The sequence below is a fragment of the uncultured Anaerotruncus sp. genome (genome assembly GCF_902490045.1).
Taxonomy (GTDB): Bacteria; Bacillota; Clostridia; order Oscillospirales; family Ruminococcaceae; genus Anaerotruncus.
Genome location: NZ_CABUCJ010000006.1, coordinates 1 through 44,939, shown reverse-complemented (window position 1 = coordinate 44,939; position 44,939 = coordinate 1). Strand labels below are relative to the sequence as shown.

Genomic DNA, 44,939 nt, shown 5'->3' with positions numbered 1-44,939 from the left:
TGCGGATGGACGGGGAGGGCGCCTACTCCAACCTCGTGATCGACGCGCTGATCGCCAAAAACGGACTTACCCCGCGCGACGGCGCGTTTGCCGCCGCGCTCTTTTACAGTACGCTCGAGCGGATGCTCACGATCGACCACATCCTCGCGCGCTACTCCGCCAAGCCGCTCTCCGCGCTCACCCCGGCGGTGCGCGCCTCGCTGCGGCTGGGGATCTGCCAGCTCCTCTACATGGACGGCGTGGACGACTACGCCGCCGTGAGCGAGAGCGTCAATCTCGTGAAGGCGCTCGGGTGCGCGCGCGCCTCGGGGTTTGTGAACGGGGTACTGCGCGCCTTCCTGCGGGACGGCAAGGCCGTTCCGCCCGCGGAGGGCTCTCGCGCCGAACGGCTCGCAGTGGAATATTCCTGCCCGGCCTGGCTGGTGGAGGTGTGGCTCGCCTCCTACGGGGAGGAGGCCGCCCTGCGCATGCTTGCGGGCTCGCTCGGCAAGGCGCCCGTCTACCTGCGCGCCAACACCCTGCTGACCACGCCGGAGGCGCTCTGCGAGCGGCTCGGAGGGCGCGCAGGCCGTCCCGGCCGCGCCGCCCGACGGCTGCGTCGCGGTGCGGGGCAGGCTCGCCGTCGAGACGCTGCCCGCCTTCGCGGAGGGGCTTTTCCACGTCCAGGACCGCGCCTCCCAGCTCTGCGCCGAGGCGCTCGGCGCGCTGCCGGGCGAACGGGTGCTCGACGCGTGCGCCGCGCCGGGCGGCAAGACCTTCACGGCCGCCGAGCGGATGGAAAACCGCGGCGAGGTGGTCGCGCGCGACCTGCACCGGAAGCGCGCCGATCTGGTGGAAAAGGGCGCGCGCCGGCTGGGCGTGTCGATCGTCACCGCCTCGGCGGGGGACGCGGGGATCTTCGACCCGGCGCTCGGGAAATTCGACCGGGTGCTCTGCGACGTGCCCTGCTCGGGGTTCGGGGTCATCCGGCGCAAGCCGGAGATCAAGTACAAGCCCCGGGAGAGCATCCAGAATCTTCCGGAAATCCAGTATAAAATCCTGCAAACTTCCGCACAATACCTTAGGAGCGGCGGGCGGCTGGTCTATTCCACCTGCACGCTGCTGCCCGCGGAAAACGAGCGGGTCGTCGAGCGTTTCCTCGCGGAGAACGAGGCGTTTGTCCTCCTCTCGGAGGAGATCCACACGGGGGAGCGGGAGGATACCGACGGCTTTTTCACCGCCTGCCTCGAGCGGCGGTGATTGTGTTGAAATTTTGACTGCGGGGGCGGTGAACGAATGGGCAGGCTGGACATCAAATCCTATCCTTATCCGGAACTGGAAACGGCGGTCGCGGAGCTGGGGCTGCCGCGCTTTCGCGCGGGGCAGATTTTCGGCTGGCTGCACGAAAAAAGGGTGTCCACATTTGCCGAAATGAGCAATCTCCCGGCCTCCCTGCGCGGTCAGCTTGACGAAAAGTTCTACATAAACGCCATCCGTATCAAAAAAAGACTTGTTTCCAACATAGACGGTACGGTAAAATACCTGTATGAGCTGCGGGACGGCAACTGCGTCGAGGCGGTGCTGATGCGCTACCATCACGGGAATTCCCTCTGCATTTCGACGCAGGTGGGTTGCCGGATGGGCTGCAAATTCTGCGCGTCGACGCTGGCCGGCCGGGTGCGCGACCTGACCGCCTCCGAGATGCTCGACGAGGTCTACACCGCGCAGGCGGACAGCGGCGAACGGGTGGACGGCGTCGTGCTGATGGGCATTGGCGAGCCGCTCGACAATTTCGACAATGTGATGGCGTTTCTGGAGAACCTTTCGGACGCGCGGGGCCTCGGCCTCAGCCTGCGGCACGTCTCCCTCTCCACCTGCGGGCTGGTCGACCGGATCCGCGAGCTCGCCAAACGGAAATTGCAGCTTACCCTTTCGGTGTCGCTGCATGCGCCGAATGATACAATTCGCAATCTCTCCATGCCAATCAACAAAAAGTATAATATTGACTGTCTGCTGAAGGCCTGCCGCGACTATTTTGAAGCCACCGGGCGGCGGATCTCGTTTGAATATGCACTGATTGCCGGCGTGAACGACGCGCCGGAGCACGCGGCCGAATTGGCCGCGCGTCTGCGCGGCATGGGCGCGCACGTCAATCTCATCCCGGTGAACCCCGTCGCGGAGACGGGCTACCGCCGCGGGGACCGCGCCGCGATCGAGCGGTTCCAGCGCGAGCTGCAGCGGCTGGGGGTCAACGCGACCATCCGCCGGGAGCTGGGCACGGACATCAGCGCGGCCTGCGGGCAGCTGCGGCGGCAGGACGCCGGGGGGATTCCTTAGGTTTTCCGCGCTGCGCCCGGCAGGCTTTCTTTTAATCGCCCTCCTTCGGAGGGCTAAGGGGAGCCGCCTTCGGCGGCGTGTGATTGCCGGGTCCCGCCCCGGCAGGCGGAATCCTTTCTTTGCGCCAAAGAAAGGATCCAAAGAAGGGCGCCTAAGGACCCTCCGCCGGGTCCTTAGGAATCCCCGGGAGTACCTTGCCATAACCCGCAGATTACTGCCGCACCACATAGGTACACTAGCTGAGGGCTCAACCTAGTCTCGGCGCTCCCAACTGGTGGGAACCGCAGGTGCGGAGCACTTGCCGGGAGGGGGTACACGGGGGAGGGCCGCTGGCCCTCCGCCCGTGACGCGCGCCGACGAAGCGTCGCCGCGCAGCGGCGCTCCGGCCAGAGGCCGGGAAGCGAGGAGCGGTGGTATTTTGGTCGGGAATCCAAAATACCGCGCGCGAACAAAGGGGGTTTCCAATTGATACGGATATTTGGCGGCACCGACAAGGGCTGTGTGCGCGCGACGAACCAGGACGCCTATGTCCATGAGATCGTCGACGCGTCCGCGGCCTATGTCGTGCTGTGCGACGGGATGGGAGGCGAAAACGGCGGTCACGTCGCCTCCTCACGGGCGGTGGAGATCATCGGCCAGGCGCTTTCGCGCGGGCTGGCGGCGCATCCCCTGCCGGCTTCCATAAAATCGCTGCTGCTCTCGGCGGTCACGGCGGCCAACGCGGTGATCTACGACATGGGCGCGGCGGACGAGGGACTGCGCGGCATGGGGACCACGGTGGTCGCGGCGGTGGTGCTGGGCGACATGCTCTATATCGCGCACGCGGGCGACAGCCGCGCCTACCTGGCGCCGGAGGACGGGACGCTCCGTCGGATCACGCGGGACCACAGCGTGGTGCAGCTGCTCATCGAGAGCGGGGAGATCACCGAGCGGGAGGCGCGCAGCCACCCCAAGCGCAACTACATCACCCGCGCGCTGGGCGTGGAGCGGACGGTGGAGGTCGAGTACATGGAGCAGCCCTTCCCGTCGGGAAGGCTGCTGCTCTGCACCGACGGGCTCTATAACTACGCGCCGCCGGAGGAACATATGGAGCTCATCACCACGTGCGCAAGCGAGCAGGACATCTTCCTGCTGATCGACGAAGCGAACAAGGCGGGCGGGCCGGACAACATCACGGCCGTCATTGTCGCGAAATAAGCGGGAGGACAGTTTAGATGGATAAATATCTGGGCAAGAAGCTCGACGGCAGATATGAGATCATGGAGATCATCGGCATCGGCGGGATGGCGAACGTCTATAAGGCGTACGACACCATCGAGGACCGGATCGTGGCCGTCAAGATTCTGCGCGAGGAATATATGGACAACGCCGACATGCGCCGCCGGTTCAAGAACGAATCGAAGGCGATGGCGGTGCTTAACCACCCCAACATCATGCGGGTGTACGACGTGAGCTTTTCCGACCGGCTCCAGTCGATCGTGATGGAGTTCATCGACGGCATCACCCTCAAGGAGTACATCGAGCAGGAGAAGGTCCTCAAGTGGAAGGAGGCGGTGCATTTCACCGTCCAGATTCTGCGGGCCCTCCAGCACGCGCACGACAAGGGGATCGTCCACCGGGACATCAAGCCGCAGAATATCATGCTGCTCTCGGACGGCACGATCAAGATCACCGACTTCGGCATCGCGCGGTTCGCGCGCAGCGAGACGCGCACCCTCACCGACAAGGCGATCGGCTCGGTGCACTACATCTCCCCCGAGCAGGCGGCGGGCGGCACGATCGACGCGCGCACCGACATCTACTCGGTGGGCGTGATGCTCTATGAGATGCTCACCGGCAAGGTGCCCTTCGAGGCGGACACGCCGGTGTCGGTGGCGCTCAAGCAGATCCAGTCCAAGGCGGTGCTCCCCCGCGAGCTCAACCCCTCGATTCCCGAGGGGCTCCAGGAGATCACGATGCACGCGATGGAGAAGGACGTGGGCAAGCGCTACCAGTCGGCGGCGCAGATGCTCCGCGACATCGACGAGTTCAAGCGCGACCCCTCCATCTCGTTCGAGTACAAATACCTCAGCGCGCCCCTCGCGCACGACGACAGCAAATATTCCGACGCCATCCAGAACGCCCGCCGCGGCAAAAAGGAGAAGCGAAAGAAGGACAAGCCCCGCCGCGCGCCGGTCATTCCGGTGCTCGCGGGGGTGACAGCCGCGTTCGTCATCGTGTCGGCGGCCTTCATCGGCTGGATGATCTACCTCAACAACCCCTTTGCGAGCGTCGAGGACAAGAAGGTCCCAAACCTCGTGGGCGAAAAATATGACGTGGTGCGCGTCTCCCCCAAGTACGAGGAGTTCGAGATCGTCCCGGAGGACGACCCGGTCTACAACACCGAATACGACAAGGGCGTCATCTACGAGCAGAGTCCGAAGGAGGGCACGACGGTCAAGGTCGGCTCGGAGATCCGCGTCAAGATCAGCAAGGGCAAGCAGATGGTCACGCTGCCCGACTTTTCCGGGCAGGACTACGAGCAGGTCGTCGCCAAGCTGAACGAGTGGGGCATTACGGCCGACCCCAAGCAGATGTACAGCGACACCGTCCCGGCGGGCAGCGTCGTGCAGACCATTCCCTCCGAGGGGGACCAGGTGGCGGCGGGCGACATCGTCACCGTCTATAAGAGCATGGGCCGCGAGGAGAAGCTGGTGACGGTGCCTCCGCTCGGGGGAATCAGCCTCGACGACGCCAAGCTCCTGCTCCAGCAGCGCAGCCTGCTGGTGGGCAAGATCACCTACGACGAGGACTACGAGGACGAGGCGATGAACGGCCTCGTCGTCAGCCAGAGCCCGGCGGAGGACTCCCAGGTGTCCCCGCGCACGCCGGTCGACATCACGATCGCGGGCACGGCGGAGGCCAACAAGCGCCTGCGGCTGATCATCCCGCTGCCCGCGGGGGTCGACCGGATGGTCGAGATGACGGCGACGCAGGACGGCACCGAGGTGCAGAAGGAGACGGTCAACCCGGCCGAGCTGGGGAGGTGGCCCGCCTACTTCACCGGCGAGGGCTACGCGTCGGTCAAGATCTATTTTGACGGCGAGCTCTACCAGGTCTACGACCTCGATTTTGATGAGAACGGCTACTACCTGCTGGACGATTACTCGTCCGACTTCGCGGAGTAACGGCTATGGACAAGCGCACAGGACTGATCGTCAAGGCGACGGGCGGCTTTTATTACGTGCGGGCGGACGGCGTCCTCCATGAGTGCCGCGCGCGCGGCCTCTTCCGCAAGGAGGGGGTGAGTCCGCTGGTCGGGGACCGCGTCGAGCTCGAGCCGACGGGGGAGGCGTCCGGATACGTCACGGCGATCCTGCCCCGCAAAAACGCCCTCGTGCGCCCGCCGCTGGCCAACGTCGACACCTTTGTGATCGTGGCCTCGGTATCCGACCCTGCGCCGAACGTTCTCGTCATCGACAAGCTGATGGCGATCGCCTGCCACAAGGATATCCGCCCGATGCTCGTCATCACCAAGAGCGACCTCGGCGCGCCCGACGCGCTCGAGGAGATCTACCGGACGGTCGGCATCCCGGTGTTTTCCGTCTCCCGGCAGAGCGGCGAGGGTCTGGAGGAGATCCGCGCGGCGCTCTCCCACGGGATCAGCGCCTTTTCCGGCAACACGGGCGTGGGCAAATCGAGCCTCTTGAACCGCATCGACGAACGGCTGTCGATCGAGACGGGGGAGACGAGCCGCAAGCTCGGCCGCGGCAGGCACACCACCCGCCACGTCGAGCTCTACCCCATCGGGGAGAACGGCTGGATCGCCGACACGCCGGGCTTTTCGGCGGTCGACCTCGAGCGGTATGAGATCATCCGCAAGGAGGAGCTCGCCGGCTGCTTCCCGGAGTTCGCCGAGTTTTCGGGGAACTGCCGGTTCACCGGCTGCTCCCACACGGTGGAAAAGGGGTGCGCCGTGCTCGAGGCGCTGCGGGAGGGGAGAATCCATCCCTCGCGCCACGCGAGCTACCGCGCGCTCTATGAAGACGCGAAGAAGCTGAAGGAATGGGAACTCAAGGACCCGCAGGAGAAAAAATAATGCCGAAGAATCCCGACTGCGCATGCCCGCGCGCCTGCCCCCGCCACGGGGACTGCGAGGCGTGCGTTTCGTTCCATAAAACGCGCCCGAACCCGCCCGACTGCATGCGCAAAAGCCGGCGGACCGCCCGGAAGGCGGCCGGCCGCTGCATCCTGGTCGCGGGGGGGCCGTCCGGGGACCGCGTCGGGGAGGAGGCGCTCTCCGCCGCGCCGGGCGACCTCGTGATCGCGTGCGACGCGGGCTATCCCGCCGCGCTGCGGCTCGGGCTGAAGCCCGCCCTCGCGGTGGGCGACTTCGACTCCTATGGCGGGGAGATCGCCCCGGACGTAGAAGTCGTGCGCACCCCCGTGCGCAAGGACGACACCGACACGATGACGGGGCTGCGGCTGGGACTCGGCCGCGGCTATGGGGAATTTGTGATCGTCGGCGCGCTGGGCGGCAGGCTCGACCATACGGTCGCCAATCTGCAGGCCCTCTGCTGGCTCTGCACGCAGGGCGCGCGGGGCGTCATCCTCTCGGCGGACAACCGCGCCTGGGCGGTGAAGGACGGCGCGCTCGAGCTGCCCCGCATGGAGGGGTGGTACCTGTCGGTCTTTGCCGCCGGGGAGTGTGAGGGTGTGACGCTGCGCGGGGTGGAGTACCCGCTCGCCGGCGCGCGTCTCGCCCCGTCGATGCCGATTGGGGTGAGCAACGAGTTTGCCGCCGATACGGCGCGCATCGAGGTCGCGCGCGGCACCCTGATCGTGATCGCGTCGCGCCGGGAGGCCCGTGTGCCGGATCACAACGGAACCGTCCCCGCCGGGGATGCGGATTAAATTGCGGCCCGCCTTTCGGCGGGCCGCTGATTTTGTCCGGACATGTGCCGGACAAAATCTCTCTATGGCGTAAAACCGCATGTCAAGCGGTTTTACAAGAGGAAGGGTGGACTGGCGGGGAAACAAGGGAGCAAGCCGAACGCAGTGAGGCGAAGCGATCCGGGTTCCCCGTCCAGCAGCGTGTCAAGTTCTTTGACACGCTGGAGCGGCCCGCCTTTCGGCGGGCCGCTTTACTTTCCCGGCGAACGCGCCTATAATAGAAGCATGTTCGCAATCCATGACAGAGATGAGGAGAAGGAGCGGTAGAGATGACAACGATCACCCAGACCCCCTACCTGATGACCGACTTGGGACAGTCGACCCTATACACAATGCGGAACAAAAACGGCATGCAGGTGTCGGCGACCGACTTCGGCGGCCACCTCGTGTCGATCCTCGCGCCCGACCGCGGCGGGAAGCTGGCCGACGTGATTCTCGGCTACGGGGATTACGCGGGCTACAAGGTGAACAAATACTATTTTGGCGCGGCGGTGGGCCGCTGCGCGAACCGCATCGGCAAGGGCCGGTTTACCCTGAACGGGCGGGAATACCGGCTCGCGCTCAACGACAACGGCGTCAACCACCTGCATGGCGGCACGGTCGGCTTTGACCAGAAGCTGTGGGCCTGCAAGGTCATCTCCTGCGAGGAGGGGCAGGCGCTGCGCCTGCGGCTGGTGAGCCCCGACGGGGAAGAGGGCTATCCCGGCACGCTGAGCGTCACGATGACCTACACCCTCACCGGCAGTAACGAGCTGATCCTGCGCTATGAGGCGTCGTGCGATGCGGACACCGTCTGCAACCTCACCAACCACGCCTATTTCAACCTCGCGGGCCACAGCTCCGGCACGATCCTCGGCCAGCAGCTCAAGATTTACGCCGACAGCTTCACCGAGGCGGACGCCGAAAGCATCCCGACCGGCAGGGTCCTGCCGGTGGCGGGCACGCCGATGGACTTCCGCGATTACCACAGGGTCGGGGAGCGGATCGACGAGGATTACCTCCCGCTGGCCTATGGCAGCGGCTACGACCACAACTGGGTGCTGAATTCCCCCGCGGGCGAGCTCGGCCCCTGTGCCGAGCTGTGGGACGAGGAGAGCGGCCGGCACATGACCTGCCTGACGACGCTGCCGGGCGTGCAGTTCTACTCGGGCAATTTCATCGACGGCACCCAGCTCGGCAAGGAGGGCTGCTTCTACGGGAAACGGGCGGGCCTCTGCCTCGAGACGCAGTTCGCGCCCGACTCGGTCAACCACCCCGAGTGGCCGAACCCCATTCTGCGGGCGGGCACGCTCTACGACCACACGACGATCTACCGCTTCGGCGTGAAATAGTCCCGGCGAATCAAAAAAGGCGGCCCGCGTTTTGCGGGCCGCCTTTGCGCGTTCTTTTATCAGCGAAGGTTGATCTTGATCTGTCCCTTGGTCCTGTCGTATCTGCTGCTGTCGGGATAGAAGTAGAAGCTGTAGTAGCCGCTCTTGGTGATCTTGGTGTCCTCGTCCACCCACTCGAACTCGCCGTCCAGCCGGTCGTTGTCCGAATTGTAGGCGTGCACGTTGTCCTCGAGCTCATCCTCGTAATCGTAGAGCCGGTCGTTTTTGTCCGCGCGGAAGGAGGAGGTGCTGAAGTGGACCGAGCCGCTGCTGCTGCCGCTGACGGTGATCTTGATCTGTCCGCGGGTCTTTTCATACTTGCTGCTGTCGGGGATGAAATAGAAGTCGTAGCTGCCCGTCTTGGTGATCCGGGCGCTCTCGTCCACCCACTCGACCTCGCCGCTCACCCTGTCGCCGTCCTTGTTGCGCGCGGTCACATTGTCCTCAAGCTCGTCCTCGTAATAGTAGAGCCGCGCGTCCCTGTCGGCCTTGAAGCCGTCGACCTTGAGGGTCAGCTTCTTGCTGCTGCTCGAGCTCGAACCGCTGCCGTTGACGGTGATCTTGATCTCGTCGCGCACACGGTCGTAGCGGCTGCTGTCGGGGATGAAATAGAACTCATAGTAGCCCGTCTTGGTCACGCGGGTGGTGTCGGAGACCCACTTGACCTCGCCGTCGATGCGGTCGCCGTCATCGTCATAGGCGCGCACCTCGTCCTCAAGCTCGCTCACAAGGCTGCGCAGGCGGGTGGTGGTGTTCTTGACATTGATCGTGCCGATGCGCAGTTCGATGTCATCGTCGTCATCATCGTCGCCGTCCACGGTGATGCGGATGGTGCCGGTCGTCGTCTTATACCGGCTGCTGTCCGGTTCAAAGACGAACTTGTAGCTGCCGCTCTTTTTGACGACGGTGGAGCGGGAGGAATCCCAGCTCACCTCGCCCGAAATCGTCTTCCCGTCGTAGGTCGCCTTGACGTTGTCCTCGAGGTCGTCCTCCAGGTCGCGCAGGCGGTCGCCGGAATCGGCGCGGATCGTCTTGGTGGTCAGCTTGACACCGGTGCTGCTCGTGCTGCTGTTGCCGCCGTCCCCGTCCACGTCGATGTAGACCGAGCCGTAGGTCTTCTTGTAGCTGCCGCTGTCGGGGGTGAAGAGGAAGCGCACGGTGCCGCTGCGGCGGAGCACGGTGCTGCCGGAGGAGACCCAGCTCACCTTGCCCGGGACCTTGCGGCCGTTATAGGAGGCGGTGACGCTGTCCTCGAGGTCGTCCTGCAGCGAACTGAGCTTATCGCCGTAATCCGCGTCGATTGTCTGGGTGCTCAGCTTGAGGGCGGAGGAGCCGCTCGTGCTGTCCGAATCGTTGCTGTTCCCCGTCTTGAGGGAACCGACGGTTCCCGAGACGGACGATTTGGTGACGGCGGTCACCGATTTGACGCTGGAGCCGCTCGCCGCGGTCAGCTTGGCCTTGCTGTTGGTGAGCTTGGCGGTCGTGACCGTCGCGCCGCGCGAGACGGTCACCTTGTTCGCGCCCGCCACGGTCAGCGTGTTGACCGTGCCGCCTATGGTCACCTGGACGTCGCTGTCGAGCGTCTTGGGGAGCGACAGCGAAGGGAGCGAGCCGGTGACGCTGAGGTCGGACTGGCTTCCCAGCGTGATCCGGCGGGATTTGCCGGTCGAATCGATGAAGCAGACGAGCAGGTCTCCCTTGCTCGAGTTGAGGGAGATCGCCCCATCCTTGGAGAGATAGGACCCGGTGAGGTTTCCTCCCCTGTAAAACTGGACATACTTATTCTGGACTTTGAGGCTGTAGTTTGATGCCGCAGACGCGCCGACTGCCAGGGAAAGCATCATGACGAGCGCCAGGCAGAGTGCGGTAATCCGTTTGACAGACATTTTGATCGAAATCCTTTCTTTCTTCATGCTGCGGTGATGGCGTTCCGGGTGGGGGCGCGGAAAAATCCTCCGCGCCGCCTCTTTTTAATAGGTGTGCGGAAAGGCGTGTTTTGATGCACGATCTTTCCAGAAGGGCCACATATTTTAATCACATTCTGCATCATTTTGCCTGAAAAGTCAACCGCCGGGGAAGGGGCCGCGCCGCGTGGGCTTGCCGCTATGACAGATATGCTATAATGGAAACAGATGACGACGGAGGGGGAGTTTGGATGCTGTCGGTCTGTCTGCCGGGAACGGGCGGTTTCATGCCGCTGGGGAACCGCTGGCTCACCTGCTGCTGGATGGAATACCAGGGCCGCGCGCTGCTCATCGACTGCGGTGAGGGGACCCAGCTCGCGCTGCGGGCGGCCGGGTGCCGGCTGGGCCGGCTGGATACCCTGCTGATCACCCACTATCACGCCGACCATGTCGCCGGGCTGCCCGGGCTGATGCTCTCGGCGGGCAACAGCGGCAAGACCACCCCGCTCACGATCGCGGGACCGCCCGGTCTGCGGTATGTCGTGCCCGCCCTGATGATGATCGCGCCGGTGCCCTACCCGGTCGAGCTGGTCGAGCTGGGCGCCGGAGACGGGATGGACGGCTGGGAGGGACTTACCGTCTCCAGCCTCCCCCTCAAACACCGCATCACCTGCTATGGCTACCGGGTGTGGGTGGCCCGTAAGCCGGTCTTTAACCCGCGGAAGGCCGCGTCGCTCGAAATTCCCAAGCCTCTCTACCGCACGCTGCACGCGGGGGAGGCGGTGACGCTGCCGGACGGGCGGCGGATCGAGCCGGGACAGGTGCTCGACGGCGCGCGCAGGCCGCTTTCCGTCTGCTACTGCACAGATACGCTGCCCCTCCCCGGCATCGCCGAATTCGCGCGGGACGCGGATCTGATGATCGCCGAGGGGATGTACGGGGACGACGCGATGGAGGAGAAGCTCCGGGAAAAGATGCACAGCCTCTTTTCCCAGAGCGCGCGCCTGGCCGCGCGGGCGAACGCCCGGCGGCTGTGGCTGACCCATTACAGCCCCGCGCTCACCGACCCGCAGGAGTGGATCGGCCGCGCACGGGAGGAATTCCCCGGCGCGGTCGCCGCCCATGACGGCATCCGGGTCACACTGGGCGGCGAATAGTCCCAACCGGGAGGGAGGGCCAGTCTGACGGGCGTCCTCCCTCCTTTTGCGTCGGCACGGGCGCAAAAAGAGGGCCCCCGGAAGACGGGGACCCTCGGGGATAGCGCAAATTTGCCAAGGCAAAGAGCAGTCGCCGGGAGAGCGGATCAGCCGCAGCCACAGCCGCCGCGCTTATTGCGCTTGGCGTAGGGGGCGGGCTGGGGCGCGCAGCCGCAGTTGTTCATGCCGATCGGGTTGGGCACGAAGGAGCTGTAGACCGGCGGGGTCTCCACACATCCGCAGGCCGGTTTCTCGGGCATCGCGGCGGCACAGCCGCAGACGGTGTCCGGAACGACGGTTTCGCATCCGCAGGCAGGCTCCGCAACGGCAGCCGCGCATCCGCACCCGCAGGTGTTGTTCGGCATGACCGGCGGGCAGGAACGGGGCTGGACGCAGCCGCATCCGCAGGCGGGAGCCGCGGCGGTGTCGGGCACGACTTCGGCCTGACAGCCGGACGTGCAGGGAGGCGAAAAGAGCTTCTGGGGCGGGTTGCATTTTTTATCGAAGCTCGGGTTGAACGCGTAGAAGTTCTTCGCGTCGAGATTCTCCTGGGTAATGCGCAGCGCGTCGCCGAACCGCTGGAAATGCACGACCTCGCGTTCCCGCAGGAACTTGATCGGGTCGCGCACGTCGGGGTCGTCCGCGAGGCGCAGGATGTTGTCGTAGGTCTTGCGGGCCTTCTGCTCGGCCGCGAGGTCCTCGTAGAGATCGGCGAGGGTGTCGCCGGAGACCTGAAGCTCGGAGGTCGAGAAGGGGTAACCCGAAGCAGCTTGCGGGTAGACACCCGCGGTGTGGTCGACAAAATAGGTGTCGAAGCCGCTGCGCTTGATCTCTTCGGGCGTCATGCAGCGGGTGAGCTGGTAGATGATCGCGGAGACCATCTCGATATGGGCAAGCTCTTCCGTGCCGATGTCCGTGAGCATCCCCTTCACCTGCGCGTAGGGCATCGAATAGCGCTGCTGCAGGTAGCGGGTCGCGGCGCCCATCTCACCGTCCGGGCCGCCGACCTGACTGATGATGAATTTGGCCAGCGCGGGGTTGGGGCGCTTGATTTTTACGGGGTATTCCAGTTTCTTTTCATATAACCACATGATGTACTAAGCCTCCATTTCCCAGGGCCACGGATCGTCCACCCATGTCCATCTGTTCGGGTTGCAGTTTTCACGCATGTTCAGCGGCCCAAACTGCTGGTTATAGAGCGCAACCGCTTCATCGCGCAGTTTTTTGTGCTTTTCGTAGTATGCCAGAGCGGGCTGGCAGGTGGGATGGCCGTCCAGATAGAGGACGACTTCGGTGATTGCAAAGTCATGCATCTGGATCTGCTTTAAAAGCCTCTGCCGTTCACACACAGGGACACGCCCCCTCTAAAAAAGGTTTGTCGAGCCCGGGGAAGATCGTTCCGCGGGAAAGCGCCACTTCCGCCTCATAGACGGGGCCCCACTGCTGCCATGGGGAATAGGTCATGGACAGGGCGGGCATCGCGTCGGGCCAGCACGGGTCCTGCACCGGAACCGCGTATGCGCCCATATCGGGTTTGAGTACCATATCCGAATTTCTCCTTTACCAAAACGGTTGGGGTGTTGACCCCCTCGGTCCATACTATGGGTGGGTGCCGATTGTGTGATTTGGGTTTGAATGGATGGGAAAAACGTGTTAAAATAGGAGGCAGTGATAAACGGAAAAAAACGGGAAGGAAGGGAATGTTTTGATGGAAAAGGAGCGGGAAACCCAAATTTCACAAAAAGCGCTGGAAGTGATCCGTGTGATGCAGCAGACAGAGATCACCGAGTACGCGACCTATCAGGCGATCGCGTCCCGCCTCAAGGATGGAAAAAACAAACAGGTGCTCAACCGCCTGGCGGAGGAGGAGCTTGTCCACTGCAATATATGGAAAAAATATACCGGCGTGGAGATGAAACCGCAGAGACTGAAGGTGTGGTGGCGCAAGCTGCTTGCAAGGGTGCTCGGCTTCACCTTCACGATCAAGCTGATGGAGAACCGGGAGGACGTGGCGCAGCACGACTACGCGGCGCTGGTCTCTGAGGTACCCGAAAGCGCCGAGGTCATGGCGCAGGAGGACGCGCACGAACGGGCGCTGATGGAGCTGCTCGACGAGGAGCGGCTCCAGTACGTCGGTTCGATGGTGCTCGGGCTCAACGACGCGCTCGTCGAGCTGACGGGCACGCTCGCGGGGCTCACCCTCGCGATGCAGAACACAAGGATCATCGCGCTTTCCGGACTGATCACCGGCATCTCCGCCACCCTTTCGATGGCGTCGAGCGAATTCCTCTCCGCCAAGAGCGAGGGTCATAAGGACGCGCTCAAATCCTGCGTCTACACCGGCATCGCCTACCTGGTCACCGTGGCGCTGCTCATCCTGCCCTACCTGCTCTTCCCGCCCAAGGGGTATCTGTTCGCGCTCGGCACCATGCTGGTGGTCGTCGTGATGATCATCGTCATATTCAACTATTATATCGCCGTCGCCAAGGGCCTGCCGTTCCGCCGCCGCTTTGCGGAGATGGCCTGCATCTCGCTCGGTGTCGCGGCGCTCTCCTTCGTCGTCGGCCTGCTCGTCAAAATGTGGCTCGGCGTGGACATCTGATAAAAATAGAATAGTACAAATTGGAGAATGCATGGAAATAAATGTAAGAATTGCAGAGGAGAGAGATGTCGCGCGTGTTGCTACGCTGTACGAAAGGCTTCATGATTATTTGGAAACGCATGAGAATCATCCCAGATGGAAACGCGGAATCTATCCGACTTTGGCAAATGCAGAGGAAGGATTTGAGAAGGGCTGGCTGTATGTGGCAGAAGCAGACGGAGAGTTGGTTGGAAGTGTAATTTACCTTCGTGAACAGGGGGAAGTTTACAGCCAGATAGCGTGGCCGAAAGAAGTGCCGGGAGACAATGTATATGTGGTTCATGTCCTGGTAGTTCATCCGGAGTTTTTTGGAATGGGAGTCGGAAAAGCGATTCTTGATTATGTGTGTACGATGGGAAAAGAACATGACATTGGGGCGGTACGCCTTGATGTATATGAGAAAAATGCTTCAGCTATTCGATTATATGAAAAATGTGGATTTTCCTATCGTGGAACGATTGATCTTGGGCTGGAAGAATTGTATGGCTTAAAGTGGTATCATGTATATGAAAAACTATTATAGAAGATGATGAACCAGAAATACAACAGTTATATGGCTTTATGCAAAAAAACCTTATTTTAAGCCGTTTTTACAGTACTTTATAAACATTTGCGGAAAGTTATAAGGGGGTTTCCGTCTATACAATCAATAAAAAATAACTTGCCGGGGCGGCCGTTTTTGCGCACCCGGTCTCTGCGGGCGGCCGACAGGCCGCCCGTATTTTTTGAACTTTTATCGTGCCATAAGATTCCTGTGAATCCGTCGAAGCCTTCCACATAAATCCGATTTTGCCAGTCAATAATAACCTTGCCGAACATACCATATTTTCAGATAGAACAAGGAGGAGCAATTCGGATGAAAGCCACAGGAATTGTAAGGCGAATCGATGACCTGGGACGCGTGGTCATCCCCAAGGAAATCCGGCGGACAATGCGCATCAGGGAGGGCGACCCTCTTGAAATATATACCGACAACGACGGCGAAGTGATCTTTAAGAAGTATTCCCCCATCGGCGAGCTTTCCGCCTTCGCCACCCAGTACGCGGAGGTGCTCAGCAAAATCGGCGGCTATCCGGTCGTCGTCTGCGACCGCGACCACGTCATCAGCGTCGCGGGCATCCCCAAAAAGGAGCTCCTCGAGCGCCGCGTGTCCCCCGCGCTCGAGGAGGTCATGGAGCAGCGCCGCAATTTCGCGGTGACCGCCGACGGCAAGAAGATGCAGCCGGTGGAGGGCGTCGACCGCTACGCGCTGGTCGAGGCGCCGATCATCGCCGCGGGCGACGTGTGCGGCAGCCTGATGTTCATCGCGGGCGACAGCCCCGCGCCCGCCACCGACACCGAAATCAAGCTGATCCAGGTGGGAGCGGCCTTCCTCGGCCGCCAGATGGAGGAATAACCGGTGGGCGGCAAGCATAAGAACGGCCCCGTGGAGGAGCTTTCCGGGCGGGACAAGGTGCGTGTGGCGCGCCTGGTGGAGCACATGATTTCCATCCCGCCCAGCCGCACCGACCCGAACGGCAGCTATACCGGCCGGCCGATGAACCAGTACGAGGTGCCGGTGCAGGACGCCGATGACCTGTAAAAAAACCGCGCCGCGGCCCCCGGGCCGCGGCGCGTTCGATTTTGTCACCAAAATCTCCGCCCGGCGTATACTGGGGTAAAGACAACAGGCGGAAGGTGAGCAGGATGAAAAAGAAGCAGTTTTTGGACTGCAACTGTTGGGCGCAGTGCTGCGCGGGGTTCGGCCTCGGCGTGGTGCTGGCGGTGTTCACCTCGCTCAAACTGGTGCTGATTCTGGCGGGCGTCATGCTCGTCGCGCTGGCAATCCGCATCCTGCTGCTGTGAAAACGAGAAAAGGTGGTTGCGCTATGAAGATCGTCGTCATCAAAAGCCCGAAATTCCTCTCCCCGATCCTGCGTTTTTTCTTTAAGATCAAGAAAGACCCCGTTACATAGGCAGGTAAGCCATCCAAAACACGCAGAGGCCCGGCGGGATTTCCCGCCGGGCCTCTGCGCGTATCTCCGCCGCTGCCGGAACGCCGCGGGAGCTCCGGGAAAAGCGGAAGCGGCCGGGATGAAAATCCCGGCCGCTCTTTCGGTTCGATTTTTTGCGGATCAGCCCAGGGCGACGGCCCCGGCCGTCCCGTCGGCGCTGCGGATGATGATCGGGGGATTCGCGGCGGCGTTCCCGCCGTCCGCTTCACCGCCTGCCTCGCCCGCCGCCTCGTCGCCCGCCTCCTGCTGGGACATGACCATCAGCGTGCCCTGGATCTCCTGGAGGACCTCGGCGTATGTCTGGTTGGCCTCGTCCACCTTCTCCCTGCGCGCCTCGGTGTCATTCGGGTCGATCGCGGCGGCCTCGGCGTAGAGGTCGGCGGCCTCCTGCACCCGGGGCGCGGCGGCCGCGAGCGTCTCGTGCAGCGGCGCGAGGATTTCGGGCGGCGTCAGCGCGCCCACCTCGGAAAAGGCGTCGCTCAGGCTGTCCATCAGCGAGACGGCCTCGCCCATATAGTTCTCGTCGTTCGGGTCGAGCTGCTGGAAGGCGACCGCCTTCTCCTGCACGCCCGTCATGATTTCAGTGATCCGCGCGCCGTACTCCTCTTCGGTCAGCGGTTCGGCGGGTTCGGAGGACGCGGGCGCGGAGCTCTCCGGCTCGGGCTCGGAGGAGGAGACCTCGGAGGAGGAGGCCTCGGCCGGCGCGGTGTCGCCGCAGGCGGCGAGCGAAAGGGTCAGCATCAGGGCCAGGGCGCATGCGCCCAGAATTTTCAAAGTCCGGTTCATAGGCATTTCACGTTCCTTCCAAAAAAATAACGCGGCGTGAGATCGCGCCGGGATGTGTCTGGTTTCAGGCGGCGGAGAGGGCCGCCGCGCCGGTTTTGCCATGCCGATATTGTACCACACTGGCCGGAATAGTCAAGTCTCGTCGGTTTTCCCCGTCCGCGCCGCAATGCGGCGGAAAGGCGGACGGGGAGAGCATATTCGGGGAGGGCTGGACATATATTGGTGGTAGCAAACAGAAGGAGAGGGTAATACTATGGAGCTGAATCTGCAAAAACAGACGGTAAGCATCAACGAGACCATATACGACGGCGTCGTGGAACAGCCGCTCGAGTGTGACGTGCTGCTGCCCGACTACTGCCCCGACATCCAGAAAATCCTTCGCTGTGAAGTGGTCCCGTCCCTGCTCCTGACCGCAGTGAACGGCGACAAGCTCTCGGTGGACGGGATGGCGATGGCGCATCTCTACTACCTCGACGAGAACGGCTGCATCCGCCACGCGGAATATAAAATCCCCTACACCCGCGTGGTGGAGCTGCGGTGCGCCCCCCAGAACCCCTCGGTGTGCGTCGCCCAGAGCGTCGACTATTTCAACTGCCGCGCGGTCAGCTCCCGCCGGCTCGACATGCGCGGCGCGGTCACGATGAACGTGCGGGTGACCGGCCAGACGGAGGAGGAGGTCCTCGTCGCCGCCGAGGGCGCGGGGCTACAGCTCTGCCCCGACACGGCGGAAAACGCCTGCGTGCTGCCGCGCGTCATGCGCCAGGCGAGCGTGCGGGAGGAGGTCGAGCTCGGCTACGGAAAGCCGGCCGTGGGGGCGGTCATCCGCGCGTCGGCCTCCGCCCAGGTCACCGATTACAAGGCGATCACCGGCAAGCTCGTCACCAAGGGGGAGATCACCGTCAAGGTGATCTACCAGTGCGAGGAGGACGCCAAAAAGCTCGACGTCATGGAGTACGCGCTGCCGCTGAGCCAGGTGATCGACCTCGACGGGGTGGACGAGGACTGTTCGTGCAGCGTGTGGTACGAGGTGTGCTCCCTCGACGTGACCCCCAAGGCCAACGCCGACGGGGAAAACCGCGCGTTCACGGTCGATATTTCGCTCAACGCCTGCGCGTCGGCCTACCGGCGGATGCAGCTAGACGCGGTGTGCGACTGCTATTCCACCAGCTACGAGTGCAAGCCCACCGTCCGGCAGGTGCCGCTGCTGCGCCTGATCGACACGGTCGACGAGACCTGCATGTACAAGGAGACGCTCGACCTTCCGCCCGACGCGGGCAGCATCGTCGATGTGTGGTGCACGGCGGGCGCGCCGGCCGTCCAGATCGAGGAGGACTGCGCCGTCGTGTCGGGAAAGATGACGGTGTGCATGTTCGTGTGCGAGGCGAACGGGGAGATCGCCTATTACGACCAGACGCGCGAATACAGCCACCGCGTCGCCCTGCGCGGCCCCTGCGAGACGCTCGTGTTCTCCCCGAACGCCTCGGCGGGGACGGCGGCCTTCACGATGAGCGGGCATGAGAAGCTGGAGGTGCGCTGCCCGGTGCGCGTCTGGGGGGAAGTGTGCAGCCTCTACCGCAGGACGGTGGTGTGCGACGTCACGGTCGACGAGACGCGCGCGAAGACCCGGCGGGACAATGTCCTCTACCTCTATTATGCCAGCGAGCGGGAGCCGGTGTGGGAGATCGCCAAACGCTACAACACGTCGGTCGCGGCCATCCGGGCGGGCAACCAGCTCGAAGGGGACGTCCTGGAGGGACGCCGGCTGCTGCTCATCCCGATGAAATAACGGAAAGGGGAGGAAACAATGGAGGCACAGAAGATCTACCAGGACATCGCCAAGCGGTGCGGCGGTGACATATACATAGGCGTGGTGGGGCCGGTGCGCACCGGAAAATCCACCTTCATCAAGCGGTTCATGGAGACGCTCGTCATCCCGAACATCGGCAGCGAGTTCGCGCGGGAACGCGCGACCGACGAGCTGCCCCAGTCCGCCGCCGGGCGCACGATCATGACCACCGAGCCCAAATTCATCCCCGAGGAGGCCGTCAAGGTCACCCTCGCGGACAACGCCGCCTTCAACGTGCGGATGATCGACTGCGTGGGCTACATCGTCCCCAGCTCGCTCGGCTACATTGAAAACGAGCAGCCCCGCATGGTCGTGACCCCCTGGTTCGAGAAGGAGATCCCCTTCAACCTCGCCGCCGAGATCGGCACCCAGAAGGTCATCAACGAGCACAGCACGATCGGGCTGGTCGTCACCACCGACGGCAGCATCAGCGAGATCCCCCGCAGCGAGTACGAGGAGGCGGAGGTCCGCGTGATCAACGAGCTTCGGCAGATCAACAAGCCCTTCGTCGTGCTGCTCAACTGCACCGACCCGGCCGCTCCCGCCTCCAAGGCGCTGCGCGCCGAGCTGGAGGAGCGCTACGCGGTGCCCGTCGTGGCGGTCAACTGCCTGAACCTCGCGGAGGAGGACATCCGCGTCATCCTCTCCGACGTGCTCTTCCAGTTCCCGGTGCGGGAGGCCGCGATCACCCTGCCCGGCTGGGTCACCTCGCTCGCCCCCGACCACTGGCTGCGCGCCGAGCTGTACGGCGCCATCCGCGAGGCCGCCGACGGGGTGGAGCACATCGGCGCGCTCAAGGGGAAGATCATGACCCTGGCGGACTGCGAATACGTCAGCCGGGTGCTGGTCGATTCGATCGACCTGGGCAGCGGCAGCGCCGAGGTCAGCGTGGATTTGCAGAGCGACCTCTTCTACCGCATCCTCGGCGAGGCGACCGGCCTCGACATTCCCGACGAGAGCGCGCTGATGCCCTGCATGATCGACCTGGCCGCCGTCAAGAAGGAGTACGACAAGGTCAAGTGCGCGCTCGACGAGGTGGCGGCCACCGGCTACGGCATCGTGATGCCCTCGCTGGAGGAGCTCTCCCTCGAGGAGCCGGAGATCGTCAAGCAGGGCGGCCGCTACGGCGTCCGCCTCAGGGCGAGCGCCCCCTCCATCCACATGATGGCAGCGAACATCACCACCGAGGTCAGCCCGATCGTCGGCTCGGAGAAGCAGTCGGAGGAGCTGGTGCACTACCTGCTGCACGAGTTTGAGGAGAGCCCCCAGAAGATCTGGGAGTCGAACATCTTCGGCACGAGCCTGCACGAGCTGGTCAACCAGGGCCTGCACAACAAGCTCTACCGGATGCCGTCCGACGCCCGCATCAAGCTGCAGGAGACGGTCGAACGGATCATCAACGAGGGCTGCACCGGCCTCATCTGCATCATCCTGTAATAAATAACGAGCCCGCCCGCGAAAATACTTCGCGGGCGGGCGGCTTTGTCTTTATTCGGTTTTTTTCCCGCGCTCCTCTGGCGGATAGCCCGCCCTGGCGATGCGCCGCCGCAGCCAGCCGCCTTGCAGGTAGTAGACCGCAAAGAGGACGGAGGTCAGCGTCCAGGTGATCGGGTAGCTGACGATGACCATGTCGATCGTGCGGTGCAGCGGCAGCGCGAAAAAGACCCACAGCACCCGCAGCACGCACACGCCGCCGCAGGTCATGATCATCGGGAGGACCGAGTCGCCGGTGCCGCGGATGGCGCCCGACAGAATATCCACGCAGACATAGGTGAAGTAGAAGGGCGTCAGGAAGAGCATCATGTGCCGCCCCGCCTCCGCGACCGCCTGGTCGGCTGTGAAAATCGCGAAGAGCTGGCGGCTGAAGAGACAGAGCAGGGCGCTTGAGAGGATGGCAGTGGCAAACGCCATCACAAGGCAGACCCGCACGCTCTTGCGGATGCGGGAATATTTCTGCGCCCCGAAGTTCTGCCCCACAAATGTGGTGATCGACACATCGAATGCGGAGAGGATCATCCAGAAGAAGCCGTCGATCTTGCCGTAGGCGGTCCAGGCGGCGATCGTGACGGTGCCGAACGAGTTGATGCAGGACTGGAGGATGACGTTGGAGATCGCGTACATGTCCGCCTGCAGGCCGGCGGGGATGCCGACCCGCAGGATGCCTTTCAGCGACGAGGCGGTGAAGCGCAATTCCTTCCGGTTGAGGCGCAGCGGCCAGTCGGACCGCAGGAGGGTGACCAGGACAAGCAGGGCGCTGAGGACCTGCGAAAGGAGGGTGGCCAGCGCCACGCCGAACACGCCGAGCCCAAGCCCCAGCACGAGCACCAGGTCCAGCAGGATGTTGAGCAGGCAGGCGGCGATCAGGAAATAGAGGGGCCGCCGGGTGTCCCCGACCGCGCGCAGCACGGCGGAGCCGATGTTATAGAGGAAAGAGGCGACGATGCCGAGCAGGTAGACCCGCAGGTAGACGACCGAATCGGCCATGATCTCCGCGGGGGTGTCCATCGCATGCAGCGCGGCGGGCGCGCACAAAAGTCCCGCCAGCGTCATGGCCGCGCCCGCCGTGAGCGCGAGCATCACCGAGGTGTGCACCGTGCGGCTGACCTCTTCATAGTCCTGCGCGCCGTAGGCCTGCGCGACCACGACGGTCGCGCCCGACGAAAGCCCCACAAAGAGGTTGACCAGCAGGTTGATGAGCACGCTGGCGCTGCCGCCCACCGCGGCGAGGGCCTCCTTGCCGACGAACCGCCCCACGATGATGGCGTCGGCGGTGTTGTAGAGCTGCTGGAAGAGGGTGCCGAAGAGGATGGGAAAAAAGAAGATGAGTAGCTGCTTCCAGATGACCCCTTCCGTGATGCCGTTTGCGGAAACGGCGTCCTGCCGAACCATCGCCGATGCGCCTCCTTCGTATGGGTTGAGTGGATGCCGCGTGAGGGCAATTATACCACAGGGCGGGGGCGATTACAATCCATTCCGCGCGAAAAAGATGCCCCCCGCGCGCTCCGGCGCGCGGGGGGCATCTTGATGGGATCAATGCCGCCTGTTGAGGAGCGCCACGCCGCCGAGGTCGCCGGTCATACGGCCGTTTGCAAAGGTTTCGACGCCGTTGACAAAGACGTGCGCAATGCCCGTCGGATATCCGATCGGGTGCAGGAAGGTGGCGGTCTCGTGCAGGTCCTCCAGCGAAAAGACGGTGATGTCCGCCTTGTAGCCGCTGCGGATAAATCCGCGGTCATGCATGTTGAAGTGGCTGGCGGTGAGACCGGACATCTTGTGGATGGCCTGCTCGAGCGTAAGCCAGCGGTTTTTTTGCACGATCGTTTCGATCACGTAGATCGCGTGGCCGAAGTTGCGCGGATGGATCTGGAAGCGGGAGAAGCAGGCGTCGGGATGGTCCGCGTCGATCGCGTAGATATCCGAGCCGAACATCGTCCAGGGGGACTGGAAAAAGGCCTTGCGGTCCTCCTCCTTTTCGAGAATGTTGACGGTCGAGAGCGCCTCCCCTTCCTGGAGGCAGAGGTCGAAGTAGAGGTCGGTGCCGTCCATCCCCTCAGCACCGGCGATCTGCCCGACCGACTGGCCGATATATTTGCGGTAGGGGGAGTCGGGCCGGCACTCGAAAAGGAAGATCGAATCCCAGCTGTGAAAGGTGAAGAACTGTCCGAGGAAACTCGTCTTATCCCCCGCGATTATTCCCGCGATGTGCTCGCGGATGCGGGCGTTCTGCTCGGGGTTGCGGATGGCGTCCTGGATTTCCCGGATCTGCTGCGGCCAGGGCTTCTTCCAGTTGTAGAGCCAGCCGGGGAAGATGGCCCGGGGACCCCACCAAACGCCGATTGTCGGATAGGAGGGGACGTCGGCGTAGCAGTCGACGCCGCGGGCACGGTAACCGCCGATCAGGTCGGACAGCCACTGTCCCTTGCCGTAGAGCTCCTCGCCGTGGGGAGCCACATGGGAAAACTGCAGGCGCATGCCCGCTTTCCACGCCGTCTCCGCCGCGAAATCCATCGCCTTTTCAATCCCCGCGCCCGAATAGTTGGACATATGGGTGGTGTAAATGCCGCCGTACTCCGAGACGACCTGTGCGAGCGCGATGATCTCCTCGTTGGTCGCGCCCATGCCGGGCGTGTAGGTGAGTCCGCTTGAAAAGCCGGGAACGCCCAGTTCCATCGCCTCGACGACGAGTTCCTTCATCTGGCGCAGCTCGTCGTCGGTGCAGGGGCGGTTGTCCATACCGAGCACCTTGGCGCGCACCGAGTTGTGACCCACGAGCGGGTAGGTGTTGATGCCGATGCCCTGTGTCTCGAGCAGCTCAAAATAGTGGGCGGCGCTTTTCCAGTAGTCCTTGGGGGTGGTCCACACGGTGTCCGCGATGTTTTTGAGCGGCAGGGGGTTGGGGAGCACGGGGAAGGGGGACTTGCCGCAGTTGCAGGAAACCTCGGTGGTCACGCCCTGCGCCACCTGGCTGTGGGAGGGCGGGTTGTGGATGATCGCGAAGTCGGAGTGGGCGTGCGCGTCGATGAAGCCGGGCGAAAGCACGAGCCCGTCCGCATTGATCGTGCGTTTGGCCGAGAGATGGCGCAGGTCGCCCACGCCGGTGATCGTGTCGCCCTTGACCGCCACATCGCCCCGGAATCCCGGGCGCCCCGAACCATCGACGACAAACGCGTTTTTGATAAGAACGTCTACCATCTTTTCATCCCCCTCATCAGCTTTCCGGCGTTTCCGGCCGGTAGACGGTTTTGCCGCCGATCAGAACCCGCCGGACCCGCTGGAGATTGCGGATGTCGGCGGAGGCGTCCCCGTCGCAGACGAGCAGGTCGGCGGCAAGGCCCTCCCTTACGAGCCCGGCGGTGTTTTCGATGCCGAGCAGGACCGCGCCGTTATGGGTTCCGAGGCGGATGGCCTGCACCGGCGTGATGCCGTAGTCGACCATAAAGGCGAGTTCCTTGGCGACGGGCGCGGGCGGCGCGCCGAAGAGCACCATGTCGGTGCCGGCGGCGATCGTGACGCCAAGGTCGTAGATCACTTTGAAGTTCTTTTTATAGGACTCCGCCGCGCTTCTAAAAAAGCTCCAGAAATTGCGCACCGGCAGCGGGGCGTCGGGGCCGGGGCTGCCGTCCGGGGCCTTGTAGCGGTCGTAGGCGTCGGTGTAGGTGATGATGGTGGGGATCCAGGCGAGTCCCTTGCGCTTCATCTCGGCGGCCTGCTCGATCGTCAGGTAGGTGGCGTGCTCGATCGTGTCGAAGCCCGCCTCAATCGCCATGCCCACGGAGGGCCCCACGCCCGCGTGGATGGCGCATTTGCGTTCGAGCCGGTGGGTCTCCTCAACCGCGGCGTTGAGCTCCTCCTGGGTGTATTCCGGCCGGGTCATCACCCGGTGGCTGCTCATCAGTTTGATCCAGTCGGCGCCCGCGCGTAGCTGCTTGCGGATGACCTTGCGGATCTCGTCGACGCCGTCCGCGACCTCGCACTCGTTTTTGAGGTTGGTGATCTGGTCGCCGTGGCCGCCCGTCATGGTAAGCCCGCGGTCGCAGTGGAAAATGCGCGGGATGGTGACGTAACCCTTCTGTCCCGCATAGCGCAGCTTTTCGCAGAGCAGGTGGTCGGAGGACATGTCGCGCACGGTGGTGACGCCCACCGACAGCGCCGACTGCGCGGCGTGGAGCGCCTTATAGGCGATGAGATGGTCGTTGAAACGCAGTGCGTCGGGATAGTGAATATAGCTGCCGAGGTGGATGTGCATGTCGATCAGCCCGGGGAGGATGGTGGCGTCGCCGAAGTCGAGGACCTTTTCCGCGGGATGCGCAGAGAGAAGGTCCTGCTTTGGGGAGACCTGCGCGATCCTGCCGGTCTGGTCGATCCGGACGGCGTGATCGCGCAGGACGGTCTCTCCATCGCCGGTAACGATGGTTTTAGCGGTTAAAATCATGCTTGATTCCTTCTTTGTCCGAAATTAGAGGCCATTGATCTCCCGCACGTAGTGGCAGGCGACATGGTGGCCGCAGGCGACCTCCTGCAGCTGCGGCTGTTCACAGAAGCAGTTCTCCTTGGCGTAGACGCAGCGCGGCGCGAAACGGCAGCCCGGTTTGGGGTTGATGGGGGAGGTGATTTCCCCCTTGAGCAGGATGCGCTCCTGCTTCTGATGCAGCTTCGGGCGCGGGATGGCCGACAAGAGCGCCTTGGTGTAGGGGTGGTAGTGGTGGGCGAAAAGCTCCTTGGAGCCCGCGCTTTCCACCATGTTTCCGAGGTACATGACGCCGATGTCGTTGGAGATGTGCTTGACGACCGACAAGTCGTGGGTGATAAACATATAGGTCAGGTTCATCTCCTTCTGCAGATCCTGCAGAAGGTTAAGGATCTGCGCCTGGATGGACATGTCAAGCGCGGAAACCGGCTCGTCGCAGACGATGAATTTGGGGCTCAGCGCGAGCGCGCGGGCGATCCCGATGCGCTGGCGGCGGCCGCCGTCCAGCTCGTGCGGATAGGAGTCGGCCACCCGCTGGGCAAGCCCGACCGTATCCATGAGGGCGGACACCTTTTTATTCCGCTCCGCCTTATCTGCGCACACCTGATAGATGTCCAGCGGTTCGGCAATGATCTCCGACACCGTCATGCGCGGGTTGATCGAGGAATAGGGGTCCTGGAAGATCATCTGCATGTTCCGGCGGTTGTGTTTGAGAGCTTTTTTGTCGAGGCGGGTGATATCCTGTCCCTCGAAGAGCACCCGGCCGTCGGTGGCGTCCAGCAGGTGGACAAGCACCCGGCCAAGGGTGGATTTCCCGCAGCCTGACTCCCCGACGATACCCAGCGTCTTGCCCTCGTCGAGCGAGAAGCTCACGCCGTCGACCGCGTGCAGGGCGCCCTGCGGGACCTTGAAGTATTTTTTCAGATCGGATACCTCTAGCAGCGTTCCCATCGTCACGCCTCCTGTCTATATTTCCCGGATGCACCGGACGGTGTGAGTGTCGGAGAGATGCTGCGTGGGCACCGGCTGCTTTTCACACGCGTCGGTCCGATAGGGACACCGGGGAGCAAAGTTGCATCCGGCGGGCAGGGCGGTGGGGTCCGGCATCAGCCCGGGGATCGGCTGGAGCCGGTCCCGGTCCTCGTCGAGGTCGGGAATGGAGCCGAACAGGCCGACCGTATAGGGGTGGCGCGTGTGCTCAAAGATGTCCTCCGCGGTACCCGACTCGATGATTTCGCCCGCGTACATGATCGCGACGCGGTCGCAGGTTTCCGCCACGATGCCCAGATCGTGGGTGATCAGGATCATCGAGGTGCCGAGCTCCCGCTTAAGCTTTTTCATCATCTCCATGACCTGCGCCTGCACCGTGACGTCGAGCGCGGTGGTGGGTTCGTCCGCGATGAGCAGCGACGGGTTGCAGGCCAGCGCGATCGCAATGACGACCCGCTGTTTCATGCCGCCCGAAAACTGGTGGGGGTACTCGCCGAACCGTTCGCTCGGAATGCCGACCATTTCGAGCATCTCACACGCCCTGACGTGCGCCTCGGCGGCGGTCATCTTTTCATGCAGGCGGATCATCTCGACAATCTGCTCGCCGACCGTCATAATCGGGTTGAGGGCGGTCATCGGGTCCTGATAGATCATCGAAATCCGTTCGCCGCGCACCTTGCGCACCTCGTTGGGCGAGAGCTTGCGCAGGTCACGGCCCTCGAAGAGGATTTCCCCGCTGGGCACGACGGCGGGCGGCACCGGCAGCAGCCGCATGATGGCCAGCGCCGTCGTGGTTTTGCCCGCGCCCGTCTCCCCGACGAGCCCGAGGGTCTCCCCCTTGTGAAGGTTGAGGTTGATGCCGCCCACCGCTGCGACGTTCCCCTTGCGGGTCTTGTAGTTCACAGTGAGATTTTTGATTTCCAAAAGCAGGTCGCTCATAGCTGTTCCCTCCCTAGTCCTTCAACCGCGGGTCGATGGCGTCGCGGATGCCATCGCCGACGATATTTAAAGAGAATACCGTGATCATGATGAAGAGTCCGGGGAAGATCGCCATGTAGGGTTCGTAGCGCAGGTACTGCCGCGCCGCCGAGAGCATGGCGCCCCACTCCGCCTGCGGCGGCTGGATGCCCATGCCGAGGAAGGAGAGGGTGGCGCAGGAGAGGATGGCGGCGGCCACGCCAAGGGTGGACTGCACGATAATCGGGGCGACCGCGTTGGGGAGGATGTGCTTGAGCATAATGCGCAGGTCGCCCGCGCCGATCGACCGGGCGGCCTCAATGTATTCGTTGTCCTTGACGGTGAGCACGGCGGCGCGCGCCACGCGCGCAAAGCCCGGCGCGTTGGCAAGGCCGATGGCGATCATCATGTTGCGCAGCCCGGTGCCGAGGGAAGCGGCGATCGCGATGGCCAGCAGCATACCGGGGATCGCCATCAGCACGTCCATGAAGCGCATGATCACCGTGTCGAACTTTCCTCCGTAGAAGGCGGCGACGGTGCCGAGCGTACCGCCGATCAGCAGGCCGATCGCTACGGCGATGAGGCCGACCTGGAGGGAAATCTGGCTGCCGTAGATGATCCGGCTGAGGATGTCCCGGCCGAAGTTGTCGGTGCCGAACCAGTGCTCACTGCTGGGTGGCTGCTTCGCCTGCGAGGCGTCCTGGTCGTCGTAGCCGCTGGGCGCGAGCAGGGGGGCGAAGCAGGCGCAGAGGATCAGCAGGATCATGACGACCGCGCCGAACGCGGCCATCCGGTTGCGCAGGAAGCTGTGGAGCACGTCGCCCCACAGGCCCTGCTTTTTGGGGAGAGCGTTTTTACGCTTCAACTGCCGCCACCTCCTTGCGTTTTTTCATCTTCTGGTACTGGGATTTGATGCGCGGATCAATGTAGCTGTAGAGGATGTCCACGCCGAGGTTGACGAAGCTGAAGAGAATCGCCATAAAAAGCACGCAGCCCATGACCACCGGCGTGTCACGCGTTTTGATGCTGTCGATCAGGTACTTGCCGATTCCGGGGATGGCGAAGACCGTTTCGCACAGGACGGTGGTGACGCCGAGGAGGTTGCCGAACTGGATGCCGATGACGGTGATAACCGGGATGAGGGCATTTTTAAGCGCGTGGTTGATGACGACCTTGCGTTCGACCTGCCCTTTGCCACGCGCGGTGCGGATGTAGTCCTGCCGGACGGTTTCCAGCATGCTCGAACGGGTGGTGCGCATGATGTTGGCCGCGCCGTTCACCCCCAGCGTGATCGCGGGCATGATGAAGTAGAGCGGCCCGTAGGAACCCGACGCCGGCAGCCAGCCGAGCCGGATGGAAAAGAAGATGATCAGCAGCAGACCGAACCAGAAGGAGGGCATAGACACGCCGATCAGGGAGGTTGCCGTCGCCAGATTGTCGAAGATGGAATACTGCTTGGTGGCGGCGATAACGCCGCAGGTCACCCCGATGACGATCGAGAGGGCGCACCCCAACACCGCCAGCAGGGCGGTGTTGGGGAAGCGCTCAAGGATCTCGGTCATGACGGGGCGCCCGGTAAAGTAGGACTCGCCGAAATCGAACCGGGTCAGGATGTTGCCGGCGTAGCGCACATACTGGACGATGAAGGGGTCGTCGCGCCCGAGCTTGGCGTTGAGCGCGTCGATATCCTCCTGCGTGGCGTTGTCGCCCAGCAGCATCTGGACCGGGTCGCCCGGCGCGATGTACATCAGCGAAAAGACAATCAGCGTGACGCCCAGCAGCACGGGGATCATCAGGAGCAGCCGCTTTAACACATACCGGTACACTTCGTCACCTCATTTCCGACGCATTGCGATTTTATGCAAAGGTCACCTTGTTAAAGGAGTAGCGGCCGGAGGGCGGGGCTTCGAGCCCCTGAATGTTGCTGCGGGCCACGGCGATCTCCTCGCTGTTCCACAGGAAAACCCACGGGCAGTCCTCCACGATCAGCTCCTGCGCCTTGTAGTAGGCGTCGCGGCGCGTATCCTGGTCGATCGTGTTCGCGCCGATATCGAGCAGTTCGTCCACCTCCGGGCTGCTGTAGCGGGCGGTATTGGCCCAGGTGGCGCTGCCGGTGTGGAAGGTGTCGCTCAGGCCGTAGTCGGCGTCACCGGTATAGGTCGGCCAGGTAAGAATGTACATCTGGAAGCCGCCGTTGACGATCTTGTCGAGGTAGGTGGCGTTTTCGAGCACCTCGACCGAGGTGCGGATGCCGACCGCCCCGAGCTGGTTCTGGACCATCTCGGCGATGTCGATGCGCAGCTGGGCGTCGCTCGTGGTGATCACCACGTCGATCCCGTCGGGGTAGCCCGCGTCGGAAAGCAGCTTTTTGGCTTTATCGGGGTCGTAGCTGTAGGGCTTGAGATCGGGGTTGTAGCCCCAGATCGCCGGGGAGATCGGGCCGTCGGCGACCGAACCGGTCGTGCCGTAAACGGTCTGGACGATGCTCTCCTTGTCGATCGCACAGCTGATCGCCTGGCGGACGAGCTTGTTGTCGTAGGGTGCCAGCGTGCAGTCGAAGCCGATGAAGCAGTTGTTGTAGGAGTCGGCGCGCAGCACCTGTACGTCGGGGTTCTCCCCGAGCATCGGCAGGTCGCTGGCGGAGATGTTCATCGCAATGTCCACGCCGCCCGATTCGATCTCGACCGTGCGGCTCGAGGGCTCGGCGATGACGCGCATGATCAGCTTTTTCACGGCGGGCTTGACGCCCCAGTACTGGTCGTTGGCGGTATATTCCAGCCGGTCTCCGCGCACCCATTTGTCCAGCGCGAAGGGACCGCTGCCGACAGGTTCCTCCGCGAACGCTTCGGCGCCCTTTTCGGTGTGGTATTTCTGCGGCACGATGTAGACGTAGCAGAGCTGGGAGAAGAGCGGGCCGCAGGGCTGGGTCATGCGCAGGGTGATCGTGTGCTCGTCGTCGACCGTCGACTTTTCAAGGTCGATCACGTCGACGAAGGGCTGCAGATAGGTGCTGGCCATCGTCTGCCCGATCGAATAGAAGACGTCGTCAGCGGTCAGGGGTTCACCGTTGTGGAAGACCACCCCTTCGCGGATGTGCAGCACCAGTGTGGTGTCGTCGGTGTACTCCCAGCTTTCGGCGATGCAGGGAACTGCCTCGCCGTCTGGACCGAGCGCCAGCAGGGTGTCGAACACCTGCACCTTGAAGTTGGCCGAGGTGCTGTCGTTTTTGCCGTAGGGGTCCATCGTTGTGGGTTCGTTGGCGACCGCCACAATGAGGGTGTCCTTGCCGGACGGGCCGCCGCCCGTATCGCTATTGCCGCCGTCCGCGTTGTTTCCGCAGGCGCTCAGGAGGGTGAGGCAGAGGACGACCGCGAGGAGTGTGCGTAAGAATCTCGTTTTTTTCATTTGAATCCTCCTAATTACAGATGGTCGGTTCAGGTCGTTTTCATCCACAGGGCTAGAAGCCCTTTTCCTGCCGGAGCAGCACCATCCCGCGTTCCAACCGATCGAGGCCCTCCTTCAGGATGGCCCGGCTGGTGGCGAAACAGAGACGGACGTACCCCCTGCCTCCGGGACCGAACATCTTTTCCGAACCGGCGACCAGCGCGAGCTGCACCCGGTCCTGCATAAAGTCGCAGAAAGCGGTGTTCTCCACCCCTGTTTCGCGTATGTCGATCCACAGAAGATAGGTCGCCTCCGGCCGGACGGTGGAAATGCCGCGCATCCCGTTGACCCGTTCCACCGCGTAGTCCCGGTTGTGTTTGAGATGCACGAGGAACTCCTGCGTCCAGTAGCCCGCCTGTTCAAGGCAGGCGGTCCCCGCGATCTGGGAGACCGAAGCGATGCCGCCCGCCGTCGTCATGACGGCTGATTCCTCGACGATCCGCTCAAAGATTTCCCGATCGGTGCAGTAGATGCAGCCGATTCGCAGCCCCGCGACTCCAAACGCCTTGGAAAACCCATACACCGACAGGGTTCGGCGGTTGCGCTCGGCGCCGAGAGACAGGATGCTGAGGAAGGGAGCCTCTCCGTAGGTGATGTCCGACCAGATCTCGTCGTTCATGATCCACAGATCATACTTTTCCGCGAGGGAGAGAATCTGTTCCAAATCCTCCCGGGGGTAGACCTTGCCGAGAGGGTTGTGGGGATTGCAGAGTCCGATCATTTTGGTGCGCGGAGTGATGCAGCTTTCCAGCCCGCTGAAATCGATCTTTCCGTTCACGATCCGCGTCGGGAAGAAGACGGGCGTCGCGCCCGCGGCAAGGACGGCGTTTTTGAAGAGGTAGTCCACCGGGTCGAAGATGACCGCCTCATCCCCCGGCTTCAGCACCGTCTGCGCGATCACATACATGCCGCGCGCGGCGCTGTCGATGGGGAGGACGAGCTCGGGAGGGACCTCCTCCCCCTTACGTTCCCGCAGGTGCCGCGAGATGGCCACCCGGAACTCGGGAATACCCAGCTTGGGCGTGTAGGGCAGGTAGCCGCCGCCGATGTAACGGATCATCGCATCGGTGATCTCCTTTGCGACGGGGAAGTCGGGATCGGCGGCCGTCAGCGGAATCACCCCGTCGGGGACCTCCGCCCAGCGGTAGTTAAAGGCGCGCCTTTTCAGGATATCCAGCTTGACGGCGCTGTCGTCGAAAAGTCTCACGGTTATCTCTCCTCCACACACAGATAGATTACGCCTCACAGATGACTTCGATCTCAAGCTCCGCGTTTTTGGGGAGCTCGGCGACTTGGCAGCAGGCCCTGGCGGGCGGCGTGCCCTTGAAGAAACGGCCGTAGGCCTCGTTGATCTCCTGAAATTTTGTTAAGTCTTTGGCAAGGATGGTCGTCTTGACGATCTTGGACAGGTCGCTGCCCGCCTCCCGCAGGATTTCTGAAATGTTGTTCATAATGCAGTTGGTCTGCTCCGCGATACAGCCCTCCAGCAGCCGGCCGCTCCCGACGTCTATCGGCAGCTGCCCGGAGACAAAAATAAAGCCGTTCGATTTGATTGCCTGGCAGTAGGGGCCCACCGCGGCCGGAGCGTTGTTGGTTGCAATTTTTTCCATTTGTTCATACCACCTTTTCTTTTAATTTTTGGGACTTAAACAGAGCTTAGGATCTGATAACTGTGAAACAGAATAGTTTATTGAACAAAGTTTATATTTTTTTAAACAAATTGACAAAAAAGCAATAAAAGAAGACGTGCCAAAACATGGAAATCAAACCTCATTGTTTTGACACGTGGATAGCGAATGATCTTTCTATCAAACGAACGATGCAATTTTTTTTATTAACTAAATTATATAGCTATAAAATATTTTAGTCAATTGCAATTTTCGACAAATATTTTCCTTCATTATAGGCAATCACATGAATAGGCAACAACAAATTTCCATATCATGTAAAAATTAACGCAAAAAAGCAAACACCGCCGGAAAATTGCTTTGCCAGCGGTGTGAGATAAAAAATATTTTATTATAGATTGCCTGCGTGGGGGGTGAGACACTGAACGATGATTCAGTAAAATCTACTTTTTCTGCTGAAGAGCCCGCAGGTGCAGGTAGACGGTGTTCTTGGAGATGCCGAGGATATCGGCAATCTTGATGACCGAATCCTTGAGCTTGAAAATCCCCTGGCTGTAGAGGATGCTGATGATCTCCTTGTTTTTCTGCGAGGGAATGATGTTCGCGTCGACGTTTACCCGCTCCTTGGCGCTCACCGTCGCCTGCCGCAGCAGCTCGTCGGGGTCGCTGGCATAGCTTTCCTTGATAAAGTTCGGCGCGTACTGTGATTCCTCGACAAAGTTATCGATGATGCGGGAGAAGGGGGTGTTGAGGTAAAAATTGATGCAGAGCAGACCGATTGCACGGCCGCCCTCCCCCTTGATGATAATCGTCGTCGCCTTGAGGGGTTCTCCCTTTTTGTTCTTCGCGCGGTAGGAGATATAGCCGCGGTCGCCGTCCGCTTCGATTCGGGAGAGCATGTTCAGCGCCAGGTCGGTGATGGGCGCGCCCTCCTTGCGTCCGGTGTAGTGCCCGTTGATGATCTTGACGACCGACTGGTCGAGGTTCTCCAGGCTGTGCAGGACGAATTCGTACCCGTCGCCCAGGTAATCCGCCAGCCCGTCCACGACTGTTTTGCAGGACTCCAATATGATTTTATCGACTGGTGTAAGAACAATATTCGCCTTCTCCATAAGGTCCTCTTTTCCATATCGTCGTTGAAGGTCTTTGATTTGTTTATTATATCGGGATTTATTTTGGAATACAATAGTAAAAAATATTTTATTGAATGAATTATTATTACCGCACAAGGAATCACCGGGAAATTTGTTGATATTTTGCATGAGCGCGCGGGGTTTCATAGCTTTTCCGTCGCGGCGGCATGCAAAATCCTGGCGGAGAACCGCGCTCATTCGCACGAGGGAAATGCCTCTCCTTGACACATCGAGCGGGCGCATATTATCATAATGGCAGGCCCGCCCGATGGCGCGGAACGCGAGTGCGCGGTCTGGGGAGGAAACGAAATGAAGCTGGATTATTACCGGGGCCGGCGGGTGCTCGTAACGGGGCACACCGGCTTTAAGGGCGCGTGGCTCTGCGGGCTGCTCGAGCTTTTGGGGGCGGAGACGGCGGGCTTCGCGCTGCCGCCGGGGGAGCCCTCCCTCTACGCGGTGCTCGGGCTGGAGGGGGAACTGCGCTCGGTCATGGGAGACGTCCGGGACCCGGACGCCCTCGGAGAGCTCTTTGACGCGTTCCGGCCCGAGGTGGTTTTCCACCTCGCGGCGCAGCCGATCGTGCGGGAGGGGTACCGCGACCCCGCCGGCACCTTTGAAGTCAACCTGATGGGTACGGTGCGCCTGCTGGAGTGTGTCCGGAGGCATCCCTGCGTGCGCTCGGCCCTCGTCGTCACGACCGACAAGGTCTACCAAAACAGCGGACAGGGCCGACCCTTCCGGGAGGAGGACCCGCTCGGCGGTTCGGACCCTTACGCGGGCAGCAAGTCGTGCGCCGAACTGGCGGTGCGGAGCTATGTGGAGTCCTTTTTCGCGGGAGGTCCGGCCGTCTCGACCGCGCGGGCGGGCAACGTGATCGGCGGCGGGGACTTCGCGCCCGGGCGCATCCTGCCCGACTGCGTGCGCGCCGCGCTGGCGGGGGAGCCCGTCCGCCTGCGGCATCCCGGCTCGGTGCGGCCCTACCAGCATGTGCTCGAGGCGCTCTCCGCCTACCTGCTGATCGCCGCGGCGCAGGCGGAGGACCCCTCGCTCGCCGGCTGCTACAACGTCGGTCCCGGCGCGGAGGGCCGGATCACGACGGGAGAGCTGGCGGATCTCTTCTGCGGGGCGTGGGGAGAGGGCGCCTCGTGGGTATCCGCTCCGGACGGCGGCCCGCCCGAGGCGGACACGCTCCTGCTCGGGTGCGAAAAGCTGGAGGCGCGGCTTGGCTGGCGGCCCCTGTGGGGAATCCAAACCGCCGTGGAAAAAACGGTGGAGTGGGCGAAATGCCATGCGGCGGGAGAGGACGCGGCGGCCTGCGCCCGCCGGCAGATGGCGGAATACCTGCGCGCCTTCGGATCCGGCGGGGCGGGAATGTGAAAGAAGATTGACGAACGGGCGGGAATCGCATATGATGGAAACAGGACGTCCGGCGGAAAAATAAATCGCGCGCATCGGCGCAAACTAAGACGGAATAACGGCAAGGAGCGATGAAGATGAAAATCCGTAAGGCAGTGATCCCGGCCGCGGGGCTGGGGACGAGAGTGCTCCCGGCGACAAAGGCGATGCCCAAGGAGATGCTTGCGATCGTGGACAAGCCCGCGATCCAGTATATCGTGGAGGAGGCCGCCAAAAGCGGCATCGAGGACATCTGCATCATCCTCAGCCGGGGCAAGCACGTGGTCGAGGACCACTTCGACCGCTCCCCCGAACTGGAGGAGCACCTGCTCAAAAAGGGCAAGCGGGAGGTCTACGACGAGGTGGTGGGCATCTCCCGGCTTGCGAACATCACTTACGTGCGCCAGCAGGAGGCCAAGGGGCTGGGCAGCGCGGTGCTCTGCGCGAAGCCGTTCGTGGGGGAGGAGCCGTTCGCGGTGCTCTACGGCGACGACGTCATCATGGGAAGGGACCCCGTCTGCCGCCAGCTGATCGAGCAGTATGAGCGTTACGGGCTCGGCTGCCTCGGCATGAAGGAGGTGCCCTTCGACCAGGTGACGCGCTACTCCTCCCTCAAGGTGGAGGCGCTCAGGGACAACGTCTACCGGGTGAGCGACATGGTGGAAAAGCCCCAGACCCCCGAGCAGGCGTTTTCCAACTTTTCGATCCTCGGGCGCTGCATCCTGCCGCCCGGCATCTTCAAAATCCTCGAGTCGCTGCCGGTGGGCGCGGGCGGGGAATACCAGCTCACCGACGCGATGAAGGTGCTCGCGCGGGAGGAGGGGATGATCGGCGTGGATTTCGTCGGCACCCGGTATGACATGGGCAACAAGCTGGGCATCATGCAGGCGGCGGTTGAGACGGCGGTGAACCACCCCGAGATCGGCCGGGAATTCCGCGATTACCTGCGGGAATTCGTCCGCACGCTGTAAAAGGATAAAAAAAGAACCGCCGGAAGGCGGTTCTTTTTTTATCGGTCCACGTTTCACGCAGCCGCATGGCCCGGGCGGACCATGCAGAACTGCTTGAGGGAAAAGTGCTTCTGGACGACCTCAAAGAGGCGGAAGCCATAGTGCTCATACATTTTGACGTTCTGCTCGTTGTGGGTCTCGAGGGAAACCAGCAGGTCGTTTTCGTCGGCGTAATCCTGGATGGCGCGCATCAGCTTGGTTGCGACGCCTCTGCCGCGCATCGACGGGCGCACCGCGAAGTAGATGATGTGCATGCGGCGGTCGGAGCCGATGTCGTCGGTCCACACCGAGTTGAGGTAGTCCTTGCCTTTGAGGAAGTTCCAGAAGGTCCGCAGCGAGTGGTCGTCGCGGATGAGGTACGCGCCCGTCTTGAGCGCGTAGTACAGCTCGATGGCGTAGTATTTGAGCGGGTTGTAGGGCTCGGTTTCATCCGAGACCACGATAATGCCGTTTAAATCGGCGCTGTCGGCGTACACTTCACAGTTTTCAAACAGTTCATCCAGATCGCAGCTGAAAAGTTCCGGCAGAAGTTTTTGGCGTTTGTCCTTTTGCGGGATCAGTTGCAGGTAAAGAGGGTCCTTCGCGAAGCACTCGGTCAAAAGCTGGTTCAGCTTGGGCGCGTCCTCCCTGCCCACACGGTATAATCGGTCGGTTTTCAAGATTTCACTCACCTTTAAAATTTGTTGGCTGATACAAATAGACGCCGCATTTTTTGGTGAGTTTGGCTAGCTCATAATTCCACCCCTAAGCGTTTTGTTTGCCGGATGGAACTGCGCCTCTGGATGTTCTGATTATAGCACCTTGCACAGGAAATCCGCAAACGGATTGTGGCGCGCGGGAGCGCGCTGGGCCGCACCGGGGCGCGGTCTCGGCTCCCGCGAGAGGCGCGATCTTTGTTTTTCTCGCGTTATCACGCGCTCCCTTCGTATTTCGCGATGTTTGCGAGCATCCGCGCGAGCGTCGCGCAGGCGTCGCGCTCCTCGGTGAGCAGCTCGGCGAGCAGCGCGCGCTGGGCCTCGTACGCCTCCTCCACGGCGGCCCGCTCCTCCGATAGGTCCGCGTCCCGGCCGCCGCGCTTTTCGAGCAGGGACCGCACCGTCCCCGACAGGTCGCAAAGCCCGGGAAGCCGTCCCGCGCCCCACATCAGCCGGTGGGCCGGCCGCTCGGTCACGTAGCCGGTGAAGTGGCGGCAGGTGCGCTCGTCAAAGGAGAAGGCGTAGCGGTTCACGTCGATGTGGGAGACCGCGCTGAGTGCGCGGGGGATGTCTTTCGCGGCCAGCGCCTCCCGCGCGGCCTCGAGCCCGGCGAGCGCCTGCTGGGCGTACTCGTGCGGAAAGATCACGTCGTCGTGCCAGGTGAGCCGCACAAATGCGTCCTCGCAGAACTGGAACGCCTCGAGCAGCGCGGCGTTCAGGCGCCCGGCGCGCGCATAGAGCGCGTCCGCCGCCTCCCCGCCCGCGGCAAGCGCGGCGGCGTACCGGTGGTTGAAGGCGCCCACCCGCCGCCAGCAGACCTCCGCCTGGGTGGCGGCGGCCTGCGCCGCGCGCAGCAGCGGCTCTCCGTCGATGCCGCAGCGGCCGAGCAGGCCGGGGTCGAGGGTGCCGGCGAGCGCCGCGAGGCGGGGGCCGAAGTCAAGCGGGACCGCCGCGCAGCTGTCGAGCGCGAGGGCCAGCGCACCGAAAAGCCCGTGGTGGAAGCGGTAGATATCCGCGTCGTAGGCGTCGTCGTTATCGAACTGGGAGTGGTAGTGCGTCTCCATGAAGCTGCCGCCCGCGAAGTCGTTGACGAGGGAGGGCACCCCGGCGATCGCCATCGAAAAATCGTCCGACCAGGTGAGGACGGGGGAGGCGATCCCCACGCCGCCCGGATAGGGGGCGGAGACGTCGGGCAGGGAATCCGCGAAGCCGCGCAGAAAGGTGGAATACTCGTAGACGCAGCGGATGACGTCCTGCGCGTCGTGCGGGTAGGCGGGCAGCTCGAAGTTGAGGTCGGCGATCACCCGGCCGCGCCACTCGGGGCGGACGTTGAAAATCTGGTTGTAGGCACCGGTCGACCAGTCGTATTTGCAGTCGGACACCCCCCATTCCTCGGCGGCCATCGCGCAGAAGACGAGGGTGCGGCAGGGCCGGCAGCCGCTTTGCACAAGCGCACGGGCGATGCCGAGCATGAGCGCGACGGCGGCGTTGTCGTCCTGAAAGCCGGAAAAATAGCTGTCGTAGTGGGCGCTGAGCAGGATCATCGATTCGGGGTCCGCGCCGGGAATCTCCCCGACGATGTTGTAGGAGGTGCCGCCGAAGCCGACCGAGGATTCCGCGTCGAAAAAGACGGGCGTTTCGCCGCCGAAGCCGCCGGTGAGGGCGCGCAGTGCGCGCGCGTCGCGGCGGGAGAGGGAAAAGGCGGGCGCGTCGGCGGGGCCGCAGATGTTCTGGGCGTTGAGGGCGGCGGAGTCGACGCCGCCGTAGCCCCCCTGCTGCACGGCGACGACCGCCGCCGCGCCCATCAGGTGCGCCTGGTAGACGGGGTAGGAGATCCACCAGTCGTCCCGCTGGTTGATGTCCACGAGCACGAGCTTGCCGCGCAGGTCGAGCTTTTGCAGCTCGCCGGCGGTGCCCCGTCCGCCGTCGACAAGGGTGAATTCCCGCCAGCCGCCGGTGGAAAAGTTCGTCTGGTAGCCGCCGAGCTCGAAGTAGTGCTCGGCGCCCTCCCCGTCGGAGACGCACATGCGCGCCCGCTCGAACTCCCAAGTGTCGAGGGTGAAGGGGTCCTTGCGCACGTTTTGCAGGCCGAGCTCCTCCATCTCCGCGAGGAGCATCTCCCCGGTCAAAAACTCCGCGCGGGAGCCCGCCGTGCGGAAGCCCAGCGTGGGGTTGGAGCGAAACTGCTCCATCCGTTTTGCGAAGCGGTAGGATTCCTCCGCGTCCACCTTTTGCAGGTAGGCCCGCTGCAATTCTGCCAGGGTCATGGGGGACGCCTCCCGTCAGTCGAGTTGATAGACGCTGCGCGCGTTTTGGCAGGTGATGTCGAGCAGTTCCTGCGCGGGGATTCCCTTGATCGCGGCGAGCCGTTCGGCGGTGTGGGGGATGAGCGACGAGTCGCACCGCCTGCCGCGGAAGGGCTCGGGGGTCATGTAGGGGCAGTCGGTCTCGACGAGCAGGCGGTCGAGCGGCACCGCGGCCGCCGCCTCGGCGGGCCTCTTCGCGTTTTTGAAGGTGACCGCCCCGCCGAACGCGATATACATGCCGAGCTTCAGAATCTCCGCCGCCATCTCCGCGCTGCCCGAGAAGCAGTGCAGGATCCCCTTGGGGCGGTATTTCCGGAGCAGCGCGAGAGTGTCGGCGTGCGCCTCCCGGTCGTGGATGACGACCGGCATGCCGAGATCGCCGGCCAGTCCGAGCTGCGCCTCAAAGACCCGCTGCTGCACGTCGCGCGGGGAGAAGTCGTAGTGGTAGTCGAGCCCGATCTCCCCGACCGCGACGACCTTGGGGTCACGCGCGTAGCCGGCGATGGCGTCGAGGTCGCCCGGCGCGAAGGAGGCCGCCTCGTGCGGATGAACGCCCGCCGCGCAGTAGAAATAGTCATACCGGTGTGCGAGCGCGAGCCCGGAGGCGGAGGTTTTCATGTCGCTCGCGGCGTTGACCACCGCGACGACCCCCTTGGCGGGCAGCGATTCGAGCAGCGCGCCGCGGTCTTCGTCGAAGCGCTCGTCGTCGTAGTGGGCGTGGGTATCGAAGATGTTCTGGTACATGGCGCACCTCGCATGGCAAATTTTTCAATACTATGATATTGTTGACTAATCTGAAATTTCGTAGTAACATATAAACGGAAGGAGGGGAATCCATTGAAGCTGATCGACGTGTACCTGGGCAGGCATGGGAAAAAGCGGTACGACGTCTTCAAGGAGACGGGGCTCAGCCAGCAGACGCTGGCAAGCGCCAACGGCAAGCCCGCCGCTTCGCTGACCGGCAGAATCCTGCAGGCGATCGGCCGGACGGTCGGGGAGACGCCGGGAAGGGTGCTGGACGAAATGCTGAAGATCGAACAGGAGGGATTCGCGATGACCGTAACCACAAAGGAAGAGCTGCTTGCCGCGCTCAAAGGGAGCGCCGACCGGATCGAGGTGCGGGGCGGGCTGCGCGCGGAGGTCATGAAGCTCGGCCGCCGGATGTACCAGGCGGACTATTCCGGCCTCACACCCGGATCGGTGCTGCTGATCGGGGTGGGCACGCCGCTGCTCGAAAAGCTCTGCAACGTCCTCCTCGCCCTCTTCCGCGACGAAACCGAGGAGGAGAAGGCGAACCTCAAAATCGCCGACCGCCTGCGCTACTACAACCTGCATATCGTCGAAGGGGAGGACGGGCACCAGAACATGCAGCTCGTCTCCAAGCAGCTGGAGTACCTCGACGGGAAGGGAAACCTCTGAAAAGCGAGGCTGTTGCAAAGCTCCTTTGCAACAGCCTCCGTTCTTTTTTCCGGGGGACTTTGAAAAGTCCCCCGGACCCCGAAACTTCTGGTCTTTCTCCCGCACGGGGCGCGTAAGCGGCGGCGAAGAGCGCCCCGCCTGAATCAAAAGCTTTGAGGGTTTCCAAAGGGAACTTTCTCGAAAGTTCCCTTTGGCTACCGCACCACCGAGCCGCAGGGGACGGATTCGTCGACGAAGACGACCTTCACGTCGTTTTCGCCCGCGTCGGCGGCGAGGATCATGCCGTTGGACTCGACGCCGCGCAGCTTGGCGGGCTTGAGGTTGGCGACGACGATCACCTTCCTGCCGGTGAGCGCCTCCGGCTCGTACCACGGATGGATGCCCGAAACGACCTGGCGCGGCGTGCCGCTGCCGTCGTCGAGGGTGAGCTTCAGGAGCTTGTCCGCCTTGGGCACCGGCTCGCAGGCGGTCACCTGCGCGACGCGCAGCTGCACCTTCGCAAAGTCGTCGATCGTGATGAGCGACGCGACGCCCTCCGGTTTTTCCTCCCGGGCGGCGGGCTTCTTTTCCGCGGCGGCGGCCTTTTCCACGGCGGCGGCGCGCGCCTTTTCGAGCGCCTCGAGCTCCTTGGCCACGTCGATGCGCGGGAAGAGCCCCTCGCCCTTGCGGACCGTCACGCCGGCGGGCAGCAGGCCCCACGTCCCGGCGGATTCGTAGGTGGATGCTTCCGCGGGCGCGCCGATCTGCTCGAAGATCTTCGGGGAGGTGGCGGGCATGAAGGGCGCGAGCAGGATGCCCGCGATGCGCACGCACTCCAAAAGGTTATAGAGCACCGTGGCCAGGCGGGGACGGTTGGCCTCCTCCTTGGCGAGCACCCAGGGGGCGGTTTCGTCGATGTATTTGTTGGTGCGGGAGATCAGCTTGAAGACCTCGATCAGCGCGTTCTGGAAGGCGTACTGCTCCATCTGCGCCTCGTAGCGGTCCTTGAGCCCGCGTGCGATCGAAACGATCTCCTCGTCGACCGGCTCGGATTTCCGCTCCGCGGGAAGGGCGCCGCCGAAATATTTTTCCGCCATCGCCACCGAGCGGGAGACGAGGTTGCCCAGGTCGTTGGCGAGGTCGGCGTTGATGCGGGTGATGAGCCCCTCGTTGGAAAAGAGGCCGTCCGAGCCAAAGGGGAACTCGCGGAGCAGGAAGTAGCGGATGGCGTCGACGCCGTACCGCTCGACGAGCACGACGGGGTCGACGACGTTGCCCTTCGACTTGCTCATCTTGCCGCCCTCGAGCAGCAGCCAGCCGTGGCCGAAGACCTTTTTGGGCAGCGGCAGGTCGAGCGCCATGAGCATGGCGGGCCAGATGATCGTGTGGAAGCGCATGATCTCCTTGCCGACGAAGTGCACGTCGGCGGGCCAGAACTTCTCGAAGTCGTGATACTTATCGTTGCCGTAGCCGAGCGCGGTGATGTAGTTGGTCAACGCGTCGACCCACACGTAGACGACATGGCCGGGGTCGAAGGTGACGGGGATGCCCCACGAGAAGGAGGTGCGGGAGACGCACAGATCCTCGAGGCCGGGCCTGATAAAGTTGTTGACCATCTCGTTGAGGCGGCTCTGCGGCTCCATGAAGTGGGGATTCTCCTCATAGAGCCTGATCAGGCGGTCCTGGAAGGCGGAGAGCTTGAAGAAATAGGCCTCCTCCTCCGCGTCGATGACCTCGCGGCCGCAGTCGGGGCATTTGCCGTCCTTGAGCTGGCTCTCGGTCCAGAAGGACTCGCAGGGGGTGCAGTACTTGCCCTTGTAGGAGCCCTTGTAGATATAGCCCCTGTCGTAGAGGTCCTTGAAAATCTTCTGCACCGATTCCACATGGTAGTCGTCGGTGGTGCGGATGAACCGGTCGTTGGAGATGTTGAGGAGCTTCCACAGCTCCTTGATGCCGGCGACCACCCTGTCGACATACTGCTGCGGGGTCACGCCGGCGGCTTTGGCTTTTTCCTCAATCTTCTGGCCGTGCTCGTCGGTGCCGGTCAGGAACATGACGTCAAACCCCTGCATGCGCTTGTAGCGCGCCATGACGTCCGTCGCGACGGTGCAGTAGCTGTGCCCGATGTGCAGCTTGTCCGACGGGTAGTAGATGGGGGTGGTGATGTAAAATGTCTTTCCTGTTCCATTCATGATGTGGAACCTCCTTGCATGAGTTTGGTGTCGTCAATGTAATGATATAGTATACCACGAATTGGGTAAAATGAACAGGGCCTGTGGAAAGTTTTTGCCGCCCGGAACCCATTGGGCGGCCGGGCGGCAAAGAAAAAAGGACCGCCGGTGGGCGGTCCTTTTACAGCGGGCAGTCGATGCTGTCGCTGAGCGCGACGCGCAGGGGGGAAAAGCGGTCGGAGAGATAGTCCGCGGCATCGCAGAAGACCGCGGACGGCACGCTCTGGTCGTCCTCCACGGGCAGGGTAAAGACGACGGTGGTCCCCTTCCCGGGCGTGGAGGTGAGCGCGATGGTGCCGCCGATGGCGGCGATGGAATCGCGGGCGATCGTCAGGCCGAGGCCGTTGCCCGAAAAGGGCCGTCCCCCGTGGTCGTAGGAAAAGTACGGCTCAAAGACGCGCGGCTGCACGTCGGGCGGGATCCCAAGCCCGCGGTCCGCGACCGAAACGCTGAGCATCCCCCGCTTGAGGCGCACCCGGAGGGCGATCTGATTGCCGGGCCGGGTGTAGCGGCAGGCGTTCGAGAGGATGTTGAGCAGGGCCGCGGACACCTTCTGGGTGTCGCAGGCGGCGGGCAGCATCCCCTCGGGAATGTCGGCGGAGAGCGGGATGCCGGTCGGTTCGATGAGGGCGGCGGCCGCTGAAGAAAGCTCCCGCAGGTAGTGGAAGAGGTCGACCCGCCGGGTCCGCACGGGCGAAAATCCATAGGTCAGGCGGGTGTAGTCGGAAATCCACTCGCTGCTGCGCAGCAGCCGGAAGGCGCTCTGGTTGATGGCGGCGAGGTAATCGGGCATGCGCTCGCGGTCCTTTTCGGACGAGCCGGGGCCGCAGTTGCGGGAGAGCAGGGTGAGCATCGAAAAGATGACGGTCAGGGGCGCGCGGTACTGGTTGCCGAAGGAGGAGAGGGTGCGCGACATCCCCTCGGGGCGCATGCCGGAGCCCTGCCCGGCGCCGGAGGCCGGCAGCAGGAGGTAACGGCCGCTCCCGTCGGGCAGGGCGCAGATGACGGTGGGCCGTTCGGCGAACAGGTGGTCCGGGCCGGCGGTGGTAAAGGAGCCGCACCGGTCGATCTCCGCGCGGACGACCTCGGGGTCGTAGCCGTGCAGCAGCAGCTGCGCGCCGTCCGGCAGGGCCAGCGCGGGCATTTCCCGGGCGCCGGCGGCGCTGTGCCAGACGAGACGGAAATCATGGTCCATCACGGCGGCGGGCTGGCCGGAGGCGTCCAGAAGTCCGGCCAGCAGGTCGAAAAAGGAGTCTGTTCGGGAATCGTCCAAAGGCGCACCTCCTCGCTGCGGAACTGCACTTATCATTTGGGAAGGGCCGCGGAAATATTCGGATTCCAGATTTTGCATGAAGGCCCGGGATCAGGGAAAACAGGGACCTTTCGACACAAATCGACAGAAAATTCCGTTTCAATTATAGTATATGGGGGTGTTTTTTTCAATAGGAGTTGGGCGTTTTCAATAAAAAGCAAAGTATAAACATCCCGGGATTGCAGAAAATAAAAAAAATCGTTTAAAGTTTATCAGAGTTCTTGTAGTTTCCAGAGATTTGTATTATGATAAAGGTATCAAAAATACAGGAGGTTGTTTCCAATGGCAATTAAAGTTGGTATCAACGGTTTTGGCCGTATCGGCAGGCTTGTTTTCCGCGCTGGACTGGACAATCCGAACATTGAATTCGTGGGCGTCAACGATCCGTTCATGACCCCTGACTATTGCGCTTACATGCTCCGCTATGACACGGTTCATGGCCAGTATACGGGCGAAGTGAGCTACACCGACGACGCGATCATCGTCAACGGCAAGACTGTCAAGTTCTATGCCGAGCGGGAGCCCGCCAACATTCCGTGGGGCGCGTGCGGCGCCGAGTATGTGGTTGAGTCCACCGGCGTTTTCACCACCATGGACACCGCTGGCGCGCACCTGAAGGCCGGCGCCAAGAAGGTCATCATCTCCGCTCCCTCCAAGGACGCGCCGATGTTTGTCATGGGCGTCAACCACGAGACCTACCAGCCGAGCATGGACATCGTCTCCAACGCTTCCTGCACCACCAACTGCCTGGCGCCTCTGGCGAAAGTCATCAACGACGAGTTCGGCATTGTCGACGGCCTGATGACCACCGTCCATTCCACCACCGGCACCCAGAAGACTGTTGACGGTCCTTCCAAGAAGGACTGGAGGGGCGGCCGCGCTGCTTCCGGCAACATCATCCCGTCTTCCACCGGCGCCGCCAAGGCTGTGGGCAAGGTCATCCCCGAGCTCAACGGCAAGCTGACCGGCATGGCGTTCCGCGTCCCGACGCTGGACGTCTCCGTCGTCGACCTGACCGTCAACCTCGCGAAGGCCGCCTCCTATGAGGAGATCTGCGCCGCGCTGAAGAAGGCTTCCGAGACCTCCCTCAAGGGCATCCTCGGCTACACCGAGGACGACGTGGTTTCGTCCGACTTCATCGGCGACGCCCGCACCTCCATCTTCGACAAGAAGGCCGGCATCGCGCTGACCGACAAGTTCGTCAAGCTGGTTTCCTGGTATGACAACGAGTGGGGCTACAGCAACAAGGTCCTCATGCTCATCCAGCACATGGCTACCGTTGATCATAAGTAATAGGTTTTTGAAAGAGCCGCCCAAAAGGGCGGCTCTTTTGTTTTGCCGCTCATCGGGCGGCAGAGTTGCCGGGTCCCGCCCCGGCAGGCGGGTCGACTTCTTGCGCGCCCAAGAAGTCGACGGAAGAAGGGCGCTCAAGGGGGGCTCACTTGAAGAAGGCAGGGCGCAAAGCTCGCCCCCCTTGAGAATCCCCC

General features: G+C 62.8%; 40 protein-coding genes and 2 pseudogenes. 21 read left to right on the top strand and 21 right to left on the bottom strand.

Annotated elements, in window-relative coordinates; translation table 11 throughout:
• Nucleotides 1-5: 5 nt before the first annotated feature.
• The 8 genes and pseudogenes from RDM88_RS12875 to RDM88_RS01520 all read left to right on the top strand — a co-directional run.
• Nucleotides 6-542: pseudogene (locus RDM88_RS12875) on the top strand (transcription antitermination factor NusB); the annotation flags it as partial.
• Between the two features lie 61 nt (nt 543-603).
• Complete coding sequence (locus tag RDM88_RS01550; protein ID WP_308752533.1) at nt 604-1,239, top strand: methyltransferase domain-containing protein; 636 nt, start codon at nt 604-606, stop codon at nt 1,237-1,239.
• 36 nt (nt 1,240-1,275) lie between these two features.
• Nucleotides 1,276-2,316: a 23S rRNA (adenine(2503)-C(2))-methyltransferase RlmN gene (rlmN, locus tag RDM88_RS01545; protein WP_308752531.1), complete on the top strand. Its 1,041-nt coding sequence runs from the start codon at nt 1,276-1,278 to the stop codon at nt 2,314-2,316.
• Nucleotides 2,317-2,781: 465 nt separating this feature from the next.
• A complete protein-coding gene (locus RDM88_RS01540; RefSeq protein ID WP_308752529.1) occupies nt 2,782-3,513 on the top strand; it encodes a Stp1/IreP family PP2C-type Ser/Thr phosphatase in 732 nt (243 codons plus the stop codon).
• 17 nt (nt 3,514-3,530) lie between these two features.
• Entirely contained in the window at nt 3,531-5,483 is a 1,953-nt protein-coding gene (gene pknB, locus RDM88_RS01535) for a Stk1 family PASTA domain-containing Ser/Thr kinase (RefSeq protein WP_308752526.1), read from the top strand.
• Between the two features lie 5 nt (nt 5,484-5,488).
• Entirely contained in the window at nt 5,489-6,394 is a 906-nt protein-coding gene (gene rsgA / locus RDM88_RS01530) for a ribosome small subunit-dependent GTPase A (protein WP_308752524.1), read from the top strand.
• A complete protein-coding gene (locus RDM88_RS01525) occupies nt 6,394-7,209 on the top strand; it encodes a thiamine diphosphokinase (RefSeq protein ID WP_308752522.1) in 816 nt (271 codons plus the stop codon). Before rsgA ends, RDM88_RS01525 begins: the two co-directional genes overlap by 1 nt.
• A gap of 308 nt (nt 7,210-7,517) precedes the next feature.
• Nucleotides 7,518-8,579, top strand: coding sequence for an aldose epimerase family protein (locus tag RDM88_RS01520; RefSeq protein WP_308752520.1), 1,062 nt, complete (start codon nt 7,518-7,520; stop codon nt 8,577-8,579).
• A 59-nt stretch (nt 8,580-8,638) separates the two neighbouring features.
• Here RDM88_RS01520 and RDM88_RS01515 read toward each other — a convergent pair whose 3' ends face one another.
• Nucleotides 8,639-10,504 carry a hypothetical protein gene (locus tag RDM88_RS01515; protein ID WP_308752518.1) on the bottom strand — a complete coding sequence of 622 codons (1,866 nt, stop codon included), beginning with the start codon at nt 10,502-10,504 and terminating at the stop codon, nt 8,639-8,641.
• 269 nt (nt 10,505-10,773) lie between these two features.
• On the opposite strand from RDM88_RS01515, the gene RDM88_RS01510 reads away from it, so the two are divergent.
• Nucleotides 10,774-11,679, top strand: coding sequence for a ribonuclease Z (locus RDM88_RS01510; protein ID WP_308752516.1), 906 nt, complete (start codon nt 10,774-10,776; stop codon nt 11,677-11,679).
• A 536-nt stretch (nt 11,680-12,215) separates the two neighbouring features.
• Here RDM88_RS01510 and RDM88_RS01505 read toward each other — a convergent pair.
• The 3 genes and pseudogenes from RDM88_RS01505 to RDM88_RS01495 all read right to left on the bottom strand — a co-directional run.
• A pseudogene (locus tag RDM88_RS01505) lies at nt 12,216-12,809 on the bottom strand (manganese catalase family protein); the annotation flags it as partial.
• Between the two features lie 6 nt (nt 12,810-12,815).
• On the bottom strand, nt 12,816-13,067 hold the full coding sequence (locus tag RDM88_RS01500; RefSeq protein ID WP_308752514.1) for a spore coat protein CotJB: 252 nt from the start codon (nt 13,065-13,067) through the stop codon (nt 12,816-12,818).
• Nucleotides 13,060-13,263, bottom strand: coding sequence for a spore coat associated protein CotJA (locus tag RDM88_RS01495; RefSeq protein WP_308752512.1), 204 nt, complete (start codon nt 13,261-13,263; stop codon nt 13,060-13,062). Before RDM88_RS01495 ends, RDM88_RS01500 begins: the two co-directional genes overlap by 8 nt.
• Nucleotides 13,264-13,483: 220 nt before the next feature.
• On the opposite strand from RDM88_RS01495, the gene RDM88_RS01490 reads away from it, so the two are divergent.
• The 6 genes from RDM88_RS01490 to spoVM all read left to right on the top strand — a co-directional run bounded on the left by RDM88_RS01490 (nt 13,484) and on the right by spoVM (nt 16,314).
• A complete protein-coding gene (locus RDM88_RS01490) occupies nt 13,484-14,320 on the top strand; it encodes a VIT1/CCC1 transporter family protein (protein ID WP_308752535.1) in 837 nt (278 codons plus the stop codon).
• 31 nt (nt 14,321-14,351) lie between these two features.
• Nucleotides 14,352-14,882, top strand: a complete 531-nt coding sequence (locus RDM88_RS01485; protein ID WP_308752510.1) for a GNAT family N-acetyltransferase — start codon at nt 14,352-14,354, stop codon at nt 14,880-14,882.
• Between the two features lie 333 nt (nt 14,883-15,215).
• Complete coding sequence (locus RDM88_RS01480; RefSeq protein ID WP_308752508.1) at nt 15,216-15,755, top strand: stage V sporulation T C-terminal domain-containing protein; 540 nt, start codon at nt 15,216-15,218, stop codon at nt 15,753-15,755.
• Between the two features lie 3 nt (nt 15,756-15,758).
• Nucleotides 15,759-15,941, top strand: a complete 183-nt coding sequence (locus RDM88_RS01475) for a hypothetical protein (protein WP_308752506.1) — start codon at nt 15,759-15,761, stop codon at nt 15,939-15,941.
• A 104-nt stretch (nt 15,942-16,045) separates the two neighbouring features.
• Nucleotides 16,046-16,204 (top strand): hypothetical protein, encoded by a 159-nt coding sequence (locus tag RDM88_RS01470; RefSeq protein ID WP_172439148.1) that lies wholly within the window; start codon nt 16,046-16,048, stop codon nt 16,202-16,204.
• Between the two features lie 23 nt (nt 16,205-16,227).
• Nucleotides 16,228-16,314, top strand: a complete 87-nt coding sequence (spoVM, locus tag RDM88_RS12870; protein WP_101549091.1) for a stage V sporulation protein SpoVM — start codon at nt 16,228-16,230, stop codon at nt 16,312-16,314.
• A gap of 159 nt (nt 16,315-16,473) precedes the next feature.
• Here the strand turns inward: spoVM and RDM88_RS01465 are convergent, their stop codons facing one another.
• Nucleotides 16,474-17,139 carry a hypothetical protein gene (locus tag RDM88_RS01465; RefSeq protein ID WP_308752503.1) on the bottom strand — a complete coding sequence of 222 codons (666 nt, stop codon included), beginning with the start codon at nt 17,137-17,139 and terminating at the stop codon, nt 16,474-16,476.
• Nucleotides 17,140-17,392: 253 nt separating this feature from the next.
• Here RDM88_RS01465 and RDM88_RS01460 point away from each other — a divergent pair, with 253 nt between their 5' ends.
• Nucleotides 17,393-18,925 (top strand): SPOCS domain-containing protein, encoded by a 1,533-nt coding sequence (locus RDM88_RS01460; RefSeq protein WP_308752501.1) that lies wholly within the window; start codon nt 17,393-17,395, stop codon nt 18,923-18,925.
• Nucleotides 18,926-18,943: 18 nt separating this feature from the next.
• Nucleotides 18,944-20,422 carry a stage IV sporulation protein A gene (spoIVA, locus tag RDM88_RS01455; RefSeq protein WP_308752499.1) on the top strand — a complete coding sequence of 493 codons (1,479 nt, stop codon included), beginning with the start codon at nt 18,944-18,946 and terminating at the stop codon, nt 20,420-20,422.
• 51 nt (nt 20,423-20,473) lie between these two features.
• On the opposite strand, the gene RDM88_RS01450 is transcribed toward spoIVA, so the two are convergent.
• The 11 genes from RDM88_RS01450 to RDM88_RS01400 form a co-directional block, all read right to left on the bottom strand.
• Nucleotides 20,474-21,874 (bottom strand): MATE family efflux transporter, encoded by a 1,401-nt coding sequence (locus RDM88_RS01450; protein WP_308752497.1) that lies wholly within the window; start codon nt 21,872-21,874, stop codon nt 20,474-20,476.
• Nucleotides 21,875-22,015: 141 nt separating this feature from the next.
• Complete coding sequence (locus RDM88_RS01445) at nt 22,016-23,677, bottom strand: amidohydrolase family protein (RefSeq protein ID WP_308752495.1); 1,662 nt, start codon at nt 23,675-23,677, stop codon at nt 22,016-22,018.
• Nucleotides 23,678-23,693: 16 nt separating this feature from the next.
• Nucleotides 23,694-24,917, bottom strand: coding sequence for an amidohydrolase family protein (locus RDM88_RS01440; RefSeq protein ID WP_308752490.1), 1,224 nt, complete (start codon nt 24,915-24,917; stop codon nt 23,694-23,696).
• A gap of 24 nt (nt 24,918-24,941) precedes the next feature.
• Nucleotides 24,942-25,904, bottom strand: a complete 963-nt coding sequence (locus RDM88_RS01435) for an oligopeptide/dipeptide ABC transporter ATP-binding protein (RefSeq protein ID WP_308752488.1) — start codon at nt 25,902-25,904, stop codon at nt 24,942-24,944.
• Between the two features lie 15 nt (nt 25,905-25,919).
• The gene (locus RDM88_RS01430; protein ID WP_308752485.1) at nt 25,920-26,882 is read right to left on the bottom strand and encodes an ABC transporter ATP-binding protein; all 963 of its coding nucleotides are present in this window, start codon (nt 26,880-26,882) and stop codon (nt 25,920-25,922) included.
• Nucleotides 26,883-26,895: 13 nt separating this feature from the next.
• The gene (locus RDM88_RS01425) at nt 26,896-27,765 is read right to left on the bottom strand and encodes an ABC transporter permease (protein ID WP_308752483.1); all 870 of its coding nucleotides are present in this window, start codon (nt 27,763-27,765) and stop codon (nt 26,896-26,898) included.
• Complete coding sequence (locus RDM88_RS01420; protein WP_308752481.1) at nt 27,755-28,726, bottom strand: ABC transporter permease; 972 nt, start codon at nt 28,724-28,726, stop codon at nt 27,755-27,757. Before RDM88_RS01420 ends, RDM88_RS01425 begins: the two co-directional genes overlap by 11 nt.
• Nucleotides 28,727-28,757: 31 nt before the next feature.
• Entirely contained in the window at nt 28,758-30,305 is a 1,548-nt protein-coding gene (locus tag RDM88_RS01415; protein WP_308752479.1) for an ABC transporter substrate-binding protein, read from the bottom strand.
• Between the two features lie 52 nt (nt 30,306-30,357).
• Nucleotides 30,358-31,551, bottom strand: a complete 1,194-nt coding sequence (locus RDM88_RS01410; protein ID WP_308752477.1) for a pyridoxal phosphate-dependent aminotransferase — start codon at nt 31,549-31,551, stop codon at nt 30,358-30,360.
• Nucleotides 31,552-31,579: 28 nt separating this feature from the next.
• The gene (locus RDM88_RS01405) at nt 31,580-31,954 is read right to left on the bottom strand and encodes a RidA family protein (protein WP_308752475.1); all 375 of its coding nucleotides are present in this window, start codon (nt 31,952-31,954) and stop codon (nt 31,580-31,582) included.
• A gap of 461 nt (nt 31,955-32,415) precedes the next feature.
• Entirely contained in the window at nt 32,416-33,084 is a 669-nt protein-coding gene (locus tag RDM88_RS01400; protein ID WP_308752473.1) for a PAS domain-containing protein, read from the bottom strand.
• A gap of 330 nt (nt 33,085-33,414) precedes the next feature.
• On the opposite strand from RDM88_RS01400, the gene rfbG reads away from it, so the two are divergent.
• Together rfbG and galU are read left to right on the top strand one after the other, a co-directional pair.
• Nucleotides 33,415-34,482, top strand: a complete 1,068-nt coding sequence (gene rfbG / locus RDM88_RS01395; RefSeq protein WP_308752471.1) for a CDP-glucose 4,6-dehydratase — start codon at nt 33,415-33,417, stop codon at nt 34,480-34,482.
• Between the two features lie 116 nt (nt 34,483-34,598).
• Complete coding sequence (gene galU, locus RDM88_RS01390) at nt 34,599-35,471, top strand: UTP--glucose-1-phosphate uridylyltransferase GalU (RefSeq protein ID WP_308752469.1); 873 nt, start codon at nt 34,599-34,601, stop codon at nt 35,469-35,471.
• 53 nt (nt 35,472-35,524) lie between these two features.
• On the opposite strand, the gene RDM88_RS01385 is transcribed toward galU, so the two are convergent.
• From RDM88_RS01385 to RDM88_RS01375, 3 genes are all read right to left on the bottom strand, one after another.
• On the bottom strand, nt 35,525-36,169 hold the full coding sequence (locus tag RDM88_RS01385) for a GNAT family N-acetyltransferase (RefSeq protein WP_308752467.1): 645 nt from the start codon (nt 36,167-36,169) through the stop codon (nt 35,525-35,527).
• A 251-nt stretch (nt 36,170-36,420) separates the two neighbouring features.
• Complete coding sequence (locus RDM88_RS01380; protein WP_308752466.1) at nt 36,421-38,472, bottom strand: M28 family peptidase; 2,052 nt, start codon at nt 38,470-38,472, stop codon at nt 36,421-36,423.
• Nucleotides 38,473-38,487: 15 nt separating this feature from the next.
• On the bottom strand, nt 38,488-39,255 hold the full coding sequence (locus RDM88_RS01375; RefSeq protein WP_308752465.1) for a TatD family hydrolase: 768 nt from the start codon (nt 39,253-39,255) through the stop codon (nt 38,488-38,490).
• Between the two features lie 93 nt (nt 39,256-39,348).
• Between RDM88_RS01375 and RDM88_RS01370 the strand changes: the two genes are divergently transcribed.
• Nucleotides 39,349-39,930, top strand: a complete 582-nt coding sequence (locus RDM88_RS01370) for a hypothetical protein (protein WP_308752463.1) — start codon at nt 39,349-39,351, stop codon at nt 39,928-39,930.
• Between the two features lie 194 nt (nt 39,931-40,124).
• Here the strand turns inward: RDM88_RS01370 and metG are convergent, their stop codons facing one another.
• Both metG and RDM88_RS01360 read right to left on the bottom strand, forming a co-directional pair.
• Nucleotides 40,125-42,101: a methionine--tRNA ligase gene (gene metG, locus RDM88_RS01365; protein WP_308752460.1), complete on the bottom strand. Its 1,977-nt coding sequence runs from the start codon at nt 42,099-42,101 to the stop codon at nt 40,125-40,127.
• A gap of 160 nt (nt 42,102-42,261) precedes the next feature.
• Complete coding sequence (locus RDM88_RS01360; protein ID WP_308752458.1) at nt 42,262-43,413, bottom strand: HAMP domain-containing sensor histidine kinase; 1,152 nt, start codon at nt 43,411-43,413, stop codon at nt 42,262-42,264.
• A 321-nt stretch (nt 43,414-43,734) separates the two neighbouring features.
• Here RDM88_RS01360 and gap point away from each other — a divergent pair, with 321 nt between their 5' ends.
• Nucleotides 43,735-44,745 carry a type I glyceraldehyde-3-phosphate dehydrogenase gene (gap, locus tag RDM88_RS01355; protein ID WP_308752456.1) on the top strand — a complete coding sequence of 337 codons (1,011 nt, stop codon included), beginning with the start codon at nt 43,735-43,737 and terminating at the stop codon, nt 44,743-44,745.
• Nucleotides 44,746-44,939: the final 194 nt, after the last annotated feature.

Coding starts and splice junctions, on each gene's coding strand:
- spoIVA (WP_308752499.1), top strand. CDS start 18,944: ATGGAGGCACAGAAGATCTACCAGGACATCGCCAAGCGGTGCGGCGGT.
- metG (WP_308752460.1), bottom strand. CDS start 42,101: ATGAATGGAACAGGAAAGACATTTTACATCACCACCCCCATCTACTAC.
- galU (WP_308752469.1), top strand. CDS start 34,599: ATGAAAATCCGTAAGGCAGTGATCCCGGCCGCGGGGCTGGGGACGAGA.
- RDM88_RS01430 (WP_308752485.1), bottom strand. CDS start 26,882: ATGAGCGACCTGCTTTTGGAAATCAAAAATCTCACTGTGAACTACAAG.
- RDM88_RS01525 (WP_308752522.1), top strand. CDS start 6,394: ATGCCGAAGAATCCCGACTGCGCATGCCCGCGCGCCTGCCCCCGCCAC.
- RDM88_RS01495 (WP_308752512.1), bottom strand. CDS start 13,263: ATGGTACTCAAACCCGATATGGGCGCATACGCGGTTCCGGTGCAGGAC.
- RDM88_RS01380 (WP_308752466.1), bottom strand. CDS start 38,472: ATGACCCTGGCAGAATTGCAGCGGGCCTACCTGCAAAAGGTGGACGCG.
- RDM88_RS01445 (WP_308752495.1), bottom strand. CDS start 23,677: ATGGTAGACGTTCTTATCAAAAACGCGTTTGTCGTCGATGGTTCGGGG.
- RDM88_RS01415 (WP_308752479.1), bottom strand. CDS start 30,305: ATGAAAAAAACGAGATTCTTACGCACACTCCTCGCGGTCGTCCTCTGC.
- RDM88_RS01440 (WP_308752490.1), bottom strand. CDS start 24,917: ATGATTTTAACCGCTAAAACCATCGTTACCGGCGATGGAGAGACCGTC.
- RDM88_RS01375 (WP_308752465.1), bottom strand. CDS start 39,255: ATGTACCAGAACATCTTCGATACCCACGCCCACTACGACGACGAGCGC.
- RDM88_RS01450 (WP_308752497.1), bottom strand. CDS start 21,874: ATGGTTCGGCAGGACGCCGTTTCCGCAAACGGCATCACGGAAGGGGTC.
- RDM88_RS01405 (WP_308752475.1), bottom strand. CDS start 31,954: ATGGAAAAAATTGCAACCAACAACGCTCCGGCCGCGGTGGGCCCCTAC.
- rfbG (WP_308752471.1), top strand. CDS start 33,415: ATGAAGCTGGATTATTACCGGGGCCGGCGGGTGCTCGTAACGGGGCAC.
- RDM88_RS01460 (WP_308752501.1), top strand. CDS start 17,393: ATGGAGCTGAATCTGCAAAAACAGACGGTAAGCATCAACGAGACCATA.
- RDM88_RS01435 (WP_308752488.1), bottom strand. CDS start 25,904: ATGGGAACGCTGCTAGAGGTATCCGATCTGAAAAAATACTTCAAGGTC.
- RDM88_RS01485 (WP_308752510.1), top strand. CDS start 14,352: ATGGAAATAAATGTAAGAATTGCAGAGGAGAGAGATGTCGCGCGTGTT.
- pknB (WP_308752526.1), top strand. CDS start 3,531: ATGGATAAATATCTGGGCAAGAAGCTCGACGGCAGATATGAGATCATG.
- RDM88_RS01520 (WP_308752520.1), top strand. CDS start 7,518: ATGACAACGATCACCCAGACCCCCTACCTGATGACCGACTTGGGACAG.
- rsgA (WP_308752524.1), top strand. CDS start 5,489: ATGGACAAGCGCACAGGACTGATCGTCAAGGCGACGGGCGGCTTTTAT.
- RDM88_RS01490 (WP_308752535.1), top strand. CDS start 13,484: ATGCAGCAGACAGAGATCACCGAGTACGCGACCTATCAGGCGATCGCG.
- rlmN (WP_308752531.1), top strand. CDS start 1,276: ATGGGCAGGCTGGACATCAAATCCTATCCTTATCCGGAACTGGAAACG.
- RDM88_RS01515 (WP_308752518.1), bottom strand. CDS start 10,504: ATGTCTGTCAAACGGATTACCGCACTCTGCCTGGCGCTCGTCATGATG.
- RDM88_RS01465 (WP_308752503.1), bottom strand. CDS start 17,139: ATGAACCGGACTTTGAAAATTCTGGGCGCATGCGCCCTGGCCCTGATG.
- RDM88_RS01510 (WP_308752516.1), top strand. CDS start 10,774: ATGCTGTCGGTCTGTCTGCCGGGAACGGGCGGTTTCATGCCGCTGGGG.
- RDM88_RS01480 (WP_308752508.1), top strand. CDS start 15,216: ATGAAAGCCACAGGAATTGTAAGGCGAATCGATGACCTGGGACGCGTG.
- RDM88_RS01470 (WP_172439148.1), top strand. CDS start 16,046: ATGAAAAAGAAGCAGTTTTTGGACTGCAACTGTTGGGCGCAGTGCTGC.
- spoVM (WP_101549091.1), top strand. CDS start 16,228: ATGAAGATCGTCGTCATCAAAAGCCCGAAATTCCTCTCCCCGATCCTG.
- gap (WP_308752456.1), top strand. CDS start 43,735: ATGGCAATTAAAGTTGGTATCAACGGTTTTGGCCGTATCGGCAGGCTT.
- RDM88_RS01400 (WP_308752473.1), bottom strand. CDS start 33,084: ATGGAGAAGGCGAATATTGTTCTTACACCAGTCGATAAAATCATATTG.